This is a genomic window from Rothia sp. HMSC065D02, from assembly GCF_001815285.1.
GTDB classification, from domain to species: Bacteria; Actinomycetota; Actinomycetes; order Actinomycetales; family Micrococcaceae; genus Rothia; species Rothia dentocariosa.
This window is the reverse complement of sequence record NZ_KV820092.1, coordinates 169792-227462: the sequence shown is the minus strand read 5'-3', so window position 1 is coordinate 227462 and position 57671 is coordinate 169792. Positions and strand designations below refer to the sequence as shown.

The window sequence follows — 57671 nt, the reverse complement described above, 5'->3', positions numbered from 1 at the left end:
CGCCTGTCAGAGGAAAGGGATAGCCCGCGAAAGTTTCCTGCTGCGGGGTGATCCGCTTAATCTCTACCCCTGGATTTTCCGCTGTTACATTCTCCGGGGTAACCATCATCTTGGTAATAGAATCAGCAGTTTCTTCTTTGGAAGTTAGCGTTCCCTGGGCGTAATCCATGCCGAAGGGAATGGTCGTATCGGGAGCAAAACCATCCTTATTAGCGATATAGACCTCACCATCAGCACCCAAGGTAATATCGTTGGCACCCTTAGATGCTGACTGCACTTCTCCAATAAGACGATCAGCGCGACCATCAATCACGCCAACCTTACCGGTAGCAAAATCCGTAACGTATACGAGGTCACGATCTTCATCGTTGACGAGCGAAAGTGCCTGCTTACCGAAAGGAATAGACTTCTTATATTCTCCAGTCTTGAGGTCATACACGGTTACCCCGGAATTACCCTTAGACTCGCCGCTTTGACGGTCATAACTTCCCTGCGCGGAAACGTAGATCTCCTGTTCAGAAACATCAATGGCAATATCGGAAGGAAGAACATCAACGCCTTCGACATCGGCGTGGGTCTGGATTTCCTGCAAAACCTTAAAAGTGCTCGTGTCAATCACATAGATTTTGCCGGTGGTGCGCTCGGGAACGTAGAGTTTACCATCATGAATGGTGGTATTCATACTGATATAGCGCTTACCTTCTTCATCTCCACCCACCTTGATCTTCTCAACCTTATGGGTCTTCAGATCAATGGCAGATACGAAGTAACGACCCGTCACAAATGCTTTGCCGGAGGCAGCATCCACCTTTACCTCGCGCGGATGCTCGATCCAACTTTCATCTCCCTCTTGAGCTCCGTAGTTGGTCCACAAGAGATTGAGATTATTCTGATCGTACACAGACACAGCGTTATCACGAGTATTCGTAACCCAAATGGTGCCATTCTCATCGTCAACATCAATACCAAAAGCACCCAAATTCTTATACCCAGCGTTGTATCCGGTACCGGCTCGGGTGATAGGTAAAGTGGCTATTGCTTCTATCTGGAGAGTCTTCTCATCCAGACGCGCAATAGTCGATACGGACATATCGCGGTTAGAGCCAGCAATGAAGATTTTGCCGTTCTTTGAATGGCGAATCTGATACTGCCCTGGAATCCCCTGCACCTGTTGAGCCTGAGCAGCAGTAATCTGCTGCGGGGCAGGAGACTCTACCGCAAAGGACGCGGGCACTGCAAAAGGTGCCCCCATGAGCGACATCGAAAGTGCCCCAACGGTAGCTGCATTGAAAGGCTTACGCTGAGCTTTAGTGAGCAAAAGAACCATATAAACTCCCTAAGAGAATGACGGACACTAAAAATTAGTTACCCTATAGTTAAAACTTAGGGTAGGAGTACCTAAGAAGGTGTACCCCCCTATATTCACGTCTTTACTCCCAAAAAGCAATAGAAATACCATCTATGACGTTTATTTTCTTAGAGACTTATCGTCATCAAAATCTTGGAACACGGCAGAATCCCCGAATTTTCACGGAAGATAAACCAACATTTACGGTTCCTTACGACATGCACACAAAAAGCCCTGAAGATTACTTCAGGGCTTTCGCAGAGCGGTTGACGAGACTTGAACTCGCGACATCCACCTTGGCAAGGTGGTGCTCTACCAACTGAGCTACAACCGCAATATTCTGTTTTCACAAAATAACGAGTCGGAATCTTTCATTCCGACGCGCTCACAGATAAATACTATACTGTACCGTTTGATGGCCCGCAACTCTTACACGCATAAATCTTTTCTTGACATTCTCCAGCTCACTATTTTCCCCATGTCTACAGCACGTTGACTAGGGCTTATAGGCATGAGAGCAAGCACGTATATTTTCTATATGATGCCCTTTACAGAAGCTTAGAGCACGCCAATACGCTACAGGATGTTCACGAGTTTGAGGATTCCTGCCGACGATGATGCTGATGTCCCAGGTGATGCGCGTGCTCAGCAGAAGAGTCAACGGCTGCATCCGCGATGGATTCCGCATGCGAATTACGTTCGGATCCCGTACCAATCCCAGTGCGGCGTTCCCCTTCGCTGGGCGTTACGCCATCCTCAGTCATCTCATCTACCATGCGGATCAAGAACGACTTCGCATAAATAATGCCAAACCCAAAGAGAAGCGCGGCCAGAACCCAAATGACGAAGGTTACCCAGTCCCAGTGACCGCCCAACCAAACCTTTACGCCTATGTAAACTGCCAATGCTACGGCAGACATGATGGCGGCGAATGTTACATCGCGTCGAGTCATGCTTTATCCTCCTCACCAATTTCCCGCCGCTCTTGGGCGTTTTCTATGGGTTTGTCCCCCACCAGGGCTTCGCCTCCCGGCTGGTGGCCGCCTACTTCGCGTTCACGTGCAATCTGTTCATCATCAAACTTAGCTTCATGATACGCCGCGAAATACGCTAAGGCGCTGGCTAACACAATTATCACAATGGTCCAGATAGATCTCACTGCATCCGCAATAGTGGCAATAAGCAATACAATTGATGCATTCGCAAATGCCATCACGGTTCCTTTGCGCAAAGCACGCACAATATATTTATTATGGTTCACCTTCACCTCCCACGATGCACGACCGTATAACCAGCATAAGCCGAGAGCCATACATTCCTCTAGCGCACAATGTGTAGGCTTATATCTGCATCCGACTCTTGCGCGCAGAAAAACCCGGTGGCTCGCGCAAACTCGTGAACCACCGGGTTACCCTCAGAAAAGATGCAGCTATGCGTTCGGGCTACGCCCCGAGCTCAGCAGCCAAAGCCCGCACACGGTTGAGAGAAGATTCCTTCCCCAGAATCTCCATGGATTCAAAGAGCGGGGGCGAAATACGCTCACCCGAAACGGCGATACGCACCGGCCCGAATGCCAAACGCGGTTTGATCTCAAGCCCCTCCACGATAGCGGAGCGCAGGGCAGATTCGATACTTGCCGCATCCCAGACTTCGAGGGGTTCAAGTGCCTCTAAAGCGGCAGCAAGAACCTGAGGGGCAGATTCTTTAAGCTGTTTACGGGCGTCATCAGCAACCGTGATCTCTTCATCAGCTTTGAAGAGGAATGCCAGAAGCTTCGGGGCTTCACCCAAGAGCTGCATACGTTCCTGTACCAAGGGAGCAGCCTCTGTCAGAATCTGCTCTTCGCGTGCTGAAAGTTCCTCACCAACAACACCAGCGGCCTGCAGATAGGGCACCAGGCGGTTTCGGAAATCGTCCGCCTCCAAACGACGAATATGATCGCCGTTAATAGCTTCTGCCTTCTTGACGTCAAAACGTGCTGGATTGCCTACCACATCGTGAATGTCGAAGTGAGCCACTAGGTCATCGACTGAGAAAACGTCCTGATCTGCGGATAGTGACCAGCCCAGCAGAGACAGGTAGTTCAGCAGACCTTCCTTGATAAAACCGGCATCGCGCAGCAGGAAGAGATTCGATTCGGGATCGCGCTTCGACAGTTTCTTATTCCCCTGCCCCATCACATAGGGAAGATGCCCAAACTCGGGGATAAATGTGGTAACGCCCGTATCAATCAGTGCCCGGTACAGTGCAATTTGGCGCGGAGTTGAAGACAATAGATCTTCGCCGCGAAGCACGTGGGTTACGCCCATCAAAGCATCGTCCACAGGGTTCACGAAAGTATACAGGGGGTCACCGCTAGAACGCACTACGACGTAGTCCGGGACAGACCCGGCTTTGAAGGTAATCTCACCACGCACAAGGTCGTTGAACGTAATATCCTCATCGGGCATACGCAAACGCCATACGGGCTTACGACCTTCGGCGCGGAAAGCCTCTTTCTGCTCGTCACTCAGGTGACGATCGTAGTTATCGTAGCCGAGCTGAGGATCCTGCCCCGCTGCTTTACGGCGTTCCCGCACCTCATCGGGGGTCGAGAAATCCTCATAGACATACCCGCCCTCAATGAGCTTCTCGAAAACCTTCTGGTAAATGTCCTCACGTTTACGTTCAGACTGACGATACGGTTCATGGGGGCCACCTACGCCCACGCCTTCGTCCCAGTTAATGCCCAGCCAGTGCAGACTGTCGAGCACTTGGTTGAACGATTCTTCCGAATCGCGTGCCGCATCGGTATCCTCAATACGGAAAATGAGCTTACCGCCGGTATGGCGCGCATAAGCCCAGTTAAACAGGGCTGTACGTACCATGCCCACGTGCGGGGTTCCGGTCGGTGAAGGGCAAAAGCGTACGCGAGTTTCGCGTGGATCGTGCAGATTAGGACCGGGATATTCGGTCATAGTAAGTTTTCTCCTGAACTTGTGTATCTCAAAATCATGCTGCTGTGCGTTCTATAGCGCTGAGGAATCTATGTTTAGCACTCTCAGCCTAAACTGGGCTCTAACTGCGGATGCGGGTTACCAGGGCCCCAATGCCTTCGACCTCAACCTCGACCTCATGACCATCACGAAGGACGCTGGTACCCGCCGGGGTTCCGGTCAAGATAATATCTCCTGGAAGAAGCGTAAAGATCTCAGATGCAGCGGACACGAGCTCCGCCACCGAGTAGTGCATATCAGAGGTATTGCCTTCCTGCACCACGTCACCATCAACCCAGCTCGTGATATTCAGCGAGTCGGTATCAAGCTCCGTTTCGATCCAGGGCCCCAGTGGGGTTGAGCCGTCAAAGCTTTTCGCACGAGTCCACTGCGTGTCCGTCTCCATAACGTCACGTGCCGTCAGATCGTTGGCTACGGTGTACCCAAAAACGACCTCATGCACACGTTCCAGCGGAACCGACTTTGCAATACGACCGATAATAACCGCCAGCTCGCCTTCAACGCTGACCGCCTCAGAATACTCGGGGAGAGTCACTGGATCACCAGGGCCGACCACCGTCGTATTTGGCTTGATGAAGAACTGTGGGGCAGCAGGAGCCGGGGTACCCGCCCAATTAGCAAGAGCACCAATCACTTTGGAGCGTGGAATGATGGGGGCAAGCAGGCGAACGTCCTCAAGCTGATAAGTCTTCGAGGTGGTTTCAACACCGGAGTAAAACGGATCGCCCGCGAGAACATGCAAAACTTCGCTGCCGTCCGCTCCTTCAACCACACCATAATGAAGCTCGTTATCTACGGTAAATCGTGCAATACGCATACCTTCTAGAGTACCAGTCATTCATACCCCTCTCGATACGCAAAAAGTGACTTTCCGATTGAAAAGTAGAGCTTATCGTCGGAAAGTCACTCTTTGCACGTTTCATGGATGCGCCCGGCGCAGTAACCGGGGGTTATTAGACGAGGCGGGTCAGCCAGCCATGACGGTCCTCTACCGTACCGGTCTGAATGCCCACGAGCTCTTCACGCAGGCTCTTGGAAATCTCTCCAAATCCTTCGGAAGCCGCAGGAATCTCAAAATCAGCAGCCTTGAGCTTTCCAATAGGGGCAATGACCGCTGCGGTACCGCAGGCACACACCTCTGTAATATCGCCGGATGCCACACCGTCACGCCACTCGCTGAGGGTGATGGGGCGTTCCTCAACGGTTATTCCGCGATCCTTCGCCAGCTGCAAAATTGAGGAACGGGTAACGCCCTCTAGAATAGTTCCGGTAAGTTCGGGGGTTACCAACTTATTCTCTTTACCGTAGATGAAGAATACGTTCATGCCGCCCAGCTCTTCAAGAGCATCGTTGCGGTGCGGGTCTTTGAAAATCACCTGTTTACAGCCGTTTTCTTCACCTTCAAGCTGGGCGATCATGGCGGCAGCATAGTTACCGCCGCATTTTGCGGTGCCAGTACCGCCTTCACCAGCGCGGGCGTACTTCGTGGACAGCCAGATGTCCACCGGCTCGGGGGTGCCGAAGTAGTTGCCAGCAGGCGACCCAATCACGTGATACTCCACGTGACGAGCAGGGCGAACCCCCAGATATGCCTCGGTCGCAATCATAAACGGACGGAAATAGAACGCTTCTCCCTCACCGCTGGGAACCCATTTTTCATCTACCTGCACCAGCTGTTTTAGGGATTCGATGAAGGTCTCTTCAGGGAGCTGAGGCAGCGCCATACGATATGCTGAGCGGTTTAGGCGCGCCGCATTCTTCTCGGGTCGGAATGTCCACACTGACCCATCCGAATGACGGTAGCCTTTAATACCCTCGAAGATTTCCTGGCCATAGTGAAAAACCGCAGCGGCGGGATCTAAGCTGAGCGGACCGTAGGCATGCACCCGCGCGTTCGACCATTCACCGCCGGTTTTATAATCACCGTTCCAGTCGATGCTGACCATATGATCCGTAAAATAGTCGCCAAATCCGGGGTCGGCAAGAATCTCGGCTCGGCGTTCGTCACTCGCGGGGGCGGGGTTCTTTTCACGGCTAAATTCAAGTGCCATGGTGTAATCCTATTCTGTCAATTCTCTCTGCCAATAGCATCGGCGGTGCGAACCTCAAGGTGGGAGGCAGAAGCGGCATCGCTTACGAAGCTCATCAGTGCGGCTTGTGACCACGCCAGCGGACGACGGGGCGGATGTGCCCGTTGCACATGTTTTAGAGTACCTGATGAATAGGCACAACGCACACGCAACCCACCGCCGCCCATATCGTGAAAATCGAAGGCGGGGCGTAAGCTATCTCAGCCCTAGCTAGCCTAGGAACCCTAAGACATCGTTACCAACTTCGTCGGTGCCTCGGGTGCGGGCGCCGTTGGCGCGCATATCGGCCTCGACCGCATCCTCAATATGAACCGCCGTCGACTCATAGCCTAGGTGCCGCAGAAGCATTGCTCCCGCGAGGATTGCGGCGGTTGGGTTTGCTTTGTTCTGCCCCGCGATGTCGGGGGCTGAACCATGCACGGGCTCAAACATTGAAGGGAACTCCCCTACCGCGTTGATATTGCCTGAGGCCGCGTAGCCAATACCTCCGGTCACTGCACCCGCCTGATCGGTCAGGATGTCGCCAAACAGGTTATCGGTTACGATCACGTCGAAACGTGAGGGATCGGTGGTCATGAAAATTGTTGCCGCATCAACATGCAGGTAATCGGTTTGCACTTCGGGAAATTCGCGCCCGATCTCTTCGAAAAGACGGGTGTACAAACGACCAGCGTGTACGAGCACATTTGTTTTGTGGATGAGGGTCAGCTTCTTACGGCGGGACTGTGCCAATTTGAAGGCGTACCGGATTAGCCGACGAACACCGTGCGCGGTATTGATGGATACTTCGGTTGCGATTTCGGCATCGGTACCGCCGCGAATAGTTCCTCCATTACCCACGTAGGGTCCTTCGGTACCTTCGCGTACCACCACGAAGTCGATCTCTCCGGGGTTCCTCAGCGGCGACACTGCCCCTGGGTACAGCCGTGCGGGACGCAGGTTAATGTAATGGTCAAATGAGAAGCGCAGCTTCAAAAGCATTTCACGTTCGATCAGCCCTGAGGGGATCTTGCCGCTGCGCGGATCGGCACCAATAGCGCCGAAAAGAATCGCATCGTGCTGTTTGAGAGACTCCATCGTACTCTCGGGCAGGGTCTCGCCGGTTTTAAGCCAGTGCTCGGCGCCAAGTTTATAGTCGGTGGAATCTACGCGAATAGAATCAAGCTCGCAGGCGCGTTGAAGCACACGCTGCGCCTCGGTAATAATTTCAGGCCCGATGCCGTCGCCAGCGATCACGGCAAGGTTGATAGAACGTTCAGTAGTCATACCTCTACCCTACTGCTGGCACGAACAATTGCGCAGATTTTAGGCCATGATTCTCAGAGTATGGGCATATATATTCCCGCATAATCTCGCAGTTTTGAGAGGTCTTATTCCAGATTTTACAGCCTCATGACCTACACGAGTACGTACAGAATTCATCCTTCCGAGTGATTACCTGTTTTGAGGGCGAACGTTACACTTAACCCATGGATCTAACGAGCCGAATCAACAACTACATAGATAGGAACTACCGCTGGTTTAATATCACGGTAGTTGCTTTCATGCAGATGTTTGTTCTGCTCATAGCTCTTGCAATGTCCTATAAGGATAGCGGCATTACTTTTTTCATTGCATGCATCAATACGACCGCCCTTTATTTTCGGTACCGGCATCCTTATGGGTCAATCTGGTTTGTTCTCGTCTCCACCGCTCTCACTCTATTTATTCCGGATGTTTTGCCCGTTCATCTGTATTTTCCGGTAGGCGTAGCGGCTTATCATATCGGCAGGCACTGGAAGAAGAAGCTGCGGGTCCGCATGTTTATTGCGGGCTGGATTGGTGCCTTTGCGGTAGGGACCCAGCTTTTCATCATGCTGCTTCCGCGGGTCGAACAATTTGCCGCTATTATAAGCTCGATTATCATCACAACCTTATGCGGTGCGATTTATTCCGTGCTCTGGTTTATCGGTGATTCAAGGCGTACCCGCATTATTCGCCAGGATGAGCTTCGAGAGCGAGCGATGCGCCTCGAATTTGAGCAAGAACAGGAACGGCGTCTTGCGGCACAGGATGAACGCACCCGCATCGCCCGCGAAATGCACGATATTGTGGCACATTCACTTTCCAGCATCATTACGCAGGCTGACGGCGCCAGGTATGCCGCAGCCGCGATACGGACCACGACGACTCAGCCCGCCGAAGCGACTAACCTTCAGGAACATGACGCTTCTATCGCGGAACAGACGCTTGAAACTATTGCGGTCACCGCACGCGATTCTCTCACGCAGATGCGTTCCCTCCTGGGGGTTCTTCGTACCGATGAAGACACCATGTACGCTCCAGCGCCTACAATTCACGAAATTCCCGCTCTGGTTGCGCAGGCTCGCAGGTCGGGAGTTAATATCGACTTCGCTGGTATTACCGGTACCATAAGTGGCGCCCTCCCTCAGGGAGCTGATCTAGCGGCATATCGTGTAATCCAGGAAGCGCTCACCAATATCGTTAAACACGCCCGCGATGCTGAGATCGTTACTCTCTCGGCTGCGTGGAAACGAGATGGCCTGTATTTGGACGTGTACAACAGCGCTCCGGCTCATCACAATAGCTCGGATGCTCCATATTCCTTCGTGCCGGGCAGCGGTAACGGTCTCTTGGGCATGCGCGAGCGCATCACAATGTATGACGGAACCCTGCATTACGGCCCGGATCTGCAGGGTGGTTTTAGCGTGAAGGCTTGGCTGCCGTACCGCGAAACGTAACGGAAACCCAGTATTGTAAAAAATGACAGAACATTTTGAAGGAAATCCTATGAACGAACAGATTACCGTGATGCTGGTTGATGACCAGCAGCTTGTACGCGGCGGTTTGAAGATGCTTATCAATTCTCAGCCCGATCTGCAGGTTGTTCTCGAAGCTGATGACGGCGCAGCGGCGGTTGATAGCTATGCTCGTATGGCTGAAGAAGGTACTGCCCCTCAGGTGGTTCTTATGGATGTTCGTATGCCTATTATGGACGGGCTGGAGGCTGCAAAAAGCATTCTAGAGCTCAACGTTCCTGATTCCAGGGTTATTATGCTGACTACCTTCGACGTCGACGAATATGTCTATGCGGCGGTACGTGCCGGGGCAAGCGGTTTTTTGCTGAAAGATGCGCCTCCCGAAGAACTTCTGGGGGCTATTCGAACAATACATCGCGGTGATGCGGTGATCGCCCCTTCCGCTACACGCCGCCTGCTGGAACATATGATTCCGGTGTTGGAGGTTCATTCGGAACAGGATTCTGGCAGTGTTGCCCCCACTTCTCAGGAGGAGCCGCAGCTTCTGCACCAGGAACTCATGCAGACTCTTTCTCCGCGTGAACATGAGGTACTTCGTCTGATTGCGCAGGGTCTTTCCAATGTGGAGATCAGCCGTGCGCTCGTGCTGTCAGAGGCCACCATTAAGACCCACGTCTCGCATGTTCTGTCAAAACTTGATGCCCGCGATAGGGTTCAGGCCGTGATTATGGCGTATGAGGCTGGGATCGTTTCGTAGGCTCCTTGTCTACATCTACCGTTGAGGACAGAACCTGTGAAAAGGCTGAAAAATCATTCTTGAGAATGATGAATATCTGTCAAGCCAACATTTACGGTTATACAGTAGACCGATATTTATGATGTAGTACGCCACAGGATTTTTTACACATGATCTCCTCTCTGCTCTCGCTGATATATGCAAATCTGCGCGCATCTTGGCGTAAATATATTTTGACGGGACTGGGCATTGCGGTTGCAGCTTTTTTCCTGAGTGCCGTGCTTCTTCTCAATACAATCATTTCCGCCACATATGTGGCACACTACGGCAATCAGGTACGTAACAGCGATGCGGTTGTTGCTACCAACATCTCGGGGCAAGCCAAGGAGAACTCGTCGGGCGCTCTCTCGGTTGAGGAAGTTGAAGATATCCGTAATAGCCCCCAGGTGGCTGGTATCCGGGAAGACTCAGTAGTTTCAGCTATGTATCATGACGCGCCGGGCGACCCTGTGCCCTATGCGATTTCTCAAGCTCCCACTGACCCGGATTTGTTTCCTTATCAGATACAGGGGCGAATGCCACAGAATGATCATGAAATTCTGCTCCCAGAGTCGCTTCGTGAGTCTTTACATCTCAATATAGGCGATAAATTTCACGGCATTGACCCGGTCGCAACAATAAAGCTGCCCACTCCCACATCCATTACAAATTTTGAGGGCGGCACACTATCTTTAGAAGATTCCTTGCCCACCAAGGAATATACGATCACTGGTACTTTCCATTCTCCACCCCTGGGATCTGAAGATTCAATAACAGTTTTTGCCGGTGGCACTATGCTGACAACGACATCTAAAATTGCTCATCGCGAGCATAAAACAAATATTGTTCATGATGCGCATATAGTTGCAGTCAAGCTTCGTGAGGGTGTTTCGGTTGAAGATTTTAAGCGGGAATTTACCGCGCACCACGACAATCATGGGCGTGTAGTACCAGCGCATGAATATGCCCACAAATTAGAACCGGACATAGGTTTTGCCAATGATCTGCTCACCGCAGCCCTTTTAGGTCTGGCAGCGTTAGCCCTCATGGTCTCTGCTTTTGTTATCACCAATACATTCAGCGTGTTGCTTTCTCAGCGCACCCGCGAACTCGCTCTGCTGCGTACTTTAGGAGCCAGCCGCCCCAATCTTCTCACTATAGTGCTGGCAGAATCTACGGTTTTGGGAGTTCTCGCAGCTTCTTTAGGTATTACACTTGCCTACGCTCTTTGGGTGGTTATCACGTCGTGGGCCGCTCATACATTGGTTTTCACTTTTTCTCTGGTCCCTTTGGGAGTTACTCTGCCAGTGTGTGTTGCCGTCACCTGGATCGCCGCTCTTAAACCCGCCTATGCAGCATCAAAAGTATCGCCTGTGCAAGGGCTTCGTGATGGCGTAGTACAGCAGGTTTCTACCTACGGTAAGCATCAGGGGGTTATCGCCCTGTTATTGCTTGTGGCGGGTATTGTGGCGTATGCAGTCTTCATGAGTAAATCCTCTGAGCACGTGCCTGATGGCATGGAGGGAACCCATAGTGTTCAAGTGCTTGTTGTGGGTATTATTGCTGCTGCTCTCTTATGCTTTGCTATTTTGACGGCAGCCCATAAAATACTTTCACCGCTTGTGAAGTTCTGGTCCTCTCTGATAGCGCGTACCCTAACGGGGTCTCTATCGCGTGTAAAAATGCATTGCGTTCTCCGGCACGTATGGTATCGACCGGGCGAGCCCTCCTGGTAGGAATGATGCTTATAGCTATGGTGCTTACAGGTTATGTGACCCTTAAGGCATCTGTCACAGGCTTTATACAGCAGACAGAACGTCCGGCAGCGGTTCTAACGTTTAATGACTCCAAGGATACGGAGGATAGCTCCTCTACTGCACACAATTCCCAGAATTCTGAATCCACTGCAGAACGGTATATGCACCAGGCACAGGATGCGCAACGCAGGATCCAAGAACTGCCATCCGTACAGTCTGAAGCGTTTGTACAATATGCGGGAAACCTCACCTGCGATGATGATTCTCATACTCTCACAACTTCAGATGGGCCGGTGAATGAAGCAGGCAGTAATCCCAGCGCTGCAGCTGGCGCTCCTGACCATACTGATCCTCCCGATGCCTATGCGGTTTTGCCTCAGGATATTGACGTAGTATTGCCTGGTACCTCCGAAACGATATTGCAGGGTGATGTGGTGGTTCTGCCTCGCTCAGAACAACATGCCTTGCAAGGGCATAAGCCACCTAGTTTTACACTTCACGGTCCACGTGGAGACCTACGGCTTACTGCGGTGTACTCGCAAACTGATGACCATACCCCCTATATCTCACGTGAGACCGCCGCCAAGGTACAGGATCTTGATCATCCCCAGCTTCTTGAAGGTACTTCTTCTACTGGAGAGTCCTATGTGGTAGTGCGCGCCAAACAGGGGCTGAGTTCTGATGAAAGTACAGAATTACGGAATGATCTAACGGATATTGCCCGTACAACACACGGATTATATCTCGCGGGCATTCTAGAGACGCGTGCTGTTGTCGAAATTTCCCTTATCGTTATCATGTATACCATCCTGGCTATTATTGCTCTTATGGTGCTGATTTCGGTGTTAGGGGTAAGTAATACCTTGATGCTCTCAGCTCATGAACGAAGCCGCGAAAATGCGCTCCTCCGCACTCTAGGGCTTTCGCGTCAGCAATTACGTTCCGCCATCATGATGGAAGCTATTCTTATCACGCTCTCAGCGCTGCTGGTTGCTCTCATCGGCGGCACGCTTGCCGGGTTTATCCTGACACGCGCTATCACGCCACAGAACATTGAGATCATCTACCGAATTCCCCTGACGGAATACTGTATAGCATTCTTCGGCGCTTTAGGAATTGCTGTCTTAGCTTCGTGGGTTCCCTCCGTACGCGCCTCAAAAGTCTCACCAGTTCAGGCGCTTCGAGAAGACTGAGTCTGTGCAGATTCTATGCAGCATATAAAAATTACTACCTGTACCAAGTATTTAATAGAACACATTCCTAACTTATATATTATTCTCGCATACATTCCTGAGAAAGTAGTCTAATTATAATATTGCCTGTACTTTCACTAACTTTACCTTGAAAATAGTTACGGTTATTTTAGAGACAGAACTCCAGAAATCACCCAAAAGTATGATAAAACCTCCCACAGGTTTTCATTCTAGTTTGGGATAATTGGTGTTATGACTACTACATTAGATACTTCTGTTAAACCAGCTGTTACCGCCCAAAACCTGAGCAAGACTTACGGCACAGGTGAGGCGACGGTACATGCCCTCAATAACGTAACAGTTTCTTTCGAACAGGGTAAATTTACCGCTATTATGGGGCCTTCCGGCTCCGGTAAATCTACCCTTATGCAGACTTTGGCAACCCTAGATACCCCGGATGTTAACCCCAACACCAGCATCAAAATTGCCGATACCGAGCTATACGGTCGGCGAGATAAAGAGTTAACCGAGTTTCGTCGCGAACATATCGGCTTTATTTTCCAGGCTTTCAACCTGGTACCAACCCTCACCGCCGGACAGAATATTGACTTGCCGCTCGGCTTGGCCGGCAAAAAGCCTGATCCTATTTGGCGCGATTATCTGGTGGAAACTTTGGGTCTAACAAAGCGGCTCAGCCACCGTCCCGAACAGCTCTCCGGTGGTCAGCAACAACGCGTCGCCATCGTACGCGCACTACTCTCCCGCCCGGACGTCGTCTTCGCCGACGAGCCCACCGGCAACCTCGATTCAAACTCTGGCACCGAAGTACTCAAGCTCCTGCGAACCGCAGCAAACGAGCATCAGCAAACCATCCTCATGGTGACCCACGATGCACACGCAGCATCCTACGCAGACCGCGTAGTCTTCCTCAAAGACGGTGCCATAGCTGGCGAAATGCTCAAACCCACCCACGATGCTGTTCTAAACGCCATGGGACAGTTGGAAGGTGAATAACATTGGCTACAACGCTTAATACGGTGGGGCGCGCTAATTTACGCGCGTCTAAAGGAAAATATATTCTTACTGGAATCGGTATCGCAATTTCTTCATTTTTTATTGCTGCCGTTATTGTATTAGTCAGCTCTTTGCAGGGAACTCTAAATGCATCGGTAAATGGCATTCTTTCCAAAGCAGATAACGTTGTTGTCTCTTCCTATGCGCGCGATAACTCTAACACTGAAGCAAATATCTATCTGGATGAAGAGAGCATCAAAAATATTCAGAATGATGATTCAGTCGATCAGTCGTGGATTGTCTACCAGGGCCGGGGTAAGTTTGGTCCCGATAAAACTCAAGTTTCTTATACCCAAGCGCCTAACAGTGCAGATCTTTTTCCCTTCGACTTTGAAGGTAAATTGCCGACCTCAGACACCGAGCTGATGGTCTCGAAAGATTTTGCACAAAAGCATAATCTTCAACTTAATTCTAAGGTCAGTTCCCCTGATATAGTCGCGTCGATCTCTGACCCAAATACAGGAACTACGCGCGAGTACACCATCACCGGTATTTTTGATGTCGGATTCTCAGGCTCCGATACGAATAACGCTATGTTTATTGGCGGAACTTCCTATGGGGAGGCAGCTAACAAGGCACTCAAAAATGCTGGGGGTGCTTCTTCTGCAAACTACGCCGTTCCCGGTGCCAGCATGGCATACGTCAAGTTCAAAGGAACGGACGACGCCGCTGCTCGCGCAGAGCTGCAGAAGAAACTCAACACGGGTGACAAAAAAACTGAGCCTTCTGTTATGTCCGGTCCTGAGTACATGGAGGTTGTGAAGAAACAGCTCTCCACGATATTCACGTTCCTCGGTGTCATCTTAGGCGCCTTTGCCGCATTAGCACTGTTGGTTTCTTCGTTCGTTATCTCGAATACCTTTGCGGTTCTCGTGGGACAGCGCATCCGCGAACTGGCGTTGTTACGTACTCTAGGAGCACAGGGCTCATCCTTGGTGCGTATGCTTGTGGTTGAATCGCTTGTTGTGGGCGTCATTTTCTCCACTATCGGCGCGGTTCTCGTGTATCCGATCGCGGCATTGCTGAGTGCGCTATCCAATAATAGTTTCATGGTTTCTTACGATCCGATGGCTTTTGTTGTCGGTGTTGTACTGTGCACCTTGGTCACGGTTATTGCCTCGCTCGCTCCGGCACGTACCGCTTTGAAGATTTCTCCCATCAGCGCGATGGGCGAAACTACGGCTCAGGCGGTCAAGAAGCCGAACATCGCAGGCCTTATTGCGGGTCTTGTTATCGGTGCTGGCGGCGGTGCACTCATGATCGTTGCGTTCAACACCATCACGCAGAATAACGATAGCTCAAATGCAGGAACCTCTGTTCTTCTCGTTATGATTGCCGCGCTTCTGCTGGGCATTGCGGTCTTTATGCTGACCCCGTGGCTTCTTCTGCCCCTTGTTCGTGTCCTGGGCTCAGTCTTCCGCAACCAGACCGGAAAATTGGCGGTAGCAAATGCACTGCGTTCCCCGAAACGTACCGTTTCGACCGGGCGTGCGGTCCTGGTAGGCGCACTTGTCGTCACTACAGTACTGACCGGATATTCCATCATGACATCCACCGTGGCGAACGCGATGGATAAGCTATACCCGATCTCTGCGGCAGCCACCTACGGTACCGGACCTACAGCAGGATCTGAGAGCGTCAATAAGGCGCGCTCTGTCGCTGATAAAGTTCACGGTTTGGAAAACGTCGATAGTGTTGCTGTGGCTTCTGCAGCGGGTACCGTTGATTTCACGGTTCCTCCGAAAGACGGTGGTGAAGCACAGAATCGCACCGAGAATCTGGTAGCACTCAGCCACGACGATCTCACAAAGGTCATTCCGACTGAAGGGTCACATCAGCTCGAAGATGATACCGTGCTTGTCTCGGCTGCCCTTTATGATAATGCCCACTTCAATGACTCCACTCGCCTTAAAGCACGTGGTCCCTTGGGGACGGTAGAGTTAAAACCCATCAAGTCTACCAGCAGCAATATGTCGCTATATATTGTGAATCCCACGACCGGTGCCAAGCTGCAGAACGCCTCAGATCCAAAGCCTCTGCTGGATTCATCACAGGCTCCTGAAAACACTCAAGTTCCTGCAGAAGCTGCCCCAGATGCTGGGGAGCAGAGTTCTGCTGCATCATCGACAAGTGGGGCTACCGGTGCCCAGACTATGGTGCTCGTTCACGCCAAGTCACCGCTTTCCTCAAGTGCAAACTCGACTCTTCAGGAACAGCTCACCAAGGCTAATGACGGTAACGAATTCACCGGTGGTTTGCAGGGACGCCAGCAATTTGATCAGATTATGATGATCATGCTGATCTTCACATTAGTTCTTCTTGCCCTGGCCGTAGTCATCTCGATTATCGGTGTAGCCAATACGATGACTTTGTCGGTGAACGAGCGTCGCCGCGAGAATGCGATGCTTCGCTCACTGGGTCTCTCCCGCAAACAGCTGCGTCACATGATTTCAGCCGAGGCAATTCTGATTACCTTAGGAGCCGTGATCCTAGGCATCCTCGCGGGTGTTGGAATTGGTATTGCCGCCGCTAAAGTTGTGATTGCAGGTACCAGTTCTTCTACTGAAGTCGTCATTGATCTTCCTTACCTTGGATTGTTCTTTGTTCTGCTGGTAGGTCTGGTATCGGCGTTCGTTGCCTCGATATTACCAGCGGCCCGATCGGCCCGTCTCTCCCCTGTGGAGGGCATGCGAGGCTAGTCGATTGGCGAAATAACCTGCATCGAAAAGGGCGAACTCCCCATATTAGGGAGTTTGCCCTTTTTATGTGGTTCGCGCTCCCGAGTTATTTTTACGTGTAGAAGTCCCGGATATAAAACTTAGAAAACCCACTTTTATAGATCTAAATAGTCTATATATTCTTACTTTCTAGGGATCAAAATACCGTCCATAATTATTGCATAGACTCTAAATTTTTTATTTTAATTATTTTTCTTCTTCGTGGGTATTTTCATCCTTACGGAGGCTTGCTTTTTTCAATCCCTAGTATTTCTCATCCAAAAGTATGAGTGCCATTTATTTTGCCTTCAAGAATTTCAGCTCAAAGGATGACAAATGTCAGGGGATATATTTTTGCAATCTTGAAACAATTAAATCATGAGCACATCAACAATTCCCGCATACGAACCTGCGGTAGCAACACGTAATCTGTCCAAGACCTACGGCACGGGCGAAGCCATCGTTCATGCCCTTAACAATGTGAACATCGACTTCGAGTACGGCAAGTTCACCGCCATCATGGGGCCTTCCGGCTCTGGTAAATCAACCCTTATGCAAACTCTCGCCACGCTCGATACTCCAGATCGTAATCCAGAGACGACTATTCGCATCGGCGATACCGACCTCTACGGACAAAAAGACAATCAGCTTACCGAATTCCGCCGTGAGCATGTCGGGTTCATTTTCCAGGCATTCAACCTAGTTCCAACCCTCACCGCCGGGCAGAACATCGATTTGCCGCTCGGCTTGGCCGGTAAAAAGCCCGATTCGGTGTGGCGCGACTACCTTGTTCAAACCCTCGGGCTGCAAAAACGTCTGGATCACCGCCCCGAACAACTCTCCGGCGGTCAGCAGCAACGCGTTGCTATTGTGCGTGCGTTGCTCTCCCGTCCGGACGTCGTCTTCGCTGACGAGCCCACCGGCAATCTCGATTCAAACTCCGGAGCTGAGGTCCTGCGGCTTCTCCGGGATGCAGCAACCGAGCACCAACAGACCATCCTCATGGTCACCCACGATGCACACGCAGCATCCTACGCAGACCGCGTGGTCTTCCTCAAAGACGGCATGATTGCTGGCGAAATGCTTAATCCCACCCACGACGCGGTGCTTCAGGCTATGGGTCAGTTGGAAGGTGAATAACATTGGCTGCAACACTTAATACGGTGGCGCGGGCAAATATCCGCTCCTCCAAGAAGAAATACATTCTCACAGGTATTGGTATCGCCATTTCATCATTCTTCATCTCGGCGGTGCTGATGCTTACCGCATCGCTTCAGGCCACGATGGATGCGACTATCGGCGATGTCTACGCTAACTCCGAGAACATGGTTGTCTCTGCGGGTGTCATGGACCAGGATAATCAGAACTCAACCGCTAAGTTCCCGATGTCCAATGACACGGTTAAGAAGATTCAGGAATCTCCAGAGGTTAGCTCATCCTGGATTCTATACACTTTTTCCGGCACCTACGGAGCCGATAAGGAGAAGGTAGCATACGGTTCTGCGCCACCGTCAGAGGACCTTTCACCCTTTGATATTGAGGGGAATCTCCCGTCCACAGACACCGAACTCCTGGTCGCTAAGAGCTTCGCCGAGAAACACAACCTGAAAATTGGCGATAAGGTAACCATGCCCAATATCGTCACCTCAGCCACCGATAAGGATAGCGCGAAAGACACCGAGTACACCCTCACAGCTACCTTTAACACCGGTATCTCAGATTCACAGATGAGCGACAACGTTTTTATTGGTGGCACCGGTCTTGCGGATACCGCGCGTCAGCTTGCAGAGGAAGAGGGCGGGATCGTCTCAGACCCCGCTAAACCCATGGCGCCTCAGGCGTTCATTAAGCTCAAGAACAATACCCAGGACTCGCGTGACGCTCTGCAGAAAGAACTGAACACCGGTGATAAAAACACCACCCCCAAGGTGCTCTCTAACACGCAGATGATAGATCACCTTAAGAAACAGTTCTCAACGCTCTTCAACTCGCTGAATACCATTCTTATCGCCTTCGCAATTCTGGCTCTGTTGGTTTCTTCGTTCGTCATTTCGAACACCTTCGCGGTGCTGGTGGGGCAGCGCGTACGCGAACTCGCCCTGCTGCGTACTCTCGGTGCCCGCGGTGGTTCGCTGGTGCGGATGCTCCTCATAGAATCACTAATAATTGGGGTCTTCTTCTCAGTCATCGGTTCAGGACTGGTATACGCGGTCGGTGGCATTCTAAACGCGATGTTCAGCTCGTTCATCGTCAATTTCTCCCCCACGGCGTTTATTGCAGGAGTACTCATGTGCACCGCTGTGACCGTACTCGCTTCACTTATACCGGCGCGCACCGCACTGAGTATTTCCCCTATTAGTGCCATGAGCGCAAGCACAAGCCAGGCGGTCAAGAAACCTAGCGTTTTAGGAGGAATCTTCGGTGTTCTCTCCGCTCTTGCAGGCGTTATTATCGCTATCGCGGCTATAGGGAATAAAGACGGCGGATCCGCTATCTCTTCCGTACTGCTGGCATGCCTCTTCCTCGGCATAGCAGTCTTTCTTCTCACCCCGTGGGTTCTCATCCCTCTGGTTCGTTTTTTTGGCGTAGCTCTGCGCGGGCAAACGGGTAAACTGGCGTTAGCAAATTCCTTGCGCTCACCCAAACGCACGGTTTCCACTGGGCGAGCCGTGCTGGTAGGAACCTTGGTTATTTCCGCTGTTCTCACCAGCCACTCAGTGATGAGCGCCTCCATTGCCCAAGAGATTGATAGGATATCGCCGATTTCGGCATACGCTCCTTTCGGTGAATCTACCGCAACTAACGGCAGCGCAAGCGTGACAAAGGCTCACGAAGTTGCTGATAAGATCAGGGGCACGAAGAATGTTGAGGCTGTCAGCGTCGGTTCGGCTGCGGGCGTTATCGAATACACAGCAAAGCCCGATAACGCAGACTCCGCCAATCTCAAAGACAATGTAATCGCACTTAGCAACGATGATCTGCACAAGGTAGCAACCGGAGAATCAGGTACCAATGTGAAGAATGATGAGGTACTTGTTCCCCAGGATATTTGGGATCTGGGTAAGTTCGATAACAACACTCGTCTTAAGGTCAGCGGCCCTCTTGGCGAGATTGAGCTCAAGCCCGTCAAGGCAAACACTAAGGAACCGTTCTTCGTGGTATCACCGGAAACCGGTGCCCAGGTTCAGAATGCATCTGATCCGCAGGCCGCTAGTAATCAGGCATTGCCAGACGATCCCGCCGCCCAAGAAGCGCTCATGAAAGCGGCTCAGGAAAACCCCGCCTTGGCGCGTAGTTTCGCAGCACGCGGTACAGCAACCATGGTTCTGGTGCGGGCAAGCACTCCACTGTCATCAAGCGATAATACCGAACTTCAAGGGGAGCTTGCCAAGGCAAACAACGGAACCGATTTTCAAGGTGGTCTTCAGATTCGCAAGAATAATGACCAAATGCTGAATATTATGCTCAGTGGTGCCTTGATCCTGCTGGCACTGGCTATTGTGATCGCCATTATCGGTGTGGCGAATACTATGACCCTATCGGTGAACGAACGTCGCAGGGAGAATGCGATGCTCCGCTCGCTGGGCCTGTCCCGCAAGCAGCTGCGGCGTATGGTTTCGACCGAGGCTGTCATGATTACTCTCGGCGCGTTGGCGATGGGTATCGTTTCGGGTGTGGGTATAGGCCTTGTACTTTCTCAAGTACTGGTACACGCTACTCGCGAGTCCATGGCTATGGCAGTAGTTCTACCTGTCAGCGGTCTGGTTCTCGTGCTCATCGTGGGTATCATCGCTGCGTTCGCGGCATCAGCTATCCCAGCCTTCCGGTCGGCGCGACGGTCCCCGGTAGAAGGGCTGAGTTCCCACTAATCAGGTAGGCTAGATCCTGCAACGGGTGAGGGCTCCCGCTGTTTTAGACAATACCGGGAGCCCTCACTATCAAAAATATCCCGGAACCTCCAAAAAGGTTCCGGGATATTCTGTACTTTATAGTGTGATTCTATGCCTCTTTTGGCGCTTCGTATCGCGGGAAAACCGGTGCCGGTGCAGGAAGCTCCTTCCCAGCTGTCAGGCTCTTAGGGAGCGCGGTGAAAAGGCGTTCCTCCCCTTCTGCTACCCCCAGCAGGTCAAGAAGTTTCTCCATCGAACCGGGCATCACCGGCTGCATCAGAATGGCAACCTGGCGGACCACCTCAAGAGTCACGTAGAGTACGGTATTCATGCGCTCAAATTCGCCGTTTTTGCGCAGAGTCCACGGTTCCTGTTCCGCAAAGTAAGCATTCGTATCGGCAAGCACAGTCCAGATGCGCTCTAGGGCACGGTGGAACGCCTGCTCATCATAGTCTGCCCGCACCGGTTCATAAAGTGCGGAAGCACCGGCCAGAATCTTGCGGTCAGCCTCAGTAAATTCTCCAGGGATCGGTACCCTACCGTCGCAGTTCTTAGCAACCATTGAGAGCGAACGCTGCGCCAGATTACCCAGGTTATTCGCCAAATCAGAATTAATACGGTTGATAATGGATTCTTCGGAGTACGAGCCGTCTTGTCCGAAAGAGACCTCGCGCATCAGGAAGAATCGGACCTGATCCAGCCCGAACGCTGCCACAAGATCCGCGGGGTCCACCACGTTGCCCACCGACTTCGACATTTTCTCGCCATTCACCAGAAGGAACCCATGCCCAAAAACACGTTTGGGCAGCTCAAGACCGGCAGACCAGAGGAAGGCAGGCCAGTAGATAGAGTGGAAACGGGTAATGTCTTTACCAATCAGGTGCAGGTCTGCTGGCCAGTATTTGGTGAAAAGCTCCCCCTCAGTGTTCGGGTAGCCCAAGCCAGTCAGGTAGTTAGTCAGCGCATCCACCCACACGTACATAACATGTTTATCGTTGCCAGGCACAGGAACGCCCCAGTCGAAGGTGGTACGCGAAATCGAAAGGTCATTCAAACCACCTTTGACGAATGAGATCAGCTCATTACGGCGCGATTCAGGGAAAACATACCCTTCGTTCTTATAGAGTTCCAGAAGTTTATCGGCATACTTTGAGAGACGGAAGAAATAAGACTCTTCCTCAGTCCACTCAACTTCCGTTCCGGTAGAAATGGCGTAGCGCTGCCCGTCGCGTTCTTCGGTCTCATCCTCGGCGTAATAGGCTTCATCGCGCACGGAGTACCATCCGGCATATTTATCGAGGTAGATATCCCCGTTCTCTTCCATACGCTTCCAGATAGCTTGAGATGCCTCATAATGGTCCGGATCCGTAGTGCGAATAAAGCGATCGTAACTAATGCCGAGAGCGTCATTCATCGCTTTGAAACGGGCGGAGTTCTCATCGGCGAGTTCTTTGGCGGTTTTCCCCTGTTTCTCAGCGGTGGTCTGCATCTTCTGCCCGTGTTCGTCGGTGCCCGTCATAAAGCGCACGTCAAAACCGTCGAGTCGCTTGAAACGTGCCAGCACATCGGCGGCAATGGTCTCATAGGCATGACCGATGTGGGGGTTTCCGTTGGGGTAAGAAATCGCAGTCGTGATGTAGAAGGGGGTAGCACTCATAATTATTAATCTTACCGCAGTTTTTCAGCATAGATGCGGCGAAACAGTAATGCGACAAGCCGCCGTCATGTACCCGCACACAACCTCAGCTGCAGTAGCAGGCCCCCTCGCACATGTTGCGCGCTACACACCGTGACGGTGCTCAGCACGCAGAATGTGCGAAGGGGTCGCCTGTATTTACAGCAGCGCGCCGAGCCCGCTAGCCGCATGACCACTCATAGAAGACCTGCGAGAAGTCACGGGCTGCCAACCGGTCCGGGGCAATCAGCCAGTTCGCTGTACCAACATCGCCCCAGAGCACCGTGTTCCCATACGAATCCATCGTTAACAGGTTCACGGTACGCCTGCGAATATCAGAGTTTTCAGGGTATTCGCGGCGTGGATCGCCCTGCATGAAGTGCGGTAACCCACCAAGCCTTGAGTAGTCCCCTGAACCAGTAAAATCCTCAATATCTTCCACATCATATACATCAAAGTCATCAAGACTCGTAATAGCCTGTTCCGGGTATGCCTGGTTCCATTTCTCAACCAGCGGGTGATTTATCGAATCGTTCGGGGCAAATATTTCGCGCCCAAGCGTCGTGAATTCGAGTGCACACTCATGTTTGATAGGCCACCAGAATTCCCGCTCACTATCCTCCCAAGTCGCTACCGCATCCGGATTCACTTCACCCAGCTGAGGATAGTAGATCACACGGTGGTCCTCTTCCTTATCTATCCCCCAACCTGAGTTTGTGCTCACCCAGAACTGCACCATGCCGGTAGGCGGATAAATAGGATTCTCCGGCAGCTCAGCACAATTAATCTGCGCGATCATGCCCATCGGCACCCCGTCCGAGTCGGTGGGAGCTTCCACCCCAGCGGGCAGATACGGCACTCCCCCGAACTTCGAGACGGTCACCGGCAGCGGCTCAGCGGCCTCAGAGGGCTTAATCCCAATAGCAGGTAATGAGTTTTCGGCATAGAGCTCTTCAACAAGGGCAGTAGCTTTCTCAACAATATCGCTCACAGGAAGCTCTCCTTCAACGGTTCTATCTATGGTCATTGCTGGGTTGTGCAGGTGTTTCCACCTGCGCCCTGGTTTAATGAGAGCACCTTCCCGAGCCAATACACAACCGATTTCGTCATTACCTGTTTTGTCCAGTAACAGGAACAGCACCATATAGCTCCAGCCGCTCAGGTAGGTGGTATATACGGCAGGAGAGAAATTTCAGGGCGTTACTATTAGTCGCCGTAAATATCTCAAAGGCCAAGCACACACGAAGGGGTGCCCACCATCATGATAGACACCCCCAGAAACGCTAGTAGCTTAGTGCTTAGCGAGCCACCGAACCTTCGGTATAGTCATCGTCAACAGTGTTCCACGAGAACAGCTCACGCAGTTTACGACCGGTAGCTTCAATCGGGTGAGACTCGCCCTTAGCGCGCAGTTCCTTGAACTCGGGCGCGCCTGCGGCCTGGTCGTCCATGAAGCGCTTTGCGAAGGCGCCGTTCTGGATATCGGCGAGGACTTCCTTCATGTTCTCCTTGACCTGAGGAGAAATCACGCGAGGACCGGAGACGTAGTCGCCGTACTCTGCGGTGTCGGAAATGGACCAACGCTGCTTAGCAATACCTCCCTCAATCATCAGATCCACAATGAGCTTGAGTTCGTGCAGAACCTCGAAGTATGCAATTTCAGGCTGGTACCCTGCCTCGGTAAGAACCTCGAAACCGTACTGAACCAGCTGTGAGAGCGAACCGCACAGCACCGCCTGCTCACCAAAGAGGTCAGACTCGGTCTCTTCGGTGAAAGTGGTCTTAATAACACCTGCACGGGTTGCACCGAGTGCCTTAGCGTAGGACAGAGCAAGTTCCAGAGCTTTACCGGACGGATCCTTCTCAACGGCAACGAGAGCGGGCACACCACGACCTGCTTCATATTCACGACGTACGGTATGGCCGGGACCCTTCGGCGCAACCATAGCTACATCCACACCTTCGGGAACGGTGATGTACCCGAAGTGAATGTTGAAGCCATGTGCGAAGAACAGAGCATCGCCGGGCTTCAGGTTAGGTTCAATGCTCTCTTTGTAGACCTGAGCCTGTACCTGGTCCGGGGTCAGAATCATGATGAGGTCCGCTTCAGCTGCAGCTTCAGCAACGGTAGCTACACGCAGACCTTCTGCTTCAGCCTTAGCGCGGGATTTGGAGCCCTCAGCCAGACCAACAATAACCTTGACTCCAGAATCACGCAGGTTCAGAGCGTGTGCATGTCCCTGAGAACCATAACCGATAATCGCAACGGTACGTCCCTGGACTGGGGCGAGGTCTGCATCGTCGTTGTAGAAAATGGTTGCTGCCATTTTGTCTCCTCAAAATAATAGGTTTAGCCCGAACTCAGGCTCAGGCGTTAAGTTTACTAGACGTGGCGCCGCTCATGGGCGTTCTGTGATAAATCTCAGGATGCGGGAAGTATCAAACCGCGGGCGGTGCTTCCCACATCCTGACAGGGTTTTAGCGTTAGATACGTTCACTCATGGAACGTGGACCACGAGAGAGTGCAATGGTCCCAGCACGCACGATCTCTCGCACTCCGTAAGGTTCAAGAACATCAAGCAAGGCGTTAAGCTTTTCGGGAGAACCGGTTGCTTCAATCACCACGGATTCGGTAGAGACATCAATAACCGAAGCACGGAAAAGATCAGCGGCCTGCACAACCTGCAGGCGAGCGGCGGCATCCGCCTTGACCTTAACCATGATGTGATCACGCTGTGTTGAAGTCTCTGGGGCCAGCTCCACCACCTTAAGCACATGGATCAGCTTGTTGAGCTGCTTAGTGAGCTGTTCCAAAGTCTCAGGCTCACCATCAGCAACAATTGTGATGCGCGAAACGTCGGGAACCTCAGTGGGACCCACCGCCAAAGACTGAATATTGAACATGCGGCGAGAGAACAAACCGGTCACGCGTGAGAGCACACCGGGTTTGTCTTCAACTAAAACGGATAGGGTGTGCAGGCTCATTAGTTTTCTCCCTCTTCTCGACCGAAATCGGGTGACGTGTTTTTAGCGATTTGGATGAGGTCGTTTGATACGCCGGCGGGCACCATCGGCCACACCATGGCATCGGGGCTCACGGTAAAGTCAATCACCACAGGACGGTCGTTGATAGCGAGTGCTTGTTTGATAACCTCGTCCACATCTTCGTCCCTCTCGCAGCGGAAAGTGGCGCATCCATAGGCATCGCCAAGCTTCACAAAGTCAGGGATGCGGTCGGTTCCGTGCCCGGTGCGCAGGTGGGTGTTGGAGTATCGACCATCGTAGAAGAGTGCCTGCCACTGACGCACCATACCCAGCGAGGAGTTATTGACCACGGCAACCTTGATGGGGATGTTGTTCTGTGCGCAGGTGGCAAGTTCCTGGTTGGTCATCTGAAAACAGCCGTCACCATCAATAGCCCAAACGATGGAGCCTGGGTTGGCAACTTTCACGCCCATAGCGGCGGGAACGCAGTATCCCATAGTGCCGAGTCCTGCTGAGCTGAGGAAATGCCGCGGTTTCTCTTGGCCGATGAAGTGTGCGCCCCACATTTGATGCTGTCCCACGCCGGTTACATAGAAAGCATCCGGGCCGGTGAGGGCGCTCAAGCGCTCCAGTACGTGCTGGGGGGATCCCAAGCCGTCGTCGGTCTTGGTGTACCCAAGGGGATAGTCGTTCTTGATGGTATCAAGTTCAACCCACCACTCGCCCAAGTTCGGCAACTTGTTGGCGAACTCAGTGGAGAGCAGTTCGTTGAGTTCGGGGAGCACATAGCGCAAATCACCCACGATCGGCACGTCTGCGAAGCGAATCTTGGAGATTTCTGCCGGGTCTACGTCAATGTGGATGACCTTGGCTTCGGGGGCGAAAGAGTCGAGTTTACCGGTCACGCGGTCGTCAAAACGAGCCCCTAGAGTAATCAGCAGATCGGATTTCTGCATAGCGAACACGGCGGGAACGGTGCCGTGCATACCAGGCATGCCCAGGTTTTGCGGGTTGGAGTCTGGGAAAGCACCACGGGCGTTCAGCGTGGTCACCACGGGAGCCCCGGTAATTTCGGCGAGCTTTGCCAGCTCCTCGGATGCACCGGAGCGGATAATACCGCCGCCAACGTACAGCACGGGACGTTTGGATTCACTGATGAGCTTGGCCGCTTCACGAATCTGCTTGGAGTGACCACGGGTTACGGGAGTGTACCCGCGTACCTCAACCTTGGGAGGCCAGTTGAACTCCATCATACCGACCTGCGCATCCTTGGTGATGTCCACGAGCACGGGGCCGGGGCGTCCGGTGGAGGCGATATGGAACGCGGCAGAGAGCGCACGCGGAATATCCTGCGGATCAGAAATCATGAAGGAGTGCTTGGTAATCGGCATGGTCATGCCCACCACATCCGCTTCTTGGAAGGCGTCGGTGCCCAGAAGTTTGGTGGAAACCTGACCGGTGATAGCTACCAGCGGAACGGAGTCCATATTGGCGTCCGCGATCGCGGTGATCAGGTTTGTGGCTCCCGGCCCTGATGTTGCAATACACACGCCGACTTTGCCGGTGGAAGTTGCATACCCTTGAGCCGCATGCCCTGCCCCCTGCTCATGACGAACGAGGATGTGGTTAATTTTGGAAGAATCCATCAAGGGGTCGTAGGTGGGCAGAATTGCGCCACCTGGCAGACCGAAGACATCGGTAACACCCAAAAGTTCGAGTGTACGAATAATCGCTTGCGAGCCGGTCATGCGTTCGGCAGCAGGGGCTTTTTCTTCAGCCTGCCCACTACCCGCGGAGTTAATCGAAAATCCCGTGGTCATAATAATGATGCCTCGTTTGTATTGTTTTCTAGTTCTCGACAGATGCGCGTGAAGCCCGCCTGTTCGGGTATCTTACGCACTGTTTCGCTCGCTGTAGGCTCCGGTCGGGCGCCTTTAGCTATAAAAATACCCTCCGCTATGGTGTTGCGAAGGGCGCACATTCTATTCACAGAAAATCTACCTTGTGAAGCGCCCTAGGCGACGACGACAAGGCTAAGAATTCGCTGCGTCTTGTGTGTTTGCACCTTTATATAGTCTCGCTCTTGATGTCATGAGTCAAATTTCCACGCCGTTTTTATGAGAGTTTCTCTAATTTCTTCGCATTGCGTGTACTTTCGATATATTTTCGAGCGCTTACTCAACGCTTTGGATACCGTGTTGGGGTCCCTGCGTTCGAGATAGCTGTAAAGTATTCAGTGCGGCGCAGGCAAGAGTCTCGTATCCTAGACTCTCACGGTAATCTGCGAGCTCCAGGATTCCCCCAGGTAAATATGTGACGTGATGCAGTGACGTAGAACGCCTTCGCCGGTAAGATGAGTACATGACCGACTCGCAAAACTTGGCTGCTTCACCCTCCCCTACACCGGAGCAGTCTAACCAACCACAGAGCGCCGAGGCTCTTACGGGAGAACAGCTCATCAAGGTGCTCCACCCTGCATTCGATGAGCAGATTATTAACTATGGGGCCTACGACTTGGTCTACGCTACCGGAAGCGCCATCTACCGCAACCCCGATATCGACCAACACCAAGAACCTATGCAGGAGCATTTTTTGGTGGGCTACCAAGAGGTTCCTGACGAGGTTATTATCGCCCCTATTCGCATGCCAGATGTTACACCTGCGGGCACCGCATCCACCATTGATAACACAAATGCGCTGCACGCATACCGGGTAGGTGAACATTCGGTGGCTATTGAATCGGTGAACGGCAGCTCTTTCCTGCTTATTTTTGAGGATGCGCCTGAGATTACCACCATTCACGGGACCGGCGTTCTCAATCAAAGTCGCGACGTCTCTGCCTTCCGCGAGTTTGTAACCTCACGCTGGCCTGTTCTCTAGGCTCTTAAGCGGCCTGTACCATACAGGGCTGTCTCGGATAATGCATATACACTAATCCAGCCGGACTGTATAAAAAAGCAAACCCCGTCACAGATAGTGACGGGGTTTATTCTGTGCGCCCTCTGGGACTCGAACCCAGAACCCATTGATTAAGAGTCAATTGCTCTGCCAATTGAGCTAAAGGCGCTTAGGTAACAAATATTGCAGCTTCGAAACGGCAACAGATAAACACTATACGAGCATCAAGCGCGTTTTGCAACTTACGAACACGGCTGTAGTCAGCGATTTTGGCGAACATCAACGTCCAGCATCACGACTGCAAATCACCATGGTATACAACAAAACCCCGCCATAACTGACGGGGTTTATTCTGTGCGCCCCCTGGGACTCGAACCCAGAACCCATTGATTAAGAGTCAATTGCTCTGCCAATTGAGCTAGAGGCGCTTACTTGGGGTGATGTATCGCATTCGTACGACAACAGATAAATACTATACGGATAATTAATATTTCACGCAAGTTACATATAAGTGACGCTTCACACAAACTCTCATTTTTTGCTTTCGCTCATGCTCTCGATGGCACCGCAGTACCTCATCTCATGGCACACCCTCGCGAAAAACCTCCCAGAGATCCTATAAACCCCGTACACTAAATAGAACGTTTACGGCAACACATGCAATACCGAGAACATCTACTTTTAAGGAGAAACCATGAGCACCCGACTAGAGCCCGGCACAAAAGCCCCAAGTTTTACCCTGGAAGATTACACCGGTCAGCAATATTCCCTAGCGGATTACGCGGGGCATAAGGTCATTCTCTACTTCTATCCCAAAGCATCAACACCCGGATGCACCAAAGAAGCTTGCGATTTTCGAGATAACCTTGCCTCTTTGAAATCGCTCGGATACGTTGTCTTAGGCGTTTCTCCCGACAAACCCGCAGCCCTAGAGAAGTTCACCACCAAAGAGTCTCTCACCTTCCCCCTTCTCTCCGATGCCGATCACGCTGTCGCACTCGCCTACGGTGCATGGGGCGAAAAGAAAAACTACGGCAAAGTCTACGAAGGACTTATCCGCTCCACATTCGTCATCAATGAGCAGGGCATCATAGAGCTGGCGCAATATAACGTACGCGCCACCGGCCATGTTGCTAAGCTGCGCCGTGACCTTGGCATTGACCCCAAATAGTCGGATTTTTCCGTTTGTATAGTCTTATATCCTCGTGTAGACTTTCCTAGGTAGCTTTGCTCCCCGCGCGAGTGGTGAAATTGGCAGACACGCAGGATTTAGGTTCCTGTGCCTTACGGCGTGGGGGTTCAAGTCCCCCCTCGCGCACCAACCTTGGGTCCGCAACGTCTTCTTATCGAAGAAGTTGCGGGCTTTTTGTTATATACCGCACAGCAGAGTACCCTGGCGCTATATCCCTAAGCCTATAATTCGCTGTGAGTCGTGCCTAAAACCCTCTTTGAGTATCGCGACATTAAATCGTGACGTTGTATTCTAAAAGAATAGTGTTTTCGCCCAGACATAAACGCCTTATCAACCACGCATTACCTATCACGGTTCAGTAATCACCATGAAAGGGCTTGTCCGTGAATCATCTCTCCCCAACCGATGCCCCCGGTATCAGCTACAGCGGTATCAGCCGCCGCACTGCGCTGCGGTTAGGGTCTCTTCTGGCAGCGGGTTATACTTTGACGGCCTGCGGTGATTCGGCGCCCGACAACGGTTCAGGAGAGACCCGCAGGATCTTTAGATTTGCTCAAGGCGCGGCACCTTACTCTCTTGATCCCGCCTTTGACCCGGTCTCTCCGACGTACCGTGTAACAGCACAGATTCTTGAAACTCTCGTGAGTGCCGACCATTACACGGGCGTTCCGCAGGAGGCGCTTGCCTCCTCGTGGACGATTAGCCCAGATGGTCTGACCTATACGTTTACGCTCCGGGAAGGGGTCTCATTTAGCGATGGCACTCCCCTTACGGCAGAAGCCGTACTGCGTAATGTACAGCGGTGGCAGGCGTTAGCAACATCCCCAGAAACGGCGGCACGCTGCGTTCCCTTTCAGCCACTCTACGGCTGGGGTTTTGGTAATATTGTGCACTCTAACTCGCCACACGCAGGTAAAGCATCACAGGAGGCAAGCTCTTCACCGTCTGCCGCCGCAACGCAAACCCCTTCGGCTCAGGAAGACACAGATACACCCAAGGCCGATACACCAAAGACTGATGAACACACCGAGCAGATACCTTTACGTTATGCTCCCCTCGTTTCCGATGTACGCGTCACCGACTCCAAACTTGTGTTTACGCTTGTACGTCCTTCACAAGCGTTCTTGCGGATTCTGACCCAACCGGCTTTCGGCGTCGTTTCACCCGAGGCACTTACCGAGAACCACCGTATCAAAGAGATACCCATCGGTACTGGGCCCTTTAAAATCTCAACGCCCGCTTCGCAAAATACCGATATCGTTCTCATACGCAACGATAAATTTGTGAGTATCAAGCAGGAAAAGATTGAACTCGACGAAATACATTTCTCGACTCTCAATTCTTCCGACAAGCGTTACTATGCTCTCGTAGACAATAAAGTTGATGCCTGCGATCAAGTAAGCGGCAATGACTTAGGGCCTCTAGGGCGTGAAGGGTTCCTGTACCCGCTGCGTGATCCCTTCTCGCTTCTTTATCTGGGGTTCAACCTTGCGCATCCGGTTCTCAAAGATATTTCGGTGCGCCGAGCTATCGCGCGAGCTGTCGATCGCGGTGCCCTCATCCGATATTACCTTTCTGGAACTTCTGAAGCACTGCACCTTATGCCTAGGCTTTTTCGTACCTCGGATGACTCTCTGGAACGTCTGTATAAGCGAGATGTTGACCAAGCAAAATCGTTGCTCGCAGCCTCAGGTTACACAGGCGAAACTATCGAATGCTACTACCCTATTGATGTTTCGCTTCCGTGGATTATGTCACCCCAAAAAGTCTATTCTGAGATGATCGGAGCTCTTCTCGATATTGGGCTCAATATTAAACCTATTCCACTGAACTGGTCCGATTATCATGCCCGCGCTACGGAAATAAATACTACTCGCGGCATTCTCCTCGGTGGTTTCTACGGAACCTATCGTGATCCTTACGCTTTTCTTGGGCCGGTTCTTGCACCTCTTCTGGTGGCGCAGTGGATCGATGCTATGGGATTAAACCCCGTATCGCACGATACCCCCGAGGCGAAGGCTCATCCCGCCGATTCTCCGATTCCATCACCGTCAGCAAGCGCTGCCCCGAAGGACAGTTCCGAAGCCGAGACATCGCCTACCCCGTCTCCCAGCATTACTCCTGCAAAGGTAGAACCTGCGCCTACGCTGGAACAGATTATGAGTAAGATCCGCGAAGCCGATAGCGCCACTTCTTTAGACGAACAGCGTGAAAAATATCGTTCCATCAACCAGGATTTAGCGGCATTTATGCCTGCGGTCCCACTTTTGAACGTTACGTCTAACATAGGTATTAATCGACGTGTTATTGGCTACGAAACCGAACAAAGCGCTATCGAGCTCTTTGCTAAAGTGCGAATTTCCTAAAGTTTCTGTTGTGGAATTTAATGTATTTTGCAGATTTTCCCTACTCTTTTGTGAACTACATTACTGATTCTGGGTTTTTCTCGGCGGAATGTGTACCTGCAGACCCTCAGGGAGTACGCTAGAGTCATATAACTGTCATATGACCGTGCCCAAAGCTGGGCACCAAACCCCTGGGAGTATCAGTGGTAGCACGTACTGAACAGACCGATGTCGTCCTTGTGGGCGGCGGTATTATGAGCGCAACGCTTGGTGTCTTTTTGAAGGAATTGGAACCCACCTGGAATATTACTCTTCTGGAACGCCTTGATAAGCCCGCACAGGAGTCCTCGAACCCGTGGAATAACGCTGGCACCGGTCACTCTGCACTGTGCGAGTTGAATTACGCCCCCGCTGGTCCCGACGGAAAAGTAAGTGCCGATAAAGCCTTAGGTATTAATGAGCAGTTCCAGATTTCACGTCAGTTCTGGGCTTCCCTTGTGAATGAAGGTATTCTGCCCAATAACGATTTCATCCACCCTGTACCCCATATGTCCCTTGTATTCGGCGAAGATCATTCCAAGTACCTTGCGGCACGTTACGATTCCTTCCGCCAGCAGAAGCTTTTTGAGCGAATGCAGTTCTCCACGGAACGCGACCAAATTGCTCAATGGGCGCCCTTGACGGTCAAGGGCCGCTCCGAAGGAGAACCGGTCGCAGCTACCTGGGCTCCGGAAGGTACCGACGTTGATTTTGGTGCGCTTACCACTGGCATGATCGATTATTTACAATCTCAGGGAGTCGAAGTACGCTACGGCTACGAGGTTAAGAACCTTGACCGTGAATCTGACGGTACGTGGACTGTGTCTGCTATTAACCGCATCAATACCAAAGAACCCCTGAAAATCCATACTAAATTTGTTTTCCTTGGTGCTGGAGGCGGTGCCTTGCATCTGCTCCAAAAGTCGGGAATTGGGGAAGGTAAGGGATACGGCGGCTTCCCGGTTTCGGGTCTGTTCCTGCGCAACACCAATGAAATTACCGCCGCTAAGCATAATGCAAAGGTGTATGGTCAGGCATCCGTAGGCGCTCCTCCGATGTCTGTTCCGCACCTGGATACTCGATATGTTGATGGTAAGCGTTCTCTGCTTTTCGGGCCTTATGCTGGGTTCAAGACCAATTTCCTGAAGCAAGGGTCTCTCCTTGACCTGCCCCTCTCACTTCGTCTGCACAATATCTATCCCATGACTCGTGCGGGTCTCGATAACCTGTCGCTCGTCAAATATCTGCTCACCGAGTTGGTTAAAGATAAGAATGCGCGTCTGGAGTCCCTGCACCGCTACTACCCTGAAGCTAACGGCGACGAGTGGGAACTCATTGAAGCGGGTCAGCGTGTGCAAATTATGAAGAAGGATGCGAAGAAAGGCGGAATTCTGCAGTTTGGCACCGAGGTTGTTTCTTCGGCCGATGGTTCTATCGCGGCTCTCCTTGGCGCATCACCGGGGGCTTCAACCGCAGCACCCATTATGCTGAACCTACTCAAGAGGTGCTTTCCCTCTCAGTTCGCGGGTTGGGAGTCGCGTATCCGTGCTCTGGTTCCGGGGTATGGGGTTAAACTCAACGATAATCCGGATCTCGCTGACGAAATTATGGCTCACACTGCACATACATTAGATATCGCCAACTAAGATACACTTGAGGTGCTGACTCGAAAACCTTCGTCCTGTTCCCTGCCATACACAGGTTTTTGGATGGAGGTTTTCGCTGTTAAGTAATAGTAAAACTCTTCAGTGGAGAGAACTCATACGTGCCGCGCTCTATCGTTCCTCCTCATGAGAAAAACTATTTCCTGTATTATTGCCACAAGTATTTGGTACTTCTAAGCGCCGCAAGCAAACACCAAGACAAGGAACGCTCCTATGGCACGACGCCGCAAAAAATCACTTCCTCGTTCAGAATATGTAAAAATACGCGAATTTCCTCAGGGCAGTATCGCCTATATTTTTCGACGCGCGGGTTTTTCCTTTGGATCGCACGGGGGAACAGATCTAGCCGCAGCGCTCACCTATTTCACGGTGCTCTCTGCTTTTCCTGCTTTGCTCGCGATCCTGTCACTCCTGGGAATTTTCGGGCAGGGAGAAGACAGCGCCAAGGTAATCTTAGGGTTCCTCCAAGAGCGTGCACCTCAGCAAATGTACTCGATTCTGGAAGGACCTATTCATCAGCTAACCAATGGACAAGGCGCCGGGTTTGCATTAATCATTGGTATTCTCAGTGCGCTCTGGTCTGCCTCCGGATATGTAGGGTCTTTCGGGCGTGCGCTCAATAACGTATACGGAGTACGCGAAGGACGACCCGGGTGGTTCCTCAAACCCTATAACGTACTCATCACTACCGGGGTTATAGTGCTTGTGGTTCTCATGATGCTGATGTTCCTCTTGGGAGCATCAGTTCTCGACTGGGTTGCGCCCTATATGCCTGGAGTAGATATAGAACTCATCAAGGTTCTGTGGCTCAATGGACGTTGGGTTTTAATTCTCATTCTTGCGGTATTTCTCATTGCGATGCTCTACACTGCAACACCCAATGTGCGGCGTCTTAAAATTCGGTGGACCTCGCCGGGAGCCGTTATCGCCTTGTTTGGCATGGGGTTAGGCGGACTAGGCTTTACCATCTATACCAATAATTTCAGCAAATATAACGCTACCTACGGACTTATCGGTGGTGTCATCGTCATGCTGGTGTTCCTCTGGATCATGAACAATATGCTGGTCTTTGGCGCTCATGTCGATGCTGAATTTGAACGGATGCGCCAAATTGTAGCGGGTGAGGATATCGACGGAAAACTGCGTGTGGAACCCCGCGACACCCGAGCCATTACCAAGTACCAGGAAAAGTTAGAGGCCCTAAGCTCAAGTGCCCAAGAGATCCAAGACCTTGCAAGCGGTCAGCAGACGCTGCCCAAACCGCCCGAGCCCTCAATCCTCGAACGGGTGCAGACTGCTGTTTCTACCAACACTGAGATGCTTCGACAGGCTGTTTCCGATACCCGTGTAGGGGCGACGGAGGCACAATCCTCTGAGGATTCTGGGGACGTGAAGGAGAAGGCTTCGGAGTCCTCTCAAAAACATACCCGCGATTCCACTCCACACAGCGATAATCCTCAAAACGGCAGCTCCAAACGTCAAGACTCTTCGCGAGACACGCTTTTTTAAGTGCAGCATGAGCGGCACATACACTACCGGATAGACCTGTGGTAGTTGGCGGAAATATACCGCACCCACCACGATTGTGTTTGTCATAAACGTGATTTTTCGCCCCACACGTCATATATATTTTCGTCTACACAATCAGCGCGCGCAGGTGCAAAAATATACATATGTGTGAGACTCCCATACCGCCTTTTGAATATACCCGCTACACACCTGCAGACGCGGAAAAAGGTACAACTCCCGTTCTGTTTCTACACGGCTTTGCAACCCGTAGCGACCAGCTCTGGGGCGGTACCGGCTGGATTCGCCAGTACATTCGGGCGGGTATACCCGTGCTAACCGTCGATTTACCTTTTCACGGGCGAAAATACCTCAAAGACTCCAACTTTACAGTACATGCCAAACTCCCGGTGGGAACAATCGAAGAACACGGTATTTTTCCGGTCGTCCAGACCACAGTGTCAGAAGATGGTTCACCGCAGAACGGCATGGCTCTTTTCGCTGATACGCTTTCTGCTCTCCTTGACGAACTTGCTATCCAGCAAGTACATGGTGTGGGTTTTTCCTTCGGATCTAGGGTAGGGTGGGAGCTCGCTCTGAGGCACCCATCTCGCGTTGCATCGCTTATTCTGGGCGGTATGCCCCTGCACAATCACCTCGAAGCCCTGCGCTCTATGCTTTCTGCCTCGTGTGCTGATAATGCCATTACCCAAGATCCTGCGACAGAAGAAGCCTTTACCAGCATTATTGAATCGTCACCGCTACGCGCCAATGCTCTTCTTGATTTTGTGCATATACCCTTCGGCGAGTTCTTCTCACTGCCGTCTGCACTTGCAGACTCTACGCGCATTCCCGTTATTCACGCTGCTAACCCGCCTTTCCCGTACCCTCGTGTTCCTCTGCTGATCGCAATCGGTTCCGAAGACTCCATCGCTGCCGACGGGCGTAGGCTATATCCCCTGCTCCAGAGGGTACATCCGTATCTAAAATTTCTTGATATTCCGGGGCGGGATCATGTGAGTGCCTTAACCTCAGGCGTTTTTAGGCGCAACGCTTTAGCCTTTGCGCGCGATTCTCAGGGAAGTAACCGGCAAGCAGTATAAACTTTCTGCGCACCAACACGCTTAGCTTATAGCTATTCATATGTACAGACCCTAGTGATAGCCCTAGAATGGAAAGACGTATCAAGAAATCTTGATGCGTCAGAACATGTGGTCATACATGCTCTATGCGACGGGTAAAGCCGCACGAGGTCCCGAAAACTTCTTCAACGATCCCGAAGGGAATAAACCAAAGTATGCACAAGGTTAAAGCTGTTGTAGCGCTCGCTAAGAACGAGCCCGTTACCGTAACGACTATTCACGTACCCGATCCCGGTCCGGGCGAGGCTCTCGTGAAGGTTCTTACCTGCGGTGTTTGCCAGACAGATCACCACTATGTTGCAGGCGGTGTGGGCGATGATTTCCCCTACCTGTTGGGGCACGAATCAGCAGCCGTAGTGGAGGCAGTTGGCGATGACGTGACCGATATTGTCCCCGGAGATCTTGTGATCCTCAACTGGCGTGCGGTCTGCGGTGAATGCCGTGCATGTCGTAAGGGCGAGTCACAGTATTGCTTTGCTACCCATAACGCTACCCAGAAAATGACTCTAGAGGATGGCACCGAGCTCACTCCTGCTTTAGGCATTGGCTCTTTTGCCGAGAAAACCCTTGTCGCAGCGGGTCAGTGCACGAAGATTACCGCCGATATTTCTCCCGAGCAGTACGCCGCTATTGGACTGCTCGGGTGCGGTGTGACCGCAGGTCTGGGTGCCGTTCTCAATACGGGTGCGCTCAAACGCGGAGAATCCGTGGCCGTTATTGGATGTGGCGGTGTGGGCACCGCAGCAATCGCTGGCGCGCAGCTGGGCGGAGCAACTACCATTATCGCCGTTGATATTGATGACGATAAGCTCGAACGCGCACGTCAGCAGGGTGCAACACACACCGTAAACTCAGCCAAGGTAGACCCGGTCGAGGCTATTCGGGAGCTGACCGGCGGGTTTGGTGCGGATCTGGTAATAGATGCAGTAGGTATCGCCCCCACCTTCAAACAGGCTTTCGAGGCACGCGATCTTGCCGGGCGAGTGGTACTTGTGGGAGTTCCTGAGCCTGGCACCACCTGGGATATTCCCCTGGATGAGGTTTTCGGGCGCGGCGGCTCTATTAAGAGCGCCTGGTATGGTGATACGCTGCCTTCGCGCGACTTCCCCGAGTTCGTGGATCAGTACCTGCTCGGTCGCCTCGATCTAGACGGCTTTGTCTCCGAGCGTATTAAGCTGGAAGACGTCAATGATGCCTTTGAAACCATGAAAACCGGTCGAGTGCTGCGTTCCGTGGTGGAACTTTAAAACCGGGAAAGGAACTCTCATATGACTGAAATTATTGAACGGGTTGTTACTCACGGAACGTTCTCGCTCGACGGCGGCACCTGGGAAGTCGATAATAACGTGTGGATTATTGGTGATGACCAGCGTGTGACAGTCATTGACCCCGCGCATGACGTCGATAAAATCGCAAAAAAGGTTGCCGGTCGCACGGTCGAGAGGATTCTACTTACCCACGCTCACGATGATCATATTCGCTCTGCGCAAGAAGCCTCCGAGCGTTTTAAAGCATCTGTCTACCTAAACCCTGAGGATCGGGTGCTCTGGGAAATGGTGTACCCATCTTGGGACTTCGACGAGCCCCTGCATGACGGGCAGAAAATCAGTGCTGGTAATACCGAGCTACATGTGATCGCTACCCCCGGACACTCTCCCGGGTCGGTCTGTTTCTACGCGCCCGAACTCAGCTGGGAGAACAGCGAAGGCGTACTCTTTTCGGGCGATACTCTCTTCAAGGGCGGTCCCGGAGCGACTGGGCGTTCCTACAGCGACTTCGACACTATTATCGACTCCATCGAGTCGAAGCTGCTCACCCTGCCCGAATCCACTGCGGTTCTCACGGGTCACGGAGACTCCACAGGCATCGGTGTAGAGGCACCCGATCTAGACGCTTGGAAGAAACGCGGGCACTAAGAACCTCACGACTCTTTTGCTCATATATGAGGTGGTACAGGTCTTCCTCTCGAAGACCTGTACCACCTCATTATTATTCATATGGGTAAGTCCTACTTGCTGATCAGCCGTCTAATGGCGCCAGTTGTTCCTCGTAGCGGCGGCGCCAGAGATACCCGTAAAGATGTCCCATGCAGAAGTATAGGCAAGCGGCAACGATCGGAACGATAAAGGCGTTACGGTAGTAGGGTCCGCTTCCCAGGTACCCTCCCCAGGTAGCGCCAAAAGTAAGCCCTAGTGCCATAGCACCACTAATATAGAAGCTCATCTGGGTGTCGGGAGTGCGTACCAGCACATGCGCCAAAGCTAATTTATGGCCGCCAACAACAATTCCTAACGCCACGCCGTAGATTGCTAGGCCTACCATCATCATTGATATTCGATCGACAGTAGGCAGTAAAAGTGCAGCCAGTGTGAGCACAACGCCGCTCGAAAGCCAACCGTGCCAAGGAACAATTTTATCTGCGCCTAAAAGCACCGGAAGCATAGTGATAACAGCCGTCCCCAAGCATATTGTAATCATCAAGGGGTAGAGCGATAATGCATTGTGATTGAGAGCGAATCCCAGCAGAGCTGAACCGATAGATCCGATGCATCCGCTGATAACCATGAGTCCCAAGATCAGAACCATACTTATAGAATCTGAGGGTGTCTCCTGTACATGCGATTGTGCGGTTCCATCTGCTCGCGCCACGTCTGAATCTGAGGGGAGCGACTTTGGAGTTCTAGGAAGTACGTTGGGTATAAGAACGACAACAAATATTAACAAACCAGCCAATAAAATAGCCGCCCAGAACCCAGCGTTAATACCCATAAGGCTGTTCAGAAGCACCAAGACAAATGCAGCCAGAGGATACAGCGCCAGCTTTTCGACATTCGTCCATGCAACCATGGCAAAAAGCCACTCAGGATCAGAAGTTTTTGTGGGATTATACCGAGCTTCATGCACAATCACAGGCCATGGCGGAAGGGTGTAGCCCGCCAGCATACATGCCGCCGCATACTCAAAAGTTGTGACCGAGGCTGCGGCCTCCGTAGCCAGCATATTTGACAGATGCATGAGGTACAGTACCGCAGGAATATGCAGAACCGCACTGCCTCCTAATACGAGTCTAAGCCCGCAGTAACGCTCCAAAATCGGGGTTGTCGATATCTTGAGGGTATAGGCAAAGGCAAGAGCCCCTACAGCATAGCCGCCATCATGCACTGTATGCAGATTTCGCGCAATTACTAGAAAAAGGGTCATACCGATCAGGGCAACAGGCATGTGCATCATAACGTCAAATGCGCTGTAAAGAAATCCTTCTTCGCGCCGTGTGCGGATAAGGTATCTTAGGCGAATCCTCAACATTCCCAGAAAGCTGCGACCGTGAGCACGGGTCGCTTCTCGCAGATCGTATTCTTCGTGAGGAACCACAATATTTGTCTGAAGCCCAGAGCTCCAGCGGGGTACCCCGGTTCCTAAAGAGCTATGCCGCTGTTGCGAGGGCTTGTTAGTAATGCGCGTACCAGACGCACCAGAACCTAACGGTGTAGGTGAGGTTCTCTCACCGCCGTCTCTTCCGGATGTGGTGGGGCGCATCCTGTTCTCCTTGGGGGTGTTTGAGGCCGGTCTTCTCAACCGTCTAAGTGATATCTCTTTGGATAGTTTACCCCCGCATTCGTCCAAACCTAAACGTTAACTCGAAGAGTCGAGCCATTTTGTCGCTTTTCTATACTGACTTGGGCAGAAATACGCTCTTTCATATCTTCAACGTGTGATATAAGTCCAATAACACGACCGTTCTCTCGAATATTCTCCAGCGTTTCCATTACAAGCTCCAGAGTCTGCGCATCGAGAGTTCCAAAACCTTCATCAATGAAAAGTGTTTCAATCTCTATACCGCCGTTACGTGCTTGAACAACTTCGGCAAGACCCAAGGCTAATGAAAGCGATGCGAGGAAAGACTCGCCACCGGAAAGAGAATTCACCTCACGCTGGTCGTTATTCCAGTTATCCTCAACGCTAATACTCAGACCACCGCCAATACGCGCTCGTTTCTCTCGCTTGTCGCTGAGTACCAAACGGTAACGATTATCGCTCATACGCTGCAGATGCTCAGAAGCCACTTGCAAGACTTGCTCAAATTCACCGCCGAGCACATAGCTCACAAGATCTATCTGATGGTTTTTATCAGGATTGTCACCCCGAGCGATGCGCGCCAGTCCAGCGTAAAGATTGGCCTGCTCCACAGCGTGGGCTGATTCCCCTTGCCGTTCTTGGTAGTCCTGAAATAGAGCTTCTAAAGTTTCAATACCATTTGTACGAATACCCTCGCGTGTCATCAAAGTTTCATACTGTTGCTCAACATTATCGCGTTCTTGACGTATGCGGGTAAGTTCTTCCTGGGAAGGAGCCTTCTGTCCATGCTCAATAAGCGTGGCAACGGTACGCATGGATGGTCGGTCAAGAGAGGCTTGAAGAGTGGCATGTTCTTCTCGATAAGCCGAAATAGCCTGCTCAAGATGCTGTTGCTGTACCTCCGTGAGAACCGCCTGCTGAACCGCCTCGAAAGTCTCGAAAACCGACCGTTCCAGACTTTGCTGTGCCTGATGGGCGCTCTCTGCGGCGCTAATTGTGGCATCGTCAAGACGACGGCTTGCATCAACGGCACGATGCGCCTGCTCCACGTAGCTTTCAAGCTTGCATACCCGGTCGGCAAAACTTATGGTAGCCGCCACCTGACAAAGTTTTTTCTCAAGCTTTGTCAGGGTTTGCTGCTCACTCGCCTGCTGAGTCTGCAGTTGGGTTAAAGATGTACGTGCACGGGTCTGCTCTTCCAAAATTTTCTGAAGTTCAAGCGTCTCTTTTTCCTGTTGATGCTGCGCTTCACGCTTGTTCTCTAGGCTTTCTTGAGTTTGGTTATAGACGTTTTGTGCCTCTGCAACTTGACGCTGCGCTTCTTGAGAATCAGGCATGTGAGACTCGGTAAGTTGGTCCAAAACGGTCTGGGTTTGCGCCACGGAAGTAGCTGCTGCCGACGCTTTCTGCTGCTCCCGGTGGGCACGCTTCTCGGCGGCATCAATCTCAGATTGTTCCACTAAGGTAATGCCGTTGACACTAGGCTGGGCCGGTTGCGGATGCTCCCGAGAGCCGCACACCATGCAGGGCTTCCCCTCGTCCAACTCCTCTGCAAGAGTGAAAGCAACCTGTTCTAAGCGCCGTTTTTGAAGCCTCGTGTACTCTTCTGAGGCAGTGATAGATACCCGCTGAATTAGCTCATACGCCTGCACGGCCTGGTCGTGAGCAGTTTGCGCCTGCTCTAATTTTTCTGCATGGGCAGCGACTTCTTGCTGGGTCTTTTTCGCAGTCTCTAGGGCAAGTTGGGCCCGAGCGTAGTTCTGCTCAACATCGTGCAGGGAGCTTAGCCGTTTGCTAATATCACTGAGTTTTTGCTGGCTCTGGAACTCGCGTTTCGCAATTCCTTCCACCGTCCGTTGCGCTTTCTCGGAGTCCCGCTTGAGCGCTGTAAGGGCTGCTTTTGCCTCTTCTAAAGCTTGTTCATCGTGCTGGTATACCCGAAGCTGCGCCATCACGCTTGGAGCTTGATTGAGAACCCGTTGAAGATCCTGCGCCGTGTCTATCCGGTACAGTGAAGCCTCAAGGTGCTCGGTACAGTCCCCTAGGGCTTCTAGAGCTTGTGAGGCGCTGCTCCGAGCCATGTTCAGCGTATCCTGTGCGTGCTCGGCGGCGTGCATCCGGCGTTCCTCATCACGACGAGAACGTTCCAGTTCAGCCTCCACAGGGGCTGCTGCCCGAGAGTTACTGAGCGTTCGGCACTGTTTCTTATGTTCCTCTTCCTGGGATTCGTGTCGCACCCATGCCGACTGCAGTTTCTTATATTCCGCCCAATCCTGTATTCGCTGGGCTATGTCCTGCTGTTGCGCGGCAAGTTTTTCACGTTTATCTTTGAGGTCGGCCAGGGCGTGCTCATCCTGCTGTTCTTGCCGACGTACAGCGTGAAGATGCTCCGTGAACCACCCCTCGAAATCATGCCGTGCAGTCTCAAGATCGGTCGCTAGGTCAAGTTTGGTATATGCTTCAGAAACTTCGCGCTCCTGCGCATCAACGATATTTTTGTTGTCGTCAAGGTCTGTGCCGCTACGCGAAAGTCGTTCACATAGTTTTGTGTACGTCGTGACGGTCTGCTCAAGAGTCCTGTCTAAAGCATGTTTAATATCCTGTACAGCACGCTCACTAATCTGTTCTTCCTCTCGAAGCCTATTCATTACCTGTTCATAGGTATCAACCGGAAAAAGCTGTTTAAGCAACGGAATTCGGTCTTTACTGCGAGCTTTAAGAAAATCGGCGAATTGCCCCTGCGGTAAGAGCATAACTTTCAAAAACTGTTCTCGGTTGAGTCCTATAAGTTTTGTCAGGTAGTCCGCCGAGTCTGCCATGCCCTCCGCGGCTTTACGCCAGGATTGTTCATCCTGCGGGTCTCTGCCCGGGATAAGTTCAGAAACTAATGCCTGCGGATTTTCGAGGGTGGGTGTTCCTTTATTTTTCCCGCGTGTGATGAGCCGACGATACGCTGGGGTTCGGTCGATCCTCAGACGACGGTTCTGTATGCTCAACTCCAGAAAAATATGGGGTTTTATTTCTCCAGGGGGCACATGGGTAGAGTACAAAGAGCCTATATCACGCTCGGAAGAGGGCATTCCATACAGCGCATAACAGATAGCGTCGAGTACGGTCGTTTTTCCCGACCCGGTGGGACCATTAAGAAGAAAAATACCGGCTTCATTGAGGGCATCAAAGTCTATGACCTCTCGCTTGGGATAGGCCATGAATGCTTCAAATTCTAGGCGATGAAAAATCATGCTGACCTCCCGCTGCTGATAACCTCATCAACAATATGTTCAAGGGCTCGGGTTTCTGCCGCCTCCAGCGGATGCGCCCGCACGGTAGCGTAAAACTCCTCGCACACATGCGCCGGGTTAGTGGTTTCGGTGATGCGCGGGCGAGTGTTTGCGCGCGGTTGTTGATGCAGAGGCTCAAAAACGAACGAGGCAATATTCTCATATCGTTTACGGAGCTCGTCGAGAGTACCTACCGGCTGCTTATCATCGCGCAGGATAATACGGCAAAAATACTCGGTTTCGTAGGGCGAGAATTCGTCGCTTTCCATCAGCTCGTCGAAAGTTCCCGTCAGGGTCTTGAGGGGCAGCCGAGTGCGCCATTCATGAGATTCAATCTGCGCCTTCACGCACCCTTCGCGTGCTGTGAGGTTCAGTAAGTAGGCTCCGTTCTTATTAGCTTCTTCGCTAAAGGAAAAGGGTAACGGTGAGCCGCTGTATCGTGCACGATCCATCACCGGATAGCGGCGATGAATATGTCCCAAGGCCGTGTAATCGAAGCCATTGAAGAGCATGGCTGGCACCCAGTCCACGCCGCCTACGCTGATATTTCGTTCCGAAGAAGAACGAACAGATTCATTGAAGTCACCGTGCTCACTCACGGTGGCATGGGCCATGACAATGGTGAAATCTGCGGGGTTCTCCCCTGCGTTCCGTTTCTCATTGTCTTCTCGAATTCGTGTGCAGACCTCTCCCAGCACGGCTGCATGGGTGGGCTCAACATCAAGCTGACGCCCATAATAACGTGGGTTTAGGTAGGGTATGGCGTAAATACGCACTCGTATATCGTCTCGGGTAAGTTCTACCGGTTCAAATGTTTCCTTCAAAGTCGTCACAGGGTATATACCCTGCCGCGCTAAAGTACCTGCCCCATACCCTAACCTACGAGCGGAATCATGATTTCCCGCGCTCAGAACTACCTGAATTCCCGCGAGCGCCAGACGGTCTAAAGTCTTGCCAAGAAGCTCGGTGGTTTCGGCGCTGGGGTGGGCGCTATCGTACACGTCTCCGCTAATAAGGAGCACATCAATCTTTTCGGCAGTCGCATAGTCGATAAGTTCATCGATGAACCGTTGATGCCATTCGTGCAGGCTGTGCCGGTGGAAGGTACGCCCTAAATGCCAGTCGGAGGTGTGCAGAATCTTCATAGTTTTTAGTATTACATTGGGTGCTGGAACATGCACCCTGATTTCATCATTTACGTAACTTACGCCCGTACTTTGGCGTTATGGGGGTATGGGATAATGTGCGTTATGAGTAATTTTACTCGGGTGCCTCATATTTCTTCTCCAATGTATGTCGAACGCCTTCGGTCTGCCCTGATTGCGGGTACACTAGGCGATGCGCTCGGGTATCCTTTAGAGCTTCTGAGCGCCACCGAGATCGCGGAACGCGCGCAGAACATCGTAACGGAAAATACCCCGCTGATCTTTAGCGATGACACCCAGCTGACCTGCTATACCGTTGATGCCCTGACCGAGGTTTTGGAGTGGAACAATCAAGGGGCAGCTGCCGATGAAGCGGCATGTCTGTGGCTTGCCTATCTGCGCTGGTACCGAGGTATGGGTTTCGCTTTCCCCGAGAATGCTCCTTATGCTCTGCCTCGCGCTATTGATCTAGGCGCGTGTATGACCCGGAAGGAAGGTCCAGGAAAAGCAACTCTGCGTGCTTTAGCAAGCGGAGAGATGCAGACCGTTACGCAGAACATTAATCCTGAGGGGCTAGGTTCTGGTGCTCTTGTACGGTCAATTGCCTTTGGATTTTTACCGGTGGAACAGGAACGTACAGTTGCCTTGTTGGCGGTACGTGGTGCGGCGCTCACGCATGGGCATCCGGAGGCGCTAGTTTCTGCAGCAGCATATGCTCTGCTGGTTCGTGATGTTCTGGGTCGGGTAACTTCCGACCAACCTTCACGATCTTCAGACATACTCGCCGCATCAGTAAAGACAATTATCGAGTGGTGCGGCACGGTAAATGCGGATGGTGTGTTTCCCGGTGACGGTTCGCAGACCCGCTATGTTCTAGAGCAGGCGCTTCGTCTCGGGAGCGGAGAACATCCTGTAGAGCCTTCTGCGGAGACAGTAGCACAAGAGTTCGGTACCGATTGGATGGCTACGACGGTGTTGGGGATCGCCGTGTGGGTTGCGCTCTACGCGGAATCGCGCGCCCGCGCCTCCTTCGGTCTAGCCCGTCATATTTTGCTCGATGCTTACACGCAGGCCATATCGGTAGATTCCGATTCGGATTCCATCGGGTCTGTGATGGGTTCTCTCGTGGCGCTTTGTTTTCAGCTTGGCAACTTGGTGGAGCCGCAGATAAAACGTGTTCGGGGTCTTGATGAAGTGCAGGCCGTTGCTGAGCGGTTTCTTGCTCAACTTGGACTATAGACTATATTTCACGCAAACAATCGGCGCGAAGCAGCTAGCCACAGGACCATTCAAAAAGGACTTGTGAGAAGTCGCGGTCTGCTAATTGTTGCGGAGTAATCAGCCAGTTTGCGGTACCCATATCACCCCACATAATGTCACCGTCACCATCATTTTTTGCTTCCTCGGAGGCGATGGTAAGCAGGTTAACCGTATATTCTTGCAGTTCTGGGTTGTTCTCGCGCGGGTCGCTCTGCACAAAGCTGGGGTACCCGCCAAGCTTATGGTACTCAGTGCTGTCGGTCAGGTCGTAGGCAATATTCTCCCCATCGTGCAGGCGGTCTATCTCGTAGACCTCGTTAATAGTCTGCTCTGGGTGTTTCTCGTTCCACCGGTATACGAACCGGGCCTCAAATTCACGGCTTGTGTCGCTCAGGCTCTCATGTTTTTTCTTGAAAGTGAGCGCAAGCTCAGCCTCTGGCGGGTAGATAGGCCAATCTTCGCTCCGTGCTGCGGTGACTGCGGGGTGCCCCGCAGGGGCGGCTTCACCCACCTGGGGGTAGTAAATAACCCGAATATTCGCCTGGTTGGCTATATCATTGGCGTTGAAGCCCCAGTTTTCATCGCCTTCTTCTTCCCCGGAATCAATCCAGAACTGAAGTATCCCGGTCTTGGGATAAAGCTCATTTTTAGGTAACTCAGCACAGTTAATCTGCGCGATCATCCCTAAGGGCTTCCCGCTCTCATTGGTGGGTGCCTGAGCTCCGGCAGGCAGGTACGGGGCGCCGCCAAACTTCGAGGCAGTCACTGGCAGCGGTGCCTTGGTACCGGCTGTTTTAATACGGATAACTGGCTGCCGTGTGGCGGCAGTGATTTCTGCCGCGATTTTCCGTGCCTCTTTAGCTACTGTACGGCCCATAATATTTTCCTCCCAATACCTGACTTTCGTTTTCACCAGTCTTATTGATAGTTGCAGCTAACCGCAGGACCATTCAAAAAGGACTTTCGAGAAGTCTCGGTTATTCAGCTGTTCCGGAGTCATCAGCCAGTTTGCAGTGCCCTGATCTCCCCAAACAGTAACAAATTTTTCGGCATCCTCAGAGAACATAGTGAGCAGGTTGATTGTGTAGTTATCGAGCCCATCATGCTCTTGACGCGGGTCCTGCTGGGTAAACTCGGGGTATCCGCCAAGTTTGTGGTAACTTCCCTGATCTATGTCACGGTAGAACATCACACTCGGGCGTTCCTCATCTGCGGGCGCGTATGCATCAATACCCGCGAAATCGCCGATAGGCTGCTGGGGGTATAGTTCATTCCACAACTCTACAAACCGGCTCTGGTAGACCCACCAATTCTGTGGGGTTATTCCTTCTGAGGCTTCTTCAAAGCTGAGTCCGATTTCCCATCCCTGATCCATGTGTACTGGCCAGGCCATAAATTCCACCTCGGTTTGTTTCTCTTGATCTGGCATAACAAGAGTGTGGGCACATGGGTTTGTTTCCTCAAGATTAGGATAATAGATCACGCGAGCATTGACCTGCGACACCGGGTTCTTCAGGTCGATGCCCAGTCCCAGCTCATCATACGGATCCAGCCAGAACTGAAGTATACCGATCTTGGGGTAAAGCTCATTTTGGGGTAACTCAGCACAGTTAATCTGCGCGACCATACCCAGCGGCCTACCGTTCTGGTTAGTGGGGGCCTGAGCCCCGGCGGGCAGGTACGGCACTCCCCCAAATTTAGAGGCGGTCACCGGCACAGTTCCCTGAACTGCGCGAGGAATGATGCGCACAGTGGGTTTACGATCCTGCTGGCTCAGCAGATGATTAAGGTGCTTGACCCGCTCAAAAATAGTGCTCATGGTGTATTTTCTTTAGCAGCTATCCCACGAATAAAAGACCTTCGAGAAATCTAAATTCTTTAGCTGCTCTGGGGTAATCAGCCAGTTTGCCGCTCCGGCATCGCCCCACATGATGGTTATGGTGTCACCTTCATACGCAGAGACAAGAGTGAGCAGATTAATCGTGTAGTCTTTCCATTCCTCCTTGTCATCGCGGGGGTCCCAGTCGATATACTCGGGAACACCGCCCAGCTGGTGGTGATCAAGATCTTCATAAAAGGTGCTCGCAAGGTCATCGCCTTCAAGCCCTGCAAGTTCATCAAGATCCCAAGGACTTTCAATCTGCTCCTGCGGGTAGCGTTCATTCCACAACCGCGTAAATAACTGCCCGGTACTGTATTGTTTGAGTTTTAGCCCGGACTCTAGATTTTCAGGCTCGAAGCTTAGGGCGTATTCTCCGCCCAAAAGAGGCCATATAAAGCCATTATCCTCGGTAATGACTAGTTTATGAGCCTTCCTGTTCGCTTTTCCCAGCTTGGGATAGTAGATCACGCGATCATATCGTGATGAGGTGTAATCTTCCGTATCGGTCTCGATCGGGCTAATCCAGAACTGCAGCAGCCCCTCCGTCGGGTAAATACTATTCGGGGGCAGATCGACGCAGTTAATCTGCGCAATCATATGCAAAGGTTCACCGTTAACGTCTACGGGACCGTCCTGGCCCTTGGGCAGGTACGGCACTCCCCCGATTTTGGAGGCGGTGACCGGCAATGTCTTGTACTTAGCGAATTGTGTATTGATACGCATCGTGGGAACTTGATGTCCCACATTCATCTCAGCCAGTAAAGTGCGAGCCCGTTCTAGTATTTCTGTCTGTTTATCCGTCACGCGTTCTCCTCGTTGGGTTGGGTGCCCAGTATTATATAAAGATGACTCACACCTTAGCATGAAGCATTATCTTTACACCCGGTCGGAGAAGATACACGCCGGAGAATTTTGTGTGTACAGCCAGCTGGTCCTAAGTATTGGACCTTATGACCATTCGAAGAGAACCTTCGAGAAGTCTCGGTTCTTAAGCTGGTGCGAGGTCACCATCCAGTTTGCGGTTCCCATATCGCCCCACATAATGCCCTCATGGCTCCCTGACTCCACCCGTGATATAAGCGTCAGCAGATTCACGGTGTACTGAGTAAGAGCCGCATCACCATCACGCGGATCGCGTTGCTCGAAGAGGGGGTAACCACCAATTTTGTGATGGGTATAGCTTTCGGGAGTGCCCGTCATATCGCGTAAAGTCTTGATGGTGTCAGCACCGCCGTCGAACTTTCGAAGGTCCCAAATGCTTGTTATAAGCTGTTCGGGGTACATATCGTTCCAGATTCGAGTAAATTCCGAATGTGGGCGTCCGTCAAAAATCCATTCTTCATTACTCTGGGATTTGGCGATAAGACCATACCCATGACGTCCGCTGACCGGCCAATATAAGTCATCATAAGGGTTATTAACTATAAGTTCCGTTACGGCGGTACCGATCCCGGAGTCTGGCGCATCCAGAGTCGGATAATAGACAACTCGAGTTTTTTGTTGGCTGGTGGGATCGTCTAAGTTTAGCCCCCACAAGTCTTCGTGCGGATCAAGCCAGAACTGTAGGATTCCGGTTTCGGGGTAAATGTCGTTTGTGGGAAGCTCAGAACAATTAATCTGGGCAATAAGCCCCAAATTCTGTCCACTGCCGTTGGTCGGCGCCGCGGTACCAACCGGAACGTAGGGAACACCTCCAACCTTAGAAGCGGTCACTGGCAGAGGTTCTGATGTCTGCTGAGTGTCAAAGAAAATAACAGGCGATATCTGCTGTGCATTGATGCGGTCAATAACGTTCAGAGCTTGTTGTTCAAGAGCGGTCTTTTCAAGAATACTCACAGTATCGTCCCCTATCGGTGATGTGGATGTGGGATGCGGTTGTTGGTTGCATTTCCGGAAAAAATGCGGGTTCGTTATCTTGTGGTAACCACTACTTCTAGGTAATCACAGATAAACACGCTATGCCATACCTTGCGTTCCGTGTCGTGTACTTGCAGGGTCGACTTTATACGCACGAACATGCCTTAGATTTGCGTTGTTTACCACCGCCTTGTTAGCGGGCCCTTCCAAGCCGCAACAGCGCGGTATTCAAGGCTGCAAGTTACGCTCTTTCACCCTCAAGATAGATTTCAGTAGGGGCGTTTTCTATTCGCATACTGCTTAATTGTATTAAGTGTTATACGTAAGTGCGCCCATCAGAAAGGTCTGATGGGCGCACTCAACACGTTACGACTAGGGGTATTATCCTAGTCTAGATAGTCACGTAAAACCTGCGAACGCGAGGGGTGACGCAGTTTCGACATGGTCTTTGATTCGATCTGACGAATACGCTCACGCGTCACGCCATATACCTTGCCAATTTCGTCTAAAGTCTTCGGCTGCCCGTCGGTCATGCCGAATCGCATAGCAACCACGCCCGCTTCACGTTCGGAGAGCGTATCGAGCACCGAGTGCAGCTGCTCTTGGAGAAGAGTGAATGACACTGCGTCAGCCGGAACGACAGCCTCCGAATCCTCAATCAGGTCGCCGAACTCGGAATCGCCATCCTCACCCAGCGGCGTGTGCAGAGAAATAGGTTCGCGCCCGTACTTCTGCACCTCAATAACCTTTTCGGGAGCCATGTCCAGCTCTTTACCGAGCTCTTCGGGGGTGGGTTCACGCCCCAAATCCTGAAGCATCTGACGCTGCACACGGGCGAGCTTATTAATGACCTCAACCATGTGCACAGGAATACGAATAGTACGCGCCTGGTCCGCCATTGCACGGGTAATCGCCTGACGAATCCACCAGGTGGCGTAGGTGGAGAATTTAAAGCCCTTCGAGTAGTCGAATTTCTCGACCGCGCGAATCAGACCAAGATTACCTTCCTGAATAAGGTCAAGGAATAGCATTCCGCGGCCCGTATAGCGTTTAGCAAGTGAGACCACGAGGCGCAGGTTCGCCTCCAACAGGTGGTTCTTCGCACGCTTACCGTCATGGATCACCCAGCGCAGTTCCTTCTTGAGTTTCGGATCCATGTCGGGGTTGTCGGCAAGCTTGTGCTCCGCATATAGACCAGCTTCAATGCGCATCGCAAGATCGACTTCCTGCTGTGCGTTCAGGAGCGAGACTTTACCGATCTGCTTCAGGTAGTCTTTCACGGGGTCAGCTGTTGCTCCGGGGGTAACGACGCGTTGGGCAGGTGCATCGTCATCATCGCTGGCGGTCAGCACGAAGCCAGAGCCTTTAGCTGCCACTTCTTCAGCAGCTTTCTTCTCTTCCTTTTTGGCGACGGCTTCTTCATCTTCGTCAGCGTCTTCGTGCTCTTCGCCGTCAACGTTCTCGGGATCTAGTTCGTCGTCAAGGTCAAGATCAAACTCGTCCTCGTCGGTCTTCTTCTTACGTCCACCGGTTTTACGTTTAGTGGTTGTTTTACGCGCGCGCTTAGACTTCTCTTCAGGCACGGCCTCGGCAGTAGTTTCGACCGAGTCCTCTGCATCAGATTTTGCGTCTTCTTGAGTTTTGGCTGCTGCGCGTTTCTTAGCAGGCGCTTTTTTTGCAGGTTTGGATGTGGCTGCAGTTTTTTTAGTGCGGGTTGTCTTTTTGGGGGTTTCGGCTACAGTCTCTTCAGAGGTTTCACCGGTCGCGGTCTTCTTGCTGGTTGCAGGTGCCACAAGAACCCTTTCTAACTCGTGTTGGGGTGCTTTGTCTGCAAAACACCTAAGACCCTGTCAAGTCTTGCTCCTCACATTATTGGTGAAAACAGGGTTAGCGGAATAAATATAACCGCTAGATACTGGGGATTATTCCCTGCGTTTTCACCTCATGAAGGCGCGCGCAAAAGCACAGACTTTACGGGGTCATCATCAAGTATGGCAGAATCTTATTTTCTTTCAAATAAGGCTCGCCTAGACAACCCTGTTTTATTCCCTGCAAACACAACGTTCGCTACCCTGCCTTTGGCTCAATCGTCTCTACCTTGGCGTCGGCTGCCTCGTGAGGCAATAGAGTACTGAAGTAAAGGTCACCGCGCCAACACCGCACGGGATCCGTAATCCAGAGCGGAAATACAGATTCTGATAGGGCCTGAAAAAGAGGCATATCTTCATCGCAGTGAAGCCTGGCGATATCGGCGAGAATACCTGCATAGGTGTTTCCGCCACGTAGCCAATTTATCCAGGCTTGAAGAAGCCTCAGTCGACCATACTGTTCACCCGATTGAACCGCATGCACCAACAGATTACAGAGAACTTCGAGAGCGTTAAGACGGCTCCAGGCCGGTTTATAGTCCTTTGTTAGACCGCTCAGAAGTTCCACCATCCGGTCTATCTTCGTTATGTGTTCTTCCGGTCTGGTCTCAGACGAGTCGTATGTGTCGTCTAAAATCTGCTGTTGAAGTATACGATGCGTACGCCGTATCCAGTCGTGCCAGCTCACGCGACCGTGCCCGATACCTCCGATACGGGGGCTTTCGCCCCGAAAAGTTTGATAAAAGGTCTCCGGCAGCGTCGTGCGCCGACGAGTTGTTGGTTTGCCGTAACATAGCGGCTCCACCGGTTCGTATGATCCTTCACCGCATGCGGCATGCATACAGTCATATCCGTCTAGTACCCCCAATGCTTCCGGCAGGTCTTTAGCCGCTTGGTACAGTATAAATTCTGGGGTTGCCTGGGTATTCATGCTGCACAGCAGATAGCCGGCTATTTCGGGCGATATCAGCGAACGTAAACGATCCCCAAAACTTATGGCGTTATCGTGCTCTTCGGCGTTTTCAGGCGGATAGGTACGCATTACCCAGCGTACAGCCTCAAGGGCGCTTTCCCAGTAGCAGAGTTCAATACTTTTCTGACGGTAGTAGCCGGGATGTTCTAAAACAGTATGCCGACCCGTAGCTTGGTTAAGTTCTTCTTCAAAGGTATGCATCCACAACAGACTTGCTTGTTCCCATTCTGTCACCTCATTCGTGGAGGCACTGGTTGCAGTATCCCAGAGGCATTGCGTATATGCAGACAGGGGTTCTGCGGATACTTGGCGTCCCTCATACACCCGATCGAGATAGTACGAGCTATGCATAATGTCTTCAATAGGGCCGCGGTAAGTGAGCGCAAGCTGGTTTTGATCAAGTGACCATCGCGATACGGACCCGCAGTACAGCACATCGTAAAGATCAAGATGAACATTGTTGCAAGCTGCGTAGAGTGTGGGCAGCCACTGGTTAAATGAGATTCCGGCGCGATTATCGATATACAAATCCGTATTGTGTAAGACAGTGCGTGTAGCAGGTGAAAGTTGCCGCTCTCGAGTTGCCGCATTGCCGCTAAAGATCAAAGCAAAGACCCCAGTAATGGGCTCGTACCCGTCAACGGTGGCGGGTACCAGATTCGCTAACGTATCAAAATATTGTTCTAGGTCTTGTTGCTCATCAGGAAGATTAACGCGTATACACGGCCCTACAGCATGCTTCGTCACGCTTAAAAGCACCAGCGATTCTTGCGGCCAGTACCCAAACTGATGCAGCACGAGAGCTATCAAGTCTTCTTCGGTATGTAAGCTATAGGTTGTCGTTAGGTTACTCGTTGTTGTCATATCTTTACTATGGCAAGATTGCTCACCTTAAAAGTTCACAGACCAACTAACCTGTGGATAACCCAGGTGCATTCGCTTCGTTAGGACACATATTTCGCTTCTGTGGATAAGAATTAGCTGTTTTCTATCCAAATATTACGATCCATACCCACACGAACAGCACAAGGCATATGTGACCCCTAAAAATTTAGGGATGCACCCACCATAGCTTGAATTTTCTATGCTGCGTGCACCCTATGGGTGAGCCTTACTTATTCTTCATGCTCCTCAAGGAATCGCTCAAACATGGCACCGATTTCATCACGTCCAGGAATCTTATGGGCGTCGCGCTGCGAGAGCGGAATAGCGACGTTTGAGGTACGGAAGTTTTCATCGTAATTCGCTTCCATCGTCGAAATCATACGCCCAATCTCTGGGTTCTCCTTGACCTGCTCATTAATTTGCCCATGAACAGCCCTCGCAGCCTCCCTAAGCTCATCACTCGGAAAAGCCAATCGGGTTGCCATACTCACGTGTTCAAGCGCGGTCAGCGTTCCCTGCGGTAAATCAGCATCAGAAACATACTGGGGAATATTAATGCCGAATCCCACAGTGTCGAAGCCGTTCTCGGTGAAAAGAACCTCTAAAAGATTCGTCATATTAGCATGCAAATCAGCCTTAGGACGCCACGGCGAAATACCTTCAATGAGATCTTTTCGAGAGCCATGCGCCGTCACCGGCATAGGACGTGTATGCGGTACAGGCATTGGAAACGCCGACACCAGCACCACAAGTGAAGGATCCAGCGTCCGCACAATAGACAACAACGCCTGCTGAAAACGCTGCCATTGATAATCAGGTTCTGAACCGGTCAAAAGCAAGAAAGGCTTATCGAGGGTATCTTCGACCGCATAAAGCTTCAGAGCAGGCATAATTGGCTGCTCAAAATGGTCTTTATTGAAGAAAATATGTGGTCTGCGGCTACGGTAATCATGAAGCTGATCCGTATCAAACTCCACAACCTCAATATTCTTAAGTTCCTTGAGAAGAAAATGCCCCAGCTGCCCCGCTGTGGATCCTGCATCCTGTGGGCTTGAGAGAGCAATAACCAGAGTGAGATTTTTCAACCGTGCATCATGAAGAATTTTATTATTCGCCAAATATAAATCTTCAGGGTTTAACATCTTCACTCCTTTCCCTCGCCGGGTTTAGTCTCTGAACTTTTTATTTTAATGTATGTGTCTAACCGCAACAGTACTATTTCCTAGTCTCTCGCGCGAGGCGAACACTCGTAAAAGCGTTAGAAGGGTATTTTCACCGTACTGTTCGTCAAGATTTCCGATACCCGCAGTGTACAGTAGAAACACATTACCCAATATTAATATTCCAACCCATTCGCGGAGGAACTATGTCGACAGCACTTTCTCTTCACACCAACGACCTGCAATCGCTGAATGCTGAGGTACTTGTTCTCGGTGTCTTTTCGGGAGAAGACGGACCTTACCTAGCCTCAAATTCACTTCCTGATGATTCGGCGCAGAGCATCAATAAACTTCTGGAGTCTCTAGGTGCCACAGGTGCTCTCGACCAAATACTTCGCCTCCCCGGCGTAGAAGGGGCATCGTCCGACATCATCGCTCTCATCGGTTTAGGCTCAGACACCACAATTGACCAGGAGCGCCTAGATGCCCTTCGCTTCGCTGCTGGCTCGGCAACCCGTCAGCTTTTAGGAACTGCACATATCGCGCTCGACTTCGGTAGTACCTCACGCGACGAAATTGAAGCTGTAGCTCACGGTGCCGTTCTCGGATCATTCTCCGAAGAAGGAGTACGCAGCAAAACTGCAGATTCTGTTCGAGACGAAGCGGAGTCCATCACCATTGTGGCAAAAGCCGATGCCAGCGAAGCCGAGCCCGCCCTTGTGCGCGCCGTTATTCTGGGCGAAGCTGCCAAGGATGCGCGCCGCCTCGTCAATATGCCCCCTTCACACCTGTACCCGGAATCTTTTGCAAATCTCGCCACAGAGCTTGTCAAAGATTATTCAGATGTCAGCATTGAAGTCTACCCTTATGACCGTTTGCTCAAGGAAGGTTTTGGAGGCATCGCAGGAGTCGGTCAAGGCTCCCCGCGGAAGCCCGCACTCGCCGTTGTTAAGTACACCCCCGAGAGCCCTTCTGCACATGTGGCTCTCGTTGGCAAAGGGATTACTTTTGATACCGGTGGAAACTCCCTAAAACCTGCGGCATCTATGATGACGATGAAATGCGACATGGCAGGTGCAGCATCGGTTCTGCACGCAGTTCTTGCGGCGTCCGAGCTGGAAATTCCGGTTGAGGTCACCGGATACCTTTGCCTCGCTGAGAATATGCCCGGCGGAGCTTCCCTGCGCCCCGAAGACATTATCACGATTCGTGACGGTCGCACGGTTGAAGTTCTCAATACAGACGCTGAAGGTCGCCTAGTCATGGCGGATGGTATTGCTCTTGCATCCGAATCAAACCCTACCGTAATCCTGGATATTGCAACGCTCACGGGTGCAGCCATGGCGGCGCTGGGATTGCGTACCGCCGCACTTATGGGTGATGAGGATATTCGCGACCGTGTACAACAGGCAGGGGCAAAATCCGGTGAGGCATACTGGCAAATACCACTCGAATCATATCTGCGTGCCTCTATGAATTCCCCAGTGGCAGATATTAAAAATATGGGTTCGCGCTACGGTTCTATGATGATCGCAGGGCTCTTCCTGCAAGAATTTGTAGGTGAAGGCATTCCCTGGGCACATCTCGATATTGCTGGTCCTGCCTTTAACGAAGAAGGTGCTTATGGGTTCACCCCTAAGGAAGGTACCGGTTTTGGCACCGCGACCCTGGTGAATTTCATCGAATCGTACGCACAGTAAAGGAAACATCCGCCTTATATCGGGGTCCCTAGACTGACGGTCTCAGGGCCCCGATACTGCTCTTCTTCTACGTGCAAAATCTCACATCATAAATTCCAGTATGGTTACGCTCTTCAAAAAATTTGCACAGTTTGTGCGATTATTGCCCCAAATTAGCGTCAGGTGAACTTAAAGGGTCTAAAACAGGGGTATTGTTGTAGTGAGTGTTTTTCTGCTCTCTCATAGATGCGCGCCCTCACGCAAACCGGAAGGTGCGGGTCTGCTGTTTGACAGAAAAGCAATATAGATAAAGAACGCATTGCACCGGGGTTACAGCCCCACAATCTATGCAAGGGAGCAACATCGTGGCTCAAGAATTCGACATCCTCATCCTTGGCGGCGGTTCCGCTGGTTACTCTGCCGCTCTGCGCGCGCGCCAGCTGGGTTTTACCGTTGGCCTCGTTGAAAAGGAAAAAGTAGGCGGCACCTGCCTGCACACCGGTTGTATTCCGACGAAGGCATACCTACACGCCGCAGAATTGGCGGAGGACGCTCGTGAAGCCTCTAAAGTAGGCGTAAACGCCACCCTAGAGTCCATCGAAATGGGTAAGGTACGCGATTACAAAGATGGTATTGTCGCGGGTAAATTCAAGGGTCTCTCCGGTCTTTTGAAGATGAAGGGCGTAGAGGTTATCGCTGGTGAAGGCAAGCTGACCGCTCAAGATACCGTGACCGTCAACGGTACGGATTACAAGGGCAAGAATATTATTCTTGCTTCCGGCTCTATTTCTAAGACTTTTGGCCTGCCTATTGAAGGTCGAGTTCTGACCTCCACCGAGGCTCTTGAAATGGACTACCTGCCGAAGAGCGCTATCGTTCTCGGTGGCGGCGTGATTGGCTGTGAGTTTGCCTCCATGTGGAAAGCTATGGGCGTAGACGTCACTATTATCGAGGGTTTGCCCAACCTCGTTCCGAACGAAGATCCCGCCATCATCAAGGTTCTTGAGCGTGCCTTCAAGAAGCGCGGCATCAAGTTCAATACTGGTACTTTCTTTGAGAAGGTTGAGCAGGACGCTAACGGTGCTAAGGTCACCCTGGCTGACGGCAAGGTCTTCGAGGCAGAGATCGTTCTGGTCGCTGTTGGTCGTGGCCCGAACACCGCAAACATGGGCTACGAGGAGCAGGGCATCCCCATGGATCGCGGCTTCGTCCTGGCTAACGAGCGCCTGCACACCGGCGTTGGCAACATCTACGCTGTTGGCGACATCGTCCCCGGCGTTCAGCTGGCTCACCGCGGTTTCCAGCAGGGTATCTTCGTTGCTGAGGAAATCGCTGGCCTGAACCCCTCCATCGTTGAAGACGTGAACATCCCCAAGGTCACCTTCTGTGACCCGGAGATCGCTTCCGTTGGTTACTCCGAGCCCAAGGCTAAGGAGAAGTTCGGCGCTGAGAACGTTGAGACCGCTGAGTACAACCTGGCTGGTAACGGCAAGTCCGCTATCCTCGGTGCTACCGGTATCGTGAAGGTTGTCCGCCAGAAGGACGGCCCCATCGTTGGTGTTCACGCTATTGGTAAGCGCATGGGTGAGCAGATTGGTGAGGCTCAGATGTGGGTTGCTTGGGAAGCATTCCCCGAGGACGTCGCTAAGTTCATCCACGCACACCCGACTCAGAACGAGTCCCTGGGTGAGGCTGCAATGGTCCTGAACGGCACCCCGCTGCACAGCGCGTAAGTTTTGCTGACTGGCGTTAGCGCGTCAGCTTAGTATTGACGACCGTTGGTCGTTAGCGGCTGCCGGGCGTATCCGCTGAACAACGCCCCTATCCGGATGCGCGTCGATGTGCTTCGACGCATACGGCGCGCATCCGGGTCGCCGCTCACATTTTTCTAGTTCAAGCATTCACAAGGAGAACGGGAAAGATTATGTCCCACACCGTAGTACTGCCCGCACTGGGCGAGTCCGTGACCGAGGGTACCGTTACCCGCTGGCTCGTTGAGGTCGGCGACACCATTGAGGTTGACGCACCCCTGGTTGAGGTTTCCACCGACAAGGTTGACA

At 51.9% G+C, this 57671-nt stretch carries 43 protein-coding genes and 4 tRNA genes (1 of these 47 running past the window's edge); 21 read left to right on the top strand and 26 right to left on the bottom strand.

Annotation, left to right across the window (positions count from 1 at the left end):
* The 9 genes from HMPREF3016_RS08515 to HMPREF3016_RS08480 form a co-directional block, all read right to left on the bottom strand.
* Positions 1–1327: the 5' portion of an S-layer homology domain-containing protein gene (locus tag HMPREF3016_RS08515; protein WP_070741660.1), read on the bottom strand. Its footprint begins 587 nt before the window's first position; the window shows 1327 of its 1914 coding nt (coding positions 1–1327); its start codon is at positions 1325–1327; its stop codon lies beyond the left edge, outside the window.
* A 282-nt stretch (positions 1328–1609) separates the two neighbouring features.
* Positions 1610–1682: transfer RNA gene (locus HMPREF3016_RS08510), tRNA-Gly, on the bottom strand.
* Between the two features lie 253 nt (positions 1683–1935).
* Positions 1936–2301: a membrane protein gene (locus tag HMPREF3016_RS08505; protein ID WP_048753216.1), complete on the bottom strand. Its 366-nt coding sequence runs from the start codon at positions 2299–2301 to the stop codon at positions 1936–1938.
* Positions 2298–2660 carry a hypothetical protein gene (locus tag HMPREF3016_RS08500; protein ID WP_070741657.1) on the bottom strand — a complete coding sequence of 121 codons (363 nt, stop codon included), beginning with the start codon at positions 2658–2660 and terminating at the stop codon, positions 2298–2300. Before HMPREF3016_RS08500 ends, HMPREF3016_RS08505 begins: the two co-directional genes overlap by 4 nt.
* 130 nt (positions 2661–2790) lie before the next feature.
* Entirely contained in the window at positions 2791–4305 is a 1515-nt protein-coding gene (gene gltX, locus HMPREF3016_RS08495) for a glutamate--tRNA ligase (protein WP_048753214.1), read from the bottom strand.
* A gap of 100 nt (positions 4306–4405) precedes the next feature.
* On the bottom strand, positions 4406–5161 hold the full coding sequence (locus HMPREF3016_RS08490; protein ID WP_070742049.1) for a fumarylacetoacetate hydrolase family protein: 756 nt from the start codon (positions 5159–5161) through the stop codon (positions 4406–4408).
* Between the two features lie 136 nt (positions 5162–5297).
* On the bottom strand, positions 5298–6395 hold the full coding sequence (locus HMPREF3016_RS08485; RefSeq protein ID WP_070741654.1) for a branched-chain amino acid aminotransferase: 1098 nt from the start codon (positions 6393–6395) through the stop codon (positions 5298–5300).
* A 17-nt stretch (positions 6396–6412) separates the two neighbouring features.
* On the bottom strand, positions 6413–6544 hold the full coding sequence (locus HMPREF3016_RS11425; protein ID WP_256370673.1) for a hypothetical protein: 132 nt from the start codon (positions 6542–6544) through the stop codon (positions 6413–6415).
* A 100-nt stretch (positions 6545–6644) separates the two neighbouring features.
* Positions 6645–7700 carry a 3-isopropylmalate dehydrogenase gene (locus tag HMPREF3016_RS08480; RefSeq protein ID WP_070741651.1) on the bottom strand — a complete coding sequence of 352 codons (1056 nt, stop codon included), beginning with the start codon at positions 7698–7700 and terminating at the stop codon, positions 6645–6647.
* A gap of 203 nt (positions 7701–7903) precedes the next feature.
* Between HMPREF3016_RS08480 and HMPREF3016_RS08475 the strand changes: the two genes are divergently transcribed.
* The 8 genes from HMPREF3016_RS08475 to HMPREF3016_RS08445 all read left to right on the top strand — a co-directional run bounded on the left by HMPREF3016_RS08475 (position 7904) and on the right by HMPREF3016_RS08445 (position 20578).
* Positions 7904–9175 carry a sensor histidine kinase gene (locus tag HMPREF3016_RS08475; protein ID WP_070448534.1) on the top strand — a complete coding sequence of 424 codons (1272 nt, stop codon included), beginning with the start codon at positions 7904–7906 and terminating at the stop codon, positions 9173–9175.
* A 49-nt stretch (positions 9176–9224) separates the two neighbouring features.
* Positions 9225–9950, top strand: a complete 726-nt coding sequence (locus tag HMPREF3016_RS08470; protein WP_083297310.1) for a response regulator — start codon at positions 9225–9227, stop codon at positions 9948–9950.
* Positions 9951–10099: 149 nt separating this feature from the next.
* Entirely contained in the window at positions 10100–11704 is a 1605-nt protein-coding gene (locus HMPREF3016_RS11365) for an ABC transporter permease (RefSeq protein ID WP_246822549.1), read from the top strand.
* Between the two features lie 17 nt (positions 11705–11721).
* A complete protein-coding gene (locus tag HMPREF3016_RS11360; protein WP_246822550.1) occupies positions 11722–12918 on the top strand; it encodes an ABC transporter permease in 1197 nt (398 codons plus the stop codon).
* Between the two features lie 252 nt (positions 12919–13170).
* Entirely contained in the window at positions 13171–13932 is a 762-nt protein-coding gene (locus tag HMPREF3016_RS08460) for an ABC transporter ATP-binding protein (protein WP_070448536.1), read from the top strand.
* A 2-nt stretch (positions 13933–13934) separates the two neighbouring features.
* Entirely contained in the window at positions 13935–16691 is a 2757-nt protein-coding gene (locus HMPREF3016_RS08455; RefSeq protein WP_070448537.1) for an ABC transporter permease, read from the top strand.
* Between the two features lie 396 nt (positions 16692–17087).
* Positions 17088–17849: an ABC transporter ATP-binding protein gene (locus HMPREF3016_RS08450; RefSeq protein ID WP_070741648.1), complete on the top strand. Its 762-nt coding sequence runs from the start codon at positions 17088–17090 to the stop codon at positions 17847–17849.
* A 2-nt stretch (positions 17850–17851) separates the two neighbouring features.
* On the top strand, positions 17852–20578 hold the full coding sequence (locus HMPREF3016_RS08445) for an FtsX-like permease family protein (protein WP_070741645.1): 2727 nt from the start codon (positions 17852–17854) through the stop codon (positions 20576–20578).
* A 130-nt stretch (positions 20579–20708) separates the two neighbouring features.
* Here HMPREF3016_RS08445 and metG read toward each other — a convergent pair whose 3' ends face one another.
* The 5 genes from metG to HMPREF3016_RS08420 all read right to left on the bottom strand — a co-directional run bounded on the left by metG (position 20709) and on the right by HMPREF3016_RS08420 (position 27079).
* Positions 20709–22256 carry a methionine--tRNA ligase gene (gene metG, locus HMPREF3016_RS08440; RefSeq protein WP_070741642.1) on the bottom strand — a complete coding sequence of 516 codons (1548 nt, stop codon included), beginning with the start codon at positions 22254–22256 and terminating at the stop codon, positions 20709–20711.
* Positions 22257–22455: 199 nt separating this feature from the next.
* Positions 22456–23265: a YwqG family protein gene (locus HMPREF3016_RS08435; RefSeq protein ID WP_246828524.1), complete on the bottom strand. Its 810-nt coding sequence runs from the start codon at positions 23263–23265 to the stop codon at positions 22456–22458.
* Positions 23266–23572: 307 nt separating this feature from the next.
* A complete protein-coding gene (gene ilvC / locus HMPREF3016_RS08430) occupies positions 23573–24601 on the bottom strand; it encodes a ketol-acid reductoisomerase (RefSeq protein WP_013399303.1) in 1029 nt (342 codons plus the stop codon).
* 157 nt (positions 24602–24758) lie between these two features.
* Positions 24759–25259 carry an acetolactate synthase small subunit gene (ilvN, locus tag HMPREF3016_RS08425; RefSeq protein WP_004004952.1) on the bottom strand — a complete coding sequence of 167 codons (501 nt, stop codon included), beginning with the start codon at positions 25257–25259 and terminating at the stop codon, positions 24759–24761.
* Positions 25259–27079 (bottom strand): acetolactate synthase large subunit, encoded by a 1821-nt coding sequence (locus HMPREF3016_RS08420; protein WP_070741639.1) that lies wholly within the window; start codon positions 27077–27079, stop codon positions 25259–25261. The genes ilvN and HMPREF3016_RS08420 overlap by 1 nt, the downstream gene beginning before the upstream one ends.
* Positions 27080–27620: 541 nt before the next feature.
* Between HMPREF3016_RS08420 and HMPREF3016_RS08415 the strand changes: the two genes are divergently transcribed.
* Positions 27621–28139 carry a hypothetical protein gene (locus HMPREF3016_RS08415; protein WP_013399306.1) on the top strand — a complete coding sequence of 173 codons (519 nt, stop codon included), beginning with the start codon at positions 27621–27623 and terminating at the stop codon, positions 28137–28139.
* A 114-nt stretch (positions 28140–28253) separates the two neighbouring features.
* Here the strand turns inward: HMPREF3016_RS08415 and HMPREF3016_RS08410 are convergent.
* Together HMPREF3016_RS08410 and HMPREF3016_RS08405 are read right to left on the bottom strand one after the other, a co-directional pair.
* Positions 28254–28326: transfer RNA gene (locus HMPREF3016_RS08410), tRNA-Lys, on the bottom strand.
* 186 nt (positions 28327–28512) lie between these two features.
* Positions 28513–28585 (bottom strand) — tRNA-Lys (locus tag HMPREF3016_RS08405).
* A 266-nt stretch (positions 28586–28851) separates the two neighbouring features.
* Between HMPREF3016_RS08405 and bcp the strand changes: the two genes are divergently transcribed.
* The 8 genes from bcp to HMPREF3016_RS08365 all read left to right on the top strand — a co-directional run bounded on the left by bcp (position 28852) and on the right by HMPREF3016_RS08365 (position 37961).
* A complete protein-coding gene (gene bcp / locus HMPREF3016_RS08400) occupies positions 28852–29328 on the top strand; it encodes a thioredoxin-dependent thiol peroxidase (protein ID WP_048752813.1) in 477 nt (158 codons plus the stop codon).
* A gap of 65 nt (positions 29329–29393) precedes the next feature.
* A tRNA-Leu gene (locus tag HMPREF3016_RS08395) sits at positions 29394–29478 on the top strand.
* Between the two features lie 254 nt (positions 29479–29732).
* On the top strand, positions 29733–31715 hold the full coding sequence (locus HMPREF3016_RS08390) for an ABC transporter substrate-binding protein (RefSeq protein ID WP_070741637.1): 1983 nt from the start codon (positions 29733–29735) through the stop codon (positions 31713–31715).
* Between the two features lie 182 nt (positions 31716–31897).
* A complete protein-coding gene (locus tag HMPREF3016_RS08385; RefSeq protein WP_070741634.1) occupies positions 31898–33379 on the top strand; it encodes a malate:quinone oxidoreductase in 1482 nt (493 codons plus the stop codon).
* Between the two features lie 231 nt (positions 33380–33610).
* Complete coding sequence (locus tag HMPREF3016_RS08380) at positions 33611–34906, top strand: YihY/virulence factor BrkB family protein (RefSeq protein ID WP_070741631.1); 1296 nt, start codon at positions 33611–33613, stop codon at positions 34904–34906.
* Positions 34907–35070: 164 nt separating this feature from the next.
* Positions 35071–36006 (top strand): alpha/beta hydrolase, encoded by a 936-nt coding sequence (locus HMPREF3016_RS08375; protein WP_048752820.1) that lies wholly within the window; start codon positions 35071–35073, stop codon positions 36004–36006.
* A 194-nt stretch (positions 36007–36200) separates the two neighbouring features.
* A complete protein-coding gene (locus tag HMPREF3016_RS08370; protein ID WP_070448546.1) occupies positions 36201–37292 on the top strand; it encodes an S-(hydroxymethyl)mycothiol dehydrogenase in 1092 nt (363 codons plus the stop codon).
* Between the two features lie 21 nt (positions 37293–37313).
* On the top strand, positions 37314–37961 hold the full coding sequence (locus tag HMPREF3016_RS08365; protein ID WP_070448547.1) for an MBL fold metallo-hydrolase: 648 nt from the start codon (positions 37314–37316) through the stop codon (positions 37959–37961).
* Positions 37962–38064: 103 nt separating this feature from the next.
* Here HMPREF3016_RS08365 and HMPREF3016_RS08360 read toward each other — a convergent pair whose 3' ends face one another.
* The 3 genes from HMPREF3016_RS08360 to HMPREF3016_RS08350 all read right to left on the bottom strand — a co-directional run bounded on the left by HMPREF3016_RS08360 (position 38065) and on the right by HMPREF3016_RS08350 (position 44047).
* Positions 38065–39582: a hypothetical protein gene (locus HMPREF3016_RS08360; protein WP_070741629.1), complete on the bottom strand. Its 1518-nt coding sequence runs from the start codon at positions 39580–39582 to the stop codon at positions 38065–38067.
* Positions 39583–39671: 89 nt separating this feature from the next.
* Positions 39672–42863, bottom strand: a complete 3192-nt coding sequence (locus HMPREF3016_RS08355) for an AAA family ATPase (protein ID WP_070741626.1) — start codon at positions 42861–42863, stop codon at positions 39672–39674.
* Positions 42860–44047, bottom strand: coding sequence for a metallophosphoesterase family protein (locus HMPREF3016_RS08350; RefSeq protein WP_070741623.1), 1188 nt, complete (start codon positions 44045–44047; stop codon positions 42860–42862). The genes HMPREF3016_RS08355 and HMPREF3016_RS08350 overlap by 4 nt, the downstream gene beginning before the upstream one ends.
* Before the next feature lie 105 nt (positions 44048–44152).
* Between HMPREF3016_RS08350 and HMPREF3016_RS08345 the strand changes: the two genes are divergently transcribed.
* Positions 44153–45286, top strand: coding sequence for an ADP-ribosylglycohydrolase family protein (locus HMPREF3016_RS08345; RefSeq protein WP_141757714.1), 1134 nt, complete (start codon positions 44153–44155; stop codon positions 45284–45286).
* 34 nt (positions 45287–45320) lie between these two features.
* On the opposite strand, the gene HMPREF3016_RS08340 is transcribed toward HMPREF3016_RS08345, so the two are convergent.
* The 7 genes from HMPREF3016_RS08340 to HMPREF3016_RS08310 form a co-directional block, all read right to left on the bottom strand.
* Positions 45321–46184: a YwqG family protein gene (locus HMPREF3016_RS08340; protein ID WP_083297311.1), complete on the bottom strand. Its 864-nt coding sequence runs from the start codon at positions 46182–46184 to the stop codon at positions 45321–45323.
* Between the two features lie 57 nt (positions 46185–46241).
* Entirely contained in the window at positions 46242–47126 is an 885-nt protein-coding gene (locus HMPREF3016_RS08335) for a YwqG family protein (RefSeq protein WP_070448550.1), read from the bottom strand.
* Positions 47127–47138: 12 nt separating this feature from the next.
* Positions 47139–47993: a YwqG family protein gene (locus HMPREF3016_RS08330; RefSeq protein ID WP_070741617.1), complete on the bottom strand. Its 855-nt coding sequence runs from the start codon at positions 47991–47993 to the stop codon at positions 47139–47141.
* 144 nt (positions 47994–48137) lie between these two features.
* Complete coding sequence (locus tag HMPREF3016_RS08325; protein WP_048752831.1) at positions 48138–49025, bottom strand: YwqG family protein; 888 nt, start codon at positions 49023–49025, stop codon at positions 48138–48140.
* A gap of 407 nt (positions 49026–49432) precedes the next feature.
* On the bottom strand, positions 49433–50839 hold the full coding sequence (locus HMPREF3016_RS08320) for an RNA polymerase sigma factor (RefSeq protein WP_048752832.1): 1407 nt from the start codon (positions 50837–50839) through the stop codon (positions 49433–49435).
* A 274-nt stretch (positions 50840–51113) separates the two neighbouring features.
* The gene (locus tag HMPREF3016_RS08315; protein ID WP_070741614.1) at positions 51114–52751 is read right to left on the bottom strand and encodes a DUF4192 family protein; all 1638 of its coding nucleotides are present in this window, start codon (positions 52749–52751) and stop codon (positions 51114–51116) included.
* A gap of 251 nt (positions 52752–53002) precedes the next feature.
* Entirely contained in the window at positions 53003–53914 is a 912-nt protein-coding gene (locus tag HMPREF3016_RS08310; protein WP_013397368.1) for a PAC2 family protein, read from the bottom strand.
* Positions 53915–54138: 224 nt separating this feature from the next.
* On the opposite strand from HMPREF3016_RS08310, the gene HMPREF3016_RS08305 reads away from it, so the two are divergent.
* The 3 genes from HMPREF3016_RS08305 to HMPREF3016_RS10830 form a co-directional block, all read left to right on the top strand.
* Positions 54139–55632: a leucyl aminopeptidase gene (locus HMPREF3016_RS08305; protein WP_048755203.1), complete on the top strand. Its 1494-nt coding sequence runs from the start codon at positions 54139–54141 to the stop codon at positions 55630–55632.
* A 326-nt stretch (positions 55633–55958) separates the two neighbouring features.
* On the top strand, positions 55959–57344 hold the full coding sequence (gene lpdA / locus HMPREF3016_RS08300; protein WP_048755202.1) for a dihydrolipoyl dehydrogenase: 1386 nt from the start codon (positions 55959–55961) through the stop codon (positions 57342–57344).
* Between the two features lie 191 nt (positions 57345–57535).
* Positions 57536–57671: biotin/lipoyl-containing protein (locus tag HMPREF3016_RS10830; RefSeq protein WP_305793661.1), on the top strand; the 136-nt coding region annotated here is incomplete at its 3' end.

What these genes read in the sequence shown, in the direction of transcription:
- HMPREF3016_RS08505 (WP_048753216.1), bottom strand. Translation starts at nt 2,301, where the DNA reads ATGACTCGACGCGATGTAACATTCGCCGCCATCATGTCTGCCGTAGCA.
- HMPREF3016_RS08500 (WP_070741657.1), bottom strand. Translation starts at nt 2,660, where the DNA reads ATGGCTCTCGGCTTATGCTGGTTATACGGTCGTGCATCGTGGGAGGTG.
- gltX (WP_048753214.1), bottom strand. Translation starts at nt 4,305, where the DNA reads ATGACCGAATATCCCGGTCCTAATCTGCACGATCCACGCGAAACTCGC.
- HMPREF3016_RS08490 (WP_070742049.1), bottom strand. Translation starts at nt 5,161, where the DNA reads ATGCGTATTGCACGATTTACCGTAGATAACGAGCTTCATTATGGTGTG.
- HMPREF3016_RS08485 (WP_070741654.1), bottom strand. Translation starts at nt 6,395, where the DNA reads ATGGCACTTGAATTTAGCCGTGAAAAGAACCCCGCCCCCGCGAGTGAC.
- HMPREF3016_RS08480 (WP_070741651.1), bottom strand. Translation starts at nt 7,700, where the DNA reads ATGACTACTGAACGTTCTATCAACCTTGCCGTGATCGCTGGCGACGGC.
- HMPREF3016_RS08475 (WP_070448534.1), top strand. Translation starts at nt 7,904, where the DNA reads ATGGATCTAACGAGCCGAATCAACAACTACATAGATAGGAACTACCGC.
- HMPREF3016_RS08470 (WP_083297310.1), top strand. Translation starts at nt 9,225, where the DNA reads ATGAACGAACAGATTACCGTGATGCTGGTTGATGACCAGCAGCTTGTA.
- HMPREF3016_RS11365 (WP_246822549.1), top strand. Translation starts at nt 10,100, where the DNA reads ATGATCTCCTCTCTGCTCTCGCTGATATATGCAAATCTGCGCGCATCT.
- HMPREF3016_RS11360 (WP_246822550.1), top strand. Translation starts at nt 11,722, where the DNA reads ATGGTGCTTACAGGTTATGTGACCCTTAAGGCATCTGTCACAGGCTTT.
- HMPREF3016_RS08460 (WP_070448536.1), top strand. Translation starts at nt 13,171, where the DNA reads ATGACTACTACATTAGATACTTCTGTTAAACCAGCTGTTACCGCCCAA.
- HMPREF3016_RS08450 (WP_070741648.1), top strand. Translation starts at nt 17,088, where the DNA reads ATGAGCACATCAACAATTCCCGCATACGAACCTGCGGTAGCAACACGT.
- metG (WP_070741642.1), bottom strand. Translation starts at nt 22,256, where the DNA reads ATGAGTGCTACCCCCTTCTACATCACGACTGCGATTTCTTACCCCAAC.
- ilvC (WP_013399303.1), bottom strand. Translation starts at nt 24,601, where the DNA reads ATGGCAGCAACCATTTTCTACAACGACGATGCAGACCTCGCCCCAGTC.
- ilvN (WP_004004952.1), bottom strand. Translation starts at nt 25,259, where the DNA reads ATGAGCCTGCACACCCTATCCGTTTTAGTTGAAGACAAACCCGGTGTG.
- HMPREF3016_RS08420 (WP_070741639.1), bottom strand. Translation starts at nt 27,079, where the DNA reads ATGACCACGGGATTTTCGATTAACTCCGCGGGTAGTGGGCAGGCTGAA.
- HMPREF3016_RS08415 (WP_013399306.1), top strand. Translation starts at nt 27,621, where the DNA reads ATGACCGACTCGCAAAACTTGGCTGCTTCACCCTCCCCTACACCGGAG.
- bcp (WP_048752813.1), top strand. Translation starts at nt 28,852, where the DNA reads ATGAGCACCCGACTAGAGCCCGGCACAAAAGCCCCAAGTTTTACCCTG.
- HMPREF3016_RS08380 (WP_070741631.1), top strand. Translation starts at nt 33,611, where the DNA reads ATGGCACGACGCCGCAAAAAATCACTTCCTCGTTCAGAATATGTAAAA.
- HMPREF3016_RS08375 (WP_048752820.1), top strand. Translation starts at nt 35,071, where the DNA reads ATGTGTGAGACTCCCATACCGCCTTTTGAATATACCCGCTACACACCT.
- HMPREF3016_RS08370 (WP_070448546.1), top strand. Translation starts at nt 36,201, where the DNA reads ATGCACAAGGTTAAAGCTGTTGTAGCGCTCGCTAAGAACGAGCCCGTT.
- HMPREF3016_RS08365 (WP_070448547.1), top strand. Translation starts at nt 37,314, where the DNA reads ATGACTGAAATTATTGAACGGGTTGTTACTCACGGAACGTTCTCGCTC.
- HMPREF3016_RS08360 (WP_070741629.1), bottom strand. Translation starts at nt 39,582, where the DNA reads ATGCGCCCCACCACATCCGGAAGAGACGGCGGTGAGAGAACCTCACCT.
- HMPREF3016_RS08355 (WP_070741626.1), bottom strand. Translation starts at nt 42,863, where the DNA reads ATGATTTTTCATCGCCTAGAATTTGAAGCATTCATGGCCTATCCCAAG.
- HMPREF3016_RS08350 (WP_070741623.1), bottom strand. Translation starts at nt 44,047, where the DNA reads ATGAAGATTCTGCACACCTCCGACTGGCATTTAGGGCGTACCTTCCAC.
- HMPREF3016_RS08345 (WP_141757714.1), top strand. Translation starts at nt 44,153, where the DNA reads ATGAGTAATTTTACTCGGGTGCCTCATATTTCTTCTCCAATGTATGTC.
- HMPREF3016_RS08340 (WP_083297311.1), bottom strand. Translation starts at nt 46,184, where the DNA reads ATGGGCCGTACAGTAGCTAAAGAGGCACGGAAAATCGCGGCAGAAATC.
- HMPREF3016_RS08335 (WP_070448550.1), bottom strand. Translation starts at nt 47,126, where the DNA reads ATGAGCACTATTTTTGAGCGGGTCAAGCACCTTAATCATCTGCTGAGC.
- HMPREF3016_RS08315 (WP_070741614.1), bottom strand. Translation starts at nt 52,751, where the DNA reads ATGACAACAACGAGTAACCTAACGACAACCTATAGCTTACATACCGAA.
- HMPREF3016_RS08310 (WP_013397368.1), bottom strand. Translation starts at nt 53,914, where the DNA reads ATGTTAAACCCTGAAGATTTATATTTGGCGAATAATAAAATTCTTCAT.
- HMPREF3016_RS08305 (WP_048755203.1), top strand. Translation starts at nt 54,139, where the DNA reads ATGTCGACAGCACTTTCTCTTCACACCAACGACCTGCAATCGCTGAAT.
- lpdA (WP_048755202.1), top strand. Translation starts at nt 55,959, where the DNA reads ATGCAAGGGAGCAACATCGTGGCTCAAGAATTCGACATCCTCATCCTT.